Below are 56,177 nucleotides of genomic sequence, written 5' to 3'. Positions count from 1 at the left end.
CGGTCGAGTTTGTACTTGGCGCTTTTGCGCTTCGACATAAGTCGTGTCCTTCGATTTGCTATCGCCACCCCTTTGGTGGCGCTTCAACCCGGTATCGCACCGCAGGAGCAATTCTCTCCAGCGCGGCCACCGCTTCACCGGGATACGGGGCCAATTCGCGAAGCGCGGCAGATAGCGCTCCGCGGCGAGTTGTCAACACGATTTCGAAGGTTCAGCGCGTCCGAAAGGTCGAGGGTGAACTGCCTAGGCCATACTTGCTGCTGCTGTTGGGGGAACGATTGTTATTTGGAATAAATGCCTTGGGCCCCCTTTTCGGGGCACTGTTTGCCAGTTTGACAGCCTGCGCCCATTCGCTCCGCACAAGGCAGATGCTGCCATAACGCCGACGATCCAGACAGAGAACTTCGTCTTGACCACCCTTCATCAGCGAAATCTCTGCCGCAGGAGAAACATAAGTGCGTTTCCTTTCCAATCTGGCATCATCGGCAGAAACCGCAAACAATGGCAGCATGGTAGAAGCAAGTAGTAACGACATAAACCCTCCTCTTCCTGATTGAATTCATGCAATTTCATTATTTACCGTTGCTGAATGGAGCCAGGAGGGTCGACAACTTGAGCGGATGTCGCCAAAGGCTCGCGGCATGACTGAAAAGCCGCTTGCTCCGGATGACTGTGAATCCATGACCGACGTTCGTCTGGGTGTCGATACCACGGACCAGCAGATCATGGATCTGCTCGATCGGCGCTTTGGCTACATGCGTGCAGCCGCGCGGATCAAGCAGGAACGCGGTGCGGTCCGCGACGAGGATCGCAAGGCTGCGGTTATCGATGCGGTGCACCAGCGCGCCGTACGCGGCAATTTACCGGCCGACGAAATCGCAGCCCTTTGGGAAAGCCTGGTTGAAGCGTCGATTGCTTACGAACTGGTCGAGTGGGACCGGCTCCGCGAAGGGCTTATTGACCGCGGTTGAAGTCGATCCACTCCTGCGTAGTCAGGCAGACGCGCTTCTTCCGCCGGCTGCCCATGCCGTCGACCACGTATTTGCAGATTTTCTCGCTTTTCTCGGCCTTGGCATCGCTCGTCTGATCATTTTCCTTCGGTTCACCAGCGAGTGCTGCGGGTGCGAGGAAGAGAGCCGGTGCGGCAAGGGAGAGAGCCAGCAAACGCATAATAAGACCTTCAAATAGCGGGATAGTTGGGAGAATTTCAGAGCGCGTAACAATCCTGACACCGGATGTCGAGAGGGAACTAGTCAGTATCGCGGGGCTGGCGCTGAAGCGAAGATAAAACGCCGCGAAGCGTGCGGATCTCCAAATGGTTCCAGCCAGGCTTGGTCAAAACATTGCGTAGCGTCAGGCGGGTTGCTTCAGCCCGGTCAGGCGGGAAGAAATACCTATTCGGAACCAGCATGGCTTCGAGATGGGCAACCAATCCCTCCAGCTCCGCTTGCGGTGCTGGTGGCAGCATCTCCTCTTCCGTTGGCTGCACCAATGTGCCCGCCTGATCCTGTGTCTTCGACCATTCGTAAGCACACAGGATCACCGCCTGAGCCAGATTGAGCGAGCTGAATTCGGGATTGATCGGCACTGTCAGGATCGCGCGGGATAGCGCCACATCATCGATCTCCAGTCCGGACCGCTCAGCTCCGAACAGGATCGCGCTGCGCCCAGGGGTGGAGACGATCTCTGCTGCTGCTTGTTCTGGCGTCAACACCGGCTTTGTGACCCCGCGTTTGCGCACGGTGGTGGCGTAAATATGCGCGCAATCGGCGACCGCTTCCGCAGTCGTCTCAAACACTTGCGCTCGGTCGAGAACGATATCGGCACCGGAGGCTGACGGGCCTGCATCCGGATTGGGCCAGCCATCGCGGGGTTTGACCAACCGCAGTTCGGTCAGCCCGAAGTTGAGCATGGCGCGCGCAGTCTTGCCGATGTTCTCGCCCAGTTGCGGACGTACAAGAACCACGATCGGCTTGTGCGACAAATCCGTACCGGCGTCAGCCATCGGCCTTTTTGACCTCTGCTGCGTCATGAACGGTGCTGGCGAATTCCTCGAAATCCCGTGCTTCGCTGAAATCGCGATAAACGCTGGCAAAGCGGATGTAGGCGACGCTGTCGATCTGGCGCAGACCATCCATCACCAGCTCGCCAATCCGGGCTGAGGCAATCTCGGATTCACCGGTGGTTTCAAGCTGGCGCTGTATGCCGGAGACCAGTTGGTCGATCCGTTCCTGCGCAACATCTCGCTTGCGGCAGGCGAGCGAGACCGATTGTTCCAGCTTGCTGCGATCGAAGGCTTCACGCCGGTCACCGGATTTGACGATCGTGACTTCGCGCAGTTGCACACGCTCGAATGTCGTAAACCGCGCACCGCAGCTGGAGCACTGGCGCCGCCGCCGGATGGAGGCGTTATCCTCGGTCGGTCGCGAGTCCTTTACCTGACTGTCATCGTGCGCACAGAAGGGGCATCGCATCGTGCTGGATTACCTGCCGGGATAGACTGGGAATGCGGCGCACAGCTCGCTCACACGCTGACGGACGCTGTCCTCTACCTGCGCGTCCCCTTCCGGGCCGTTGCTGGAAAGGCCGTCGACCACCTCGGCGATCAGCTTGCCGATCGTGCGGAATTCAGCGGGGCCGAAGCCGCGCGTCGTGCCTGCCGGCGTGCCCAGGCGAATGCCGCTGGTCACGAACGGGCTGCGCGTGTCGAACGGGATGCCGTTCTTGTTGCAGGTCAGCCAGGCGCGATCGAGCCCCTTTTCCGCCGCCTTGCCGGTTACGTCTTTCGCCGTGAGATCGACCAGCATCGAGTGGTTGTCGGTCCCGCCCGAAACGATCCTGAGGCCGTTTTCCTCGAGGCTTGCCGCAAGCGCGCGGGCGTTCTCCACCACTGCGCTGGCGTAGTCCTTGAAATCCGGCCGCAGCGCTTCGCGGAACGCCACCGCCTTTGCCGCGACGATATGCATCAGCGGACCGCCCTGCATTCCGGGGAACACCGCCATGTTGATCGGCTTGGAAAGATCCTCGTCGTCCCACAGGATGACGCCGGAGCGCGGCCCGCGCAGGCTTTTGTGCGTAGTCGATGTCACGACGTGGGCATGCGGGAAGGGGGAAGGGTGCGCACCGCCCGCAACAAGCCCGGAAATGTGGCTCATATCGACCATCAGGATGGCGCCGACTTCATCCGCTACCTTGCGAAATGCGGCCCAGTCCCACACGCGCGAATAGGCGGTGCCGCCGGCGATGATCAGCTTGGGCTTGTGCTCTTTTGCGATCGCCATGACTTCGTCCATGTCGATGCGCTCGTCTTCCTTGCGCACGCCATAGGCGACCGGGTTGAACCACTTGCCGCTCATGTTGACCGGAGAACCATGGGTCAGGTGCCCACCCGAATTCAGGTCGAGCCCCATAAAGGTGTCGCCCGGTTGCAGCAGAGCGAGAAAGACCGCCTGGTTCATCTGCGAACCGGAGTTGGGCTGGACGTTAGCGAAGTTGCAGCCGAACAGCTGACACGCGCGGTCGATCGCCAGCGTTTCGACCACATCGGCATAGTCGCAACCACCGTAATAGCGCTTGCCCGGATAGCCTTCGGCATATTTGTTGGTGAACACGCTGCCCGCAGCTTCGAGCACGGCGGTGCTGGCAATGTTTTCCGAAGCGATCAGTTCGATCTTGTCCTGCTGCCGGGCGAGTTCATTGCGCACGGCCTGATGGATTTCGGGATCGGCAGTAGCCAGATCGTCATGCCAGAACCGTTCGCGATGGTTGGGCATCATAGCGGAATCATTTGCGGGTGCGGTGCTCATGGATCAGACCTTGGGGTTGGAAAGTTTGTCGACGCGGCGCTGGTGACGGCCAGTTCCGTCAGGAAGGGAATCGGCGAATTCGGTTTCGAGAAAAGCTGCGAGGCAGGCCTTGGCCATGTCGGCGCCGATCAAGCGGGCACCCATCGCGATGCAATTGGCATCATTGTGTTCACGGGCGAGGGATGCCGATAGCGGTTCCGAAACGAGCGCGCAGCGCACGGCCGGATTGCGGTTGACCGAAATGGATATGCCGATCCCGCTGCCGCACAGGGCCACGCCGCGTTCGGCGGTCCCGTCGGCTACGACCGAAGCCAGCCTGTAGCCGAAATCGGGGTAATCGACGCTTTCGGCGGTGTCCGGGCCGAGGTCCGCAACCTCGTGCCCCTGCTCGATCAACCAGTCGCGCAGTTCGGCCTTGAGGTCGATTGCAGCATGGTCGGAGGCTATGGCGATACGCATGGCGGACCCCATAGGCGAGCAGGACGATTCCCTCCACCCCACATTAGGGATTTTCGTCAGGCAGTTTCCTCCCAAAGCGCCTCGACCGCATGCATCAATTCAACGTACGTCGGGCTGTTGATGAAGGCTCGAGTAAAAACGCGCTTTACCGTGCCGTAATTTGTTCCTTACTGCCGCAGTTTTCTAACGATCGCCCGCCCCTGTTCACGCCGACCATCGCGCCAGCAGAACATCGCCTTGTGATATTGCCCTATCGCAAAGTCCGGACCAATCGTCAGGCACTCGTCATAGACGTCTTCGCCTTCAGCCCAACGACCGCTTCTGATCAGAGCATTTGCATGCCATGCCTTCACATAGAAAACGGTGAAAACGCCCGGCATGAACGAGGCCGCAATCTCGCAATGTTCTATCGCGTCTTCATAGCGGTTCAACATGCTACTCGCCATCGCAAGAATGTAATGCGCATAGCCATCGTTAGGGGCCTTTTCGATCGCCTGACGCGCACGGATCAGTCCTTCGTCGGGGAAGCCCGAGAGACAGTAGGCTTGGGCCACCTGTCCCAGGACCCTCGAAGAGCCGTGATCGAATTCAAGGGCACGATCGATGGCGCTACGGATTTCGTCGACAAGCTCCTCATTGTCCGGCACTTCGAACATGTAATGAACTGCCAGCGCACTGGCTAAAGTCGCGTGGCCGAGCCCGTATTCCGGCGCAATTTCAACTGCCTGCCGTGCCTCCAAAACGGATCGTTCGAGCGTTTCGCTGTCGATATGGCGAAACATCGCCTGGCTGCGCAAAACAGCCTCCCACGCGGTCAGGTTGCCGGGCTTGCGCAGCGCCTGTTCCATTTCAATCGTGGAGACTTTGGCATCCAGTGCTACCGCGACTTCCAGCGTGAGCTCTTCCTGCAAATCGGCCAGTTCCGAAAGCGACCGAGCAAAGCGACCCGACCAGACGACATGTCCGCTGGAAGCCTCGATCAATTGCGTCGTTACCTGAAAGGCGGTTCCCGCTCGCCGAACATTTCCCTCAAGCAAGTAGCGTACGTTCAGCTGTTGGCCGATCTTGGCGATGTCCGTCGCCGCAGCGTCTTTCAGATGCGCGGTCGCCATACTTGCCAGCACCTTGACGTTTGCGCCTTGTGCCAATGCTGCGACGATGTCCTCAACCATCCCGTCGGCAAATATCTCGTCATCTTCAATCCGTGATCGATTGCGAAACGGCAGAATTGCGAGGGAGGGGCGATCTTCGATGGCATGACTTTCCCTGACGATCGCATCGGGTTTCGTCCTGCGCGTCGTCAGAACGTCGGGGGTTACGCCGCTCCGCCTGGCCCCGACCATTGCCTTTACGTCTGCAACAAAGGCCCGCCACGCCGGATCACCGGTATCACCGCTCCAATCACAAAGCTCTGCGGATTGCGTGAGTTCGAACATGATCGGCCGCTCGCACGGCTCGATCATTGCCGGCACGAGAGTCTTGTTACGGTCGGCAATCGTCGCTTCAGTGCGGACCCAGCGCGACGCAACCGACCGCTTGGACCACAGAACCACTACGGCGCGCGCACTCCTCAGTGCTTGCTCGGTAACCTCGTCATAGGCATCGCCCGAACGCAAGGCCTGGTCCCACCAGACACTAAGCCCTTCGGTCTCCAGCGCTTCGGCAATCGGGCGCGCAACATCGATGTCCTTCCGATTGTAAGACAGAAAGACATCCGGGCCGCTCATGCAACTAGTAGAGCAGCAGATCGGCGGGCTGACAACGGATTAGCGGATCACTGATCCAGGAACGAGCGCATCTTGCGGCTGCGGCTCGGGTGCTTGAGCTTGCGTAGCGCCTTGGCTTCGATCTGGCGGATACGCTCGCGGGTGACCGAGAACTGCTGGCCGACTTCTTCCAGTGTGTGGTCGGTGTTCATGCCAATGCCGAAGCGCATGCGCAGTACGCGCTCTTCACGCGGCGTGAGTGACGCCAGCACGCGGGTGACGGTTTCCTTGAGGTTCGCCTGGATCGCAGCGTCGACCGGGATGATGGCGTTCTTGTCTTCGATAAAGTCGCCCAGATGGCTGTCTTCCTCGTCGCCGATCGGCGTTTCGAGGGAGATCGGCTCCTTGGCGATTTTCATCACCTTGCGAACCTTCTCCAGCGGCATGGACAGGCGTTCTGCCATTTCCTCCGGCGTCGGCTCGCGGCCCTGTTCGTGGAGGAACTGGCGGCTTGTGCGGACCAGCTTGTTGATCGTCTCGATCATGTGGACCGGGATGCGGATCGTGCGCGCCTGATCGGCGATCGAGCGGGTGATGGCCTGCCGGATCCACCACGTGGCATAAGTGCTGAATTTGTAACCGCGGCGGTATTCGAACTTGTCGACCGCCTTCATCAAGCCGATGTTGCCTTCCTGAATAAGGTCAAGGAACTGCAGCCCGCGGTTGGTGTATTTCTTGGCGATGGAAATCACCAGGCGCAGGTTCGCCTCGACCATTTCCTTCTTGGCGATGCGCGCCTCGCGTTCGCCCTTCTGCACCATGTTAACGATGCGGCGGAATTCAGGCAGCGACATGCCGGACTGGCTGGCAATGTCCGCGATTTCCGCGCGAATGCGCTCAATCGCATCCGCTTCGTTCTTGGCGAAGGCGGCCCACTTCTTGTCTTTCTTGGCGTTATCCTTGAGCCAGTTTTCATCCAGCTCGTTGCCGATGTAGACCTTCAGGAAATCGATCCGCTTGACCTTGTGCCGTTCGGCAAGGCGCAGCATCTGGCCGCCCAGTGCAGTCAGGCGGCGATTGAAAGCATAAAGGTTGTCGACCAGGAATTCGATCTTGGTCGCGTGGAACTGCATGCTTTCCACTTCAGTGGTCAGCTCTTCGCCAAGCTTCTCGTACTTGTTCTCTTTCGCCTTGGGGAACTCGTCCCCTGCGGCAAGAACATCGACCCGCTCGGCCTGCAGTTTCTCGAATTTCTTGAACAGCTTGGTGATCCGCTCGAACCGCTCGATCGCTTCGGGCTTCAGTGCGGCTTCCATCTGGGCGAGGGACATGGTGTTGTCCTCGTCCTCGTCATCATCGTCCTTCTTCGACGTACCCTCTTCGCCGTCCTCGTCTTCGGAATCATCGTCTTCGACATCATCATCGTCGTCGCGGATCGTCGGACCTGCGGTTTCCTCCGAGATCTCGCCGTCGTCATCTTCGTTTTCTTCCTCCATCTTGTCGACCGGAGGTTCTTTCGACAGCATGGCGTCAAGATCGAGGATCTCGCGCAGCTGCATTTCTTCGTTGTTGAGGGCTTCGGACCAGTGGATGATCGCGTGGAACGTGATCGGGCTCTGGCACAGGCCCATGATCATCATGTCGCGGCCGGCTTCGATCCGCTTGGCGATGGCGATTTCGCCTTCGCGGCTGAGCAGTTCCACGGCGCCCATTTCGCGCAGGTACATCCGCACAGGGTCATCGGTGCGTTCACCGGCGGCCAGTTTTCGGGTGGCGGTGACAGGTTTTTTCGCAGCGGCAGGATCCTTGCTGGCGCCCGGCGCGATTTCCTCGACCTCGTTGGCCTGCTCTTTTTCCGCTTCGGCTTCTTCATCGTTATCGACGATGTTGACGCCCATCTCGCTGATCGCAGACATGACGTCTTCGATCTGGTCAGTGCTCATCTGGTCCTGCGGCAAGGCCTCGTTGAGCTCATCAACCGTGATGTAGCCCTTCTTCTTTGCCTTGGTGATCAGTTTCTTGATCGACGCTTCGTTGAGATCGATCAGCGGAGCATCTTCCTGGTCCGCAGCTTTGGTTTTCGAGGCCATATGTGCCGTTCAATCCGTTTCTGTGCCGTCTTCGCCGTTTTCCGCGGTCTGACGATCTGAATCACTGTGGGCTGCCGCAGCCGCCCTTTCGCTCACCATTTGCCCGAGTCGCCGCTCGAAATCCAGCTTCCGCTTGAGCAATCGCTGTTGCTCGGCAAAAGCGCCTTCAGGGTCGGTCTCGAACCGCGCGGTCGCCGCCAGCAAGGCGGCTTCGAGCGCGGGCCTTTCGACCAGCAGGGACACGGCTTCGGCCAGATCGTCACAGGCAGCTTTCGGATCGATACCTTCACGAAGGAAGGAGAAACGGGTTTCATCCGGCGGCGCAACGAGGCCTTCTGGTAGGCATATGGGCAAATTGTCGGAAGGTTCAAGCGTTTCAGCCGATTCTATGAGGAAATCTATCGCCGGTGCGAGATTCCGGTCACTGGCAGCGTAGCGCGCCAGAACGTCAGCATGACGCATGATCTGGCCGGGATGGCGTGCCAAACCGGTGATCACGGCTGCAGACAGACCGACCTTGGCCGCCGGCCCGCTGGCATTGCGCAATCGGCGCTTTGAATCGGGCGAGAGCAGCGGGTTGACGGGTTTGCCGCTCTGCCACGGTCGTTTGCCTTGGCCACTGCGATGGGCTTGGCGCGGTGGAAAAGCGAAGTTGGAGAACCGTTCCAACAGTTCGCGTTTGTAGAGCGCCTTGATGTCAGGATGCGCGATGGCCTCGACATGATCCAGCAGCCTCGCCTTGAGACCGGCTTTCGATTCCGGGCTGTCGAGCGGCTGCGCATCGCGCTCGTGAAACCACAAGGTATCAAGCAGGCTCTGCGGGCTCTCCAGCAGCGCATCCATTGCCCCACGCCCTTTCTGATTGAGCAGATCGTCCGGGTCGAGCCCCGATGGCAAGCGGACAATGCGCAGGGTGTGCGATGGTCGGAGGAGCGGCAGAGCGCGGGTGGCCGCGCGCATGGCAGCACGTTGTCCTGCCGCATCGCCGTCGAAACACACGATCGGCGCCTCGACCATGCGCCACAGCAGCTCAATCTGGTTTTCCGTCAGCGCTGTCCCGAGCGGGGCGACAGCATCTTCGATCCCGGCAGCGGCAAGGGCGATCACGTCCATATAGCCTTCGACCACGATCATCCGCCCGCTCTGCCGCGATGCCGGTCCGGCGCGGTGCAGATTGTAAAGCGTGCGCCCCTTGTCGAACAACGGCGTGTCGGGCGAATTGAGGTATTTCGGCGCCTTGGTGTTCGCTTCCAGTATCCGCCCGCCGAATGCGATCACGCGGCCCCGGACATCGTGGATCGGCAACATCAGGCGGGAACGGAACCGGTCGTATGGTTCCTTGTCGTCGACCGCGATGCGCAGACCGCCTTCGATCAGCAACGGCTCTTCGAATTCAGGCAGCGCGGCCTTCATCGCCTGCCGCTCTGCCGGGGCGTAGCCGAAGCCAAACCGTTCTATGGTGTGCTGGTTGAAACCGCGTGACTTGAGATAGTCCCGCGCGCCCGCGCCGCTATTGGATTGCAGATTGCGCACGAACCAATCCTGCGCGCCCTGCATCACATCATGCAGTCCGGCACGCTGTTCGGCCCGCCGGGCTGCGCGCGGGTCGGGCGCGGGGACTTCCATTCCGGCTTCGGCCGCCAGTTCCTTGACCGCATCCATGAACTGGAGCCCGCGCTGGTCGATCATCCAGCGGATGACATCGCCATGGGCACCGCAGCCAAAGCAGTGATAGAACCCCTTCTGATCGCTGACCGTGAAGCTGGGCGACTTCTCGTCGTGGAACGGACAACAGGCTTTCCACTCGTGGCCCGCCTTCTGCAGCTTGGTCGTACGCATGATGACGCTCGAAAGCGTCACGCGCGAGCGAAGCTCGTCCAGCCATTGCGGGGTCAGGGCCATCGCATCTCAATGCGAGCGGATGGCCCCATATTCAAGAGCCGCGATCAGCGGGCTGTGGAGGGTGCCTTGCAGCCGGCTTCCGCACCGGCGGTCGCTGCGGGGAACGGACCCATGCCGGTTGCCTCGGTATAGTTTGCGACGATGGCGTAAACGTCCGACGGTCCGGCGGGCGGCAGGGTCGATTGCCAGAAGAAGGTGATCGGCTCGGCCTGCTCCCAGGTGTTGTCCTCTCCGGTGGCATTCACCGTCCATACCAGACTGCCATCGTGGCACGTGATCACCACGCGCGCCGCCTTGTCCAGCGCGGCTTCGACTTCCAGTTCCGAATAACCGGCAACGCCGTTGAAACCGAACGCGGGCTGGAGCATCTTGAACGCTTCGGCAATTTCGATGTCGGACGAATCATTGCCCCGGCCGGCACCGGTCGACGCATCGTTGTCTTCGCCCGGGTAGACCGTGTGGACATAGGTGTAGATCGTGCCCTTGGGCGCGGTCTTGGGATCGCATTTGTCCATCCCTTTGGGGCAGGCGACATAGGACGTGATGTCGGCAAAGTTGCCTTCAGCGGTCTTGAGACTGGATTTGACCTCCGGCCCCTGCGGACCGACGATCTTCGCCCCCAGCTCCAGCGATCCGAATTCCGCCGCATCGATCTTCAGCGCCAGCGCTTCCGCTTCGCCATCGGTGGTCGCGACTTCAAGCTCGGTATCGTCCGGCTCCGCAGTCCGATCGACATCTTCGGCGCAGGCACCAAGCGCGAGGCCCAGCGCCAATAGGGAGACGGGCAGGATCGAACGGATGGTATTCGAACGGGGGGTAGGGGTATTCATGCAAGGCTCTCCTTCACCAGCGCGCTGGCTTTGCTCATATCGAGTTCAGCGCCGTGGCGAGCCTTTAGTTCCCCCATCACGCGGCCCATATCCTTAACCGATGTGGCCCCCAATTCTTGCTTGATCGCTTCGATTGCCGCCTTCGTTTCCGGCTCACCCATCTGCTTGGGCAGGAATTCCTCGATGACCGACAGCTCGGCCTGCTCCTTGTCGGCCAGTTCCTGCCGGCCACCGTCAACATACATGGTTATCGATTCGCGCCGCTGCTTGCTCATTTTTTGCAAAACTTCGATCACCAGCGCGTCATCCTCGATCTGTTTGGAGGACGTGCGCAGTTCGATATCGCGGTCCTTTATCTTTGCGCCGATCAGGCGAAGCGCAGCAGTGCGGTCCTTGTCGCCGGCTTTCATGGCGGTGATGGTCGCGGTTTTGATGTCGTCGCGCAGCATGGGGAGACTTTCCTGTGGATGGTTTCGTATGCGGGCCGCTTAGCCCAAGTTTCCCGCCCGAGATAGGTTGACGGCAGGGCAGGGCAAGCCTAGCGGTCGGGACTTAGCGACATCGCCGGAAAACCCTGACTCGGAGCGCCCCTTATGGCTTCTGCCGCCTCTACCCCTGCGCAACCCAAAGACGCGACGGGAGTCCTCGTTCTGGCCGATGGTTCGGTAATCTGGGGCCGGGGGTTCGGCGCCGCTGGCAATGCAGTCGGCGAAGTGTGCTTCAACACGGCGATGACCGGCTATCAGGAAGTGATGACGGACCCGTCATACGCGGCGCAGATCGTCACATTCACCTTCCCGCATATCGGCAATGTCGGGACCAATCCGGAAGATCTCGAAAGCGCGGTCGCCGGACCGTTCGGGGGCGCCGTCGGCTGCATCGTGCGTGAGCCGATCACTCCGGCGAGCAATTTTCGCAGCACGCAGGAATTTTCCGACTGGATGGCGGCGCAGGGCAAGATCGGCCTGTCGGGCGTCGACACCCGCGCGCTGACCCGGCTGATCCGCAATGCTGGCGCGCCCAATGCGGTGATCGCGCATGATCCCGGCGGCAATTTCGACATTCCCGAACTGGCCAAGCGCGCGAAGGAATGGGCCGGGCTGGAGGGGATGGACCTCGCCCAGCATGTAACGCGGGAGAAACAGGAAGACTGGGGAGGCGGATTCTGGCGGCTGGGGCACGGTTATGGCCGCGCTGACTGGTCCGGTAAGCCGCATGTTGTTGCGATCGACTACGGGTCGAAAGACAACATCTTCCGCAATCTGGTCAAAGCGGGGGCCAAGGTCACGGTGGTCCCGGCAAAGACCAGCCTAGAGAATATCCTAGCGCTGGAACCGGCGGGCGTATTCCTGTCCAACGGCCCGGGCGATCCGGCGGCGACCGGCGAATATGCGGTGCCGGTGATCAAGGCGCTGCTCGAGCGCGACATGCCGATCTTCGGCATCTGCCTCGGCCACCAAATGCTCGCGCTGGCAGCGGGCGCGAAAACGGTAAAGATGCACCAGGGCCACCGCGGGGCGAACCACCCGGTCCAGCGCGTGGGTGATGGCTGGGGCGAGACTTCGGGCCTCGTCGAAATCACCAGCATGAACCACGGCTTCGCGGTCGATGGCGAGACGCTACCCGAAGGTGTCGAGCAGACTCACGTGAGCCTGTTCGACGGCAGCAATTGCGGCATCGCGATCAGCGGCAAGAAAGCGTTCGGCGTGCAGTACCACCCCGAGGCAAGCCCCGGCCCGCAGGACAGTTTCTACCTGTTCGAGAAGTTCGTGGGGATGTTGGGGTGATCCTCGGCAAGGATTTCAAGGTTTGGCGCCAAGGGCAACTGGATGGTCTATGCGGTGTATATTCTATTGTTCACTTTTTCCTACGGCGTACTGAACAAAGGTCTCGGAAGGAGGCGAACAAATTTTTTGCGCGCGCAGTATGCACCTTGGAAGCAATGCCCGCCTCCAAGGGACAAGGAATACACACGTTTTACCAAGAGCCCAGACTTGAGGCAGTTTTTGCCGATCTTGCAAGGCATCTCGGGACATCGGTTCAGGCTGTGAGGCTAAAGGATCTCCCTTCGCAATCCATTCATCAGACTTTGCTCGAACTCAACGACGATGAAGCCATCTTGTGCTTGCTTGCGTCACCAAAGCATTGGGTTTTGGCACATTCTCCAAGCAAACGGGGGTTTAGAATCGATGACTCAGCCGTCGGCAAGTGTCGAAAAGTAAACGACGACAAGATCAAAAGCCGAAGCTTTTACGCTGACAGAGGGCTCGTATTCCAAAATGCCCAAACGCACTGACATCTCCTACATCCTCGTCATTGGCGCTGGTCCGTTCATTATCGGTCAGGCCTGCCGGTTCGATTATTCCGGTACGCAGGCGATAAAGGCCATGCAGTGCTAACCGCCCATACCCCAAACCTATGGCATCGCGCCGGGCTTGCGCATCGCGCTACCCGTTCCCTCGAAATACAGAGGGAGTATTCACATGCGTATGGTATTTATTCTCGCCGCTGCCGGATCGTTGGCAGCCTGTGCATCGGCCAAGGAACAGGCGGTCGAGCAGTGTGCAGAGCAGTCCGCGATGCTGCCCGACATGGTCGACAAGGAAGCGTTCTGCACCTGCATCACCAACGAAATTCCGGACGATGCGAGCATCGAGGAAGCCGAACAGGTGCTGAGCGACAGCGCGTCGAAATGCACCAACGAGGCGATCCAGGGCGCTGTGTCCGAAATGACTGCGGAAACCGCCCCGGCGGAATAAGCGCACCCGCGCTTCACAAGACAACTCACAATCCGACAGGCTCCTTCCGCGCAAGCGGAGGGGGCCTTTTGTCGTTCCCGTTCCCACAATCGGTAGCTGCCTAAATGCCCAAACGCACTGACATCTCCTCCATCCTCGTCATTGGCGCAGGCCCCATCATTATCGGCCAGGCGTGCGAGTTCGATTATTCCGGCACGCAGGCGATCAAGGCGCTGAAAGAGGAGGGCTACCGCGTGGTCCTCGTCAACTCCAATCCGGCGACGATCATGACCGATCCCGAGTTCGCCGATGCGACCTATATCGAACCGATCACGCCCGAAATTGTCGCCAAGATCATCGCGAAGGAACGCCCCGACGCGGTCCTGCCGACGATGGGCGGCCAGACCGCGCTCAACTGCGCGCTGGCGCTGTTCAACGATGGCACGCTGGACAAATACGGCGTGCAGATGATCGGCGCCAATGCCGATGCGATCGACAAGGCGGAGAACCGCCAGCGGTTCCGCGACGCGATGGACAAGATCGGCCTCGAAAGCGCGCGCAGCGGCGTCGCCACCACGGTGGAAGAAGCGCACAAGGTGCTGGAACGGACCGGCCTGCCGTCGATCATCCGCCCCAGCTTCACCCTGGGCGGCACGGGCGGGGGCATCGCCTACAACAAGTCCGAGTTCGACAAGATCGTGCGCGACGGGCTCGACGCATCGCCCACCAATGAAGTGCTGATCGAGGAATCACTGCTCGGGTGGAAAGAATACGAGATGGAGGTGGTGCGCGACCGCAAGGACAATTGCATCATCATCTGTGCGATCGAGAACGTGGATCCGATGGGTGTGCACACCGGGGACAGCATCACTGTCGCCCCGGCGCTGACGCTGACCGACAAGGAATACCAGATCATGCGCACCGCCAGCATCGAAGTGCTGCGCGAAATTGGCGTGGAAACAGGCGGTTCGAACGTACAGTTTGCAGTCAATCCCGCCGATGGCCGCCTGATCGTGATCGAAATGAACCCGCGCGTCTCGCGCTCCTCTGCGCTAGCATCGAAGGCGACCGGCTTCCCCATCGCGCGCGTCGCGGCAAAGCTGGCGGTCGGTTACACTCTGGACGAGATCACCAACGAAATCACCGGCGCAACCCCGGCCAGTTTCGAGCCGACCATCGATTACGTCGTCACCAAAATCCCGCGTTTCGCGTTCGAGAAATTCAAGGGCACCAAGATCGAACTGGCCACCGCGATGAAATCGGTCGGCGAAGTCATGGCGATCGGGCGCAATTTTCAGGAATCGATGCAGAAGGCGCTGCGCGGGCTGGAAACGGATCTCGACGGATTCAACCGCGTGGTCGAGCTGGAAGGGGTCAATCGTGACGTCCTGACTGCAGCGCTGAGCAAACGCACGCCGGACCGCCTTCTCAACGTCGCGCAGGCGTTTCGCGAAGGCATGACGGTGGAGCAGATCAATGCGCTCACCGGCTATGATGCGTGGTTCCTGCGGCAAATCGAAGAGATTATCGCAGCAGAGCGGACGGTCAGCGAGAATGGCCTGCCCAACACGGCAGCCGAGATGCGCCAGCTGAAAGCAATGGGCTTTTCCGACAAACGTCTCGCCACGCTGGCTGTGCGTTCGGTCGGGGTTGCCGGGGGGATGGGCGAGACGCAGGCGCGCCGCTCCGGCCTGCTTCATGATGCCTTGCGCGCCATGGCCGGGGCGACATCGGAGGATGAAGTCCGCGCATTGCGGCACAAGCTCGGCGTCTACCCGGTGTTCAAGCGGATCGACAGCTGCGCCGCAGAATTCGAAGCAATCACGCCTTACATGTATTCGACCTACGAGGCCCCCAGCTTCGGTGAACCGGAATGCGAAGCCAATCCGTCCGATCGCCGCAAAGTCGTGATCCTGGGCGGCGGGCCGAACCGGATCGGGCAGGGGATCGAATTCGATTATTGCTGTGTCCACGCTTGTTTTGCGCTGGAAGAAGCCGGGTTCGAGACCATCATGGTCAACTGCAACCCCGAAACCGTATCGACCGACTACGACACATCGGACCGGCTCTATTTCGAGCCGCTCACGGCAGAAGATGTGCTGGAAATCCTCCGCGTGGAGCAGCAGAATGGCGAGCTGGTGGGCGTTATCGTCCAGTTCGGCGGACAGACCCCGCTGAAGCTGGCGCAAGCACTGGAGGATGCGGGTATTCCGATCCTCGGCACGTCGCCCGATGCGATCGATCTGGCCGAAGACCGCGAACGGTTCGCCAAGCTGGTCAACAAGCTGGACCTCAAGCAGCCGGAGAACGGCATCGCCTACAGCCGCGATGAAGCTGCGGCAGTGGCGCAGCGGATCGGCTATCCGGTGCTGCTGCGTCCCTCCTATGTGCTGGGCGGCAGAGCGATGGAAATCGTCGACAGTGAAGCGCAGCTTGATGACTACATCAAGACGGCGGTGAATGTTTCGGGCGAAAGCCCGGTTCTGGTCGACCGGTATTTGCGCGATGCAATCGAATGCGATGTCGACGTGGTGTGTGACGGGACCGAAGTCCGGATTGCCGGCGTGATGCAGCATATCGAGGAAGCCGGAGTCCATTCGGGCGACAGCGCCTGCACCATCCCGCCTTACTCGCTGCCGCAAGACATCGTCGACGAGATGGAACGCCAGGGCGAGGCATTGGCCCGTGCGCTCAATGTCGTGGGCCTGATGAATGTCCAATTCGCGGTGAAAGATGGCGAAGTGTATCTGATCGAGGTGAACCCGCGGGCGAGCCGCACGGTGCCGTTCGTCGCCAAGGCCATCGGACAGCCAATCGCCAAGATCGCGGCCCGCGTGATGGCCGGAGAAGCGCTGGCGGACTTCCCGCCGTTCAAGCGCGATCTCGACTATATGGCGGTGAAGGAAGCTGTCTTCCCGTGGAGCCGCTTCCCCGGCGCCGACCCGGTGCTGACACCGGAAATGCGCTCGACCGGAGAAGTGATGGGGATCGACCGGGATTTCCCTGCTGCGTTCATGAAATCGCAGCTGGGCGCAGGTGTCCGGCTGCCGCGCACCGGCACCGCATTTGTGTCCGTGAAGGAAAGCGACAAGGAACCGATTGTCGCTGCGGTGAGAACGCTGGTCGAAATGGGTTTCCGGATCATCGCAACCGGCGGCACTCAACGTTATCTTGCAGAGCAGGGCTTGCCGGTCGAGCGGGTCAATAAAGTGGCCGAAGGACAGCCGCACATCGTCGATCAGATGATCGACGGTGATGTCGACCTGGTGTTCAACACGACCGAAGGCTGGCAATCGCTGGTGGATTCCAAATCGATCCGTGCAACGGCGCTCGAAATGAAGATTCCGTACTACACAACGGCCGCTGCATCGAAGGCTGCGGCAGAGGCAATTCGGACGGTAGAGCCAAGCCAGCTTGAAGTGCGCGCTATGCAAGACTATTATAGCGACAACTGAATTAGCCTTTCCCCGACATTCGGACCCCTAGTTTGGTCGCCTCCTCGGAAGCGGCAGGGTCTCGAATTGTTACCGGGCGGGCCGTAATAGAAAGACGGACAGGGTTATGGAAAAGGTGCCGATGCTGGCTGAGGGCTATGAAAAGCTCACGGCGGATCTCAAGGCTTTGCGGGCGGAACGTCCCAAAATCGTTGATTCTATCGAAGAAGCGCGGGCGCATGGCGACCTGTCGGAGAACGCGGAGTACCACGCGGCGAAAGAACGCCAGGGTCAGGTTGAAGCGATGATCGGCGACATCGAAGACCGCGTCAGTCGCGCGCAGATTATCGATCCCGCGATGCTTACGGGCGACAGGGTCGTCTTCGGAGCGACGGTCACCTTGCTCGATGAAGACGACAAGCCGATCCAGTACCAGATCGTCGGGCAGACGGAAGCGGACGCCAAAAAGGGACGGATTTCGTATAATTCACCGATCGCCAAAGCGCTGATCGGCAAGAAGGTCGATGACGAAGTTGAAGTGACCGTTCCCTCTGGCGAAAAATTCTACCTGATCCAGAAGATCGAATTCATCTAAGCGATTTCGCCATCGCGTAATTGTGGATCGGTACGCCGTCCAACTCGAAATCACGCCGCTGGACCAAACGGTAGCCGGCACGCTCGAAGGTTGGGCGAGCCAGCTCGCTTGCCTCGGTATAGAGCTGCGCCAGGTCGTGCTGCCGTGCATAGTGCTCTGCCGTTTTGAGCAACAACGAAGCTAGCCCGCGCTTGGTATGATCCGGGTGGCAATACAGATGGTCGAGATGCCCGTCCGCTTGCAGCAGCGTGTAAGCCGCAGCATTGTCCGCCATATCCGCAGCAACGAAGATTTTGTCACCGGACGCGGCGCGCGCGCGAAAATTGTCGGCGCCGGGGTGACTCGCGGCCCACGCCGCCACTTGCTCAGGTAAATAGGCCTGCGGTCCGATCGTCTGGATCGCCGCTTTGATGATTGTGGCAAGCCGCTCGGCGTCGCTCTCGCGGTAAGGGCAGATGGAATATTCCATAGCCCCCAAGCTTGATCAGTTTTCCGGAGTCAACAATTCGTGCACCGGCACGATGACATATTTCATCTCGGCATCGTCGACTGTGCGTTGCGCGTTGCCGCGCCAGGCCTCAACAGCATCGTCATAAACGCTGAAGACGCCGACGACATGGATGCCCTCGGGGTCCTGGAACTTGAAGGATCGCGGGTCGGCGACACGACCGCCCATCACGAGGAACAGTTCCTGGTCGGGCTTGGCTTCATCTGACATGGGTTTGGCGCCTTGGTGCTCGGAGAAAAGGATGGGGCGCACATAGCGAAAACGGCGCAGCGGGCAAGCCCGTGCGCCGTTGACGTGGTCAATTCATGTACCGATCAGCGTCCGATCTTGGACCGTGCTCCGCGTAGGGACCGGCCTGCCTGCCGAGCAGCCTTTCGGCCGAGAACGCGAATGTTATCCGCGGTATCGCCTGCGACATGGGTGGCGTTCCTGCGAGCGCTGCGCGCGCTGTGTGCAACGTCCTCGCTGAAGTCTTCCAGTTTCTCGCCGCCGGCCTTGGCAGCCTGTCCCGCCGCATCGAACATTCCGCTGGCATACGCGAGGCCGAGTTCGGTCGCATAAGTGGCGAAAGCGCTCGCGCGTTCGCCAGCCAGGCGTCCGGCGCGCCGACCTGGCCTGGTCATCGCACCGATTGCCAGTCCCACGGCAGCAACACCCGCCACTGTTGCAATCGGATGCTCCTTTACGAAGTCCGTTGCCTTCTTGCTTGCGTCGCGGGCCATATCTTCGATCGAACGTTCCGCATTGCGGCGTTCGCCAGCTTCGATTTTCGCGCGCAGTTCGTCTCTCTTTGCTTCGTCAGTCACCGTCGGTCTCCTTATCTGTTCGCGGAATTGCTCTCGTCACGCGTCGGGCTCGTCCAATTCCGGATCGTAATCCTCTGTATCTTCGTATTCCCACTCGCCGCTTTGCTCATCATCAGCCGCCGGATCATCGTCCATATCGGGCAAGAGGCTAAGCAGCGGATTGCGGGCAAACCACAAAACAACCGCAGCAATCAGCGCAGCCAGCACACCGCGATTATCATCGGCCTTCTCGACCGCCTCTTCGTAAAGGTCCGTAGCGCCTTCGCTCATCCGTGTGGCAAAACGCGATGCGAGGCCTGCTGCGTTCATATCCATGCGGAGATGACTGACATCTGCCTTGACCAGTTCGAGCGCGGCATCGCGCAAAGCTCGGTCCTGCACCAATTGCCGGTCGAGTGCCTTGCTCACGCGTCATCGCCTTCAAAGGCCTTGCCGATGCGGCCAATTCTGGACCGCGCCATAAGGCCGAGTATGACGACCAGCGCCAAGACCACGCCCACCACGATCAGCGTGGCAAAAAGCGGACCAACCACCGGAATGAGGGTCAGAATCGCACCGACTGTCAAACCGATCAACGCCATATGCAGGAAGAACACAGCAAGCAGACCGTATCCCAGACCTGCCTTGCCATGCTGCGCTACGAACCGAGCGCGGGTCTTCTGATAGGCAAGCTCTGCCTCGGCATAGGTCTTGCCATCCTCGTACAGCGCTTCGAGATCTTCGGCCAGCGAACGCGGTTCTGGAATCGCTTCCTCACCGGTCAACCCGCTACCCCGTTCATCCGCATCATCGCGGCTGGCTGCTTCATCCCCCTCAAGCATATCCCGCGAACCGCGACCAATCAGTCGCGGCTGCCGCGGAACATGCGAGCGAGCATGAATCCGGCGACGGCGGCAATGCCTACTGCAAGGCCGGGGCTCTTGCGGACCATTTCGCGTGCGTCTTCGCCGATTTCGTCGACGCTCTTGTTGTCGAGCTTGGCAGCGTTTTCCTGCAAGCTGCGCGAAGCCTGGCGGGCGTAGTCGCCGTATTTCGCGCCAAAGCGCTCATCGATACTGGCAGCGTTTTCCGCGACAACTTTGCCAAGTGAAGCCAATGCATCGCTGGCCTTCGCCTTGCCTTCAACAGCAAGTTCGCCAGCCTTCGTTTTGGCATCAGCCGTCCAATCTTCCGACTTTCCTTTTGCCTGATCGCGATAAGCCACCGCGCGGCCCGCTGCTTCGTCTTTAAGCGCAGCAGCGCCGGCTTTCGCTTCTTCCAGTGCAGCGTTGAAGCGGGTCTTCGCTTCAGCTGTGCCGTTCGTGGCAGTTGCGCTGGCCTTGGTGCTCTTCGCGGCCGGCTTCTTGGCGGGTTTTTTCTTTGTCGTGCTTACGTCGTCCATGGCGTTATCCTTTTCCTCCGAATTTCGACGGGCTGGAAGGCATGAAAACCTATTCCGTTCCGTTTATTGTGCAACGCAACTTGCGCGGGTTTGTTCCGACGCATAAAGCGCGCGCTATGTCCGATATGGGACTGTATTACTACATTACAACACTCTGACCGACCGGAGCAAGCCATGACGCAGATCATCGACATTCACGGACGCGAAATTCTCGATAGCCGGGGCAATCCGACGGTCGAGGTCGATGTCTTACTGGATGATGGCAGTTTTGGCCGCGCCGCCGTTCCGTCAGGCGCTTCGACCGGCGCTCACGAAGCGGTCGAGCTGCGCGATGGCGACAAGAGCCGATACCTCGGCAAAGGCGTGACCAAAGCGGTCGACGCAGTCAATGGCGAGATTGCCGACTTGCTGCTTGGCCTCGATGCAGAAGACCAGCGCGATGTCGACCTGGCGATGATTGCGCTGGACGGGACAGATAACAAGGCCCGCCTCGGCGCTAATGCCATTCTCGGCACCAGCATGGCGGTGGCAAAGGCCGCCGCCAATGCCCGCGGTCTGCCGCTGTACTCCTATATTGGCGGTGTTTCAGCGCATGTCCTGCCAGTCCCGATGATGAACATCATCAACGGCGGCGAACATGCCGACAATCCGATCGATATCCAGGAATTCATGATCATGCCGATCGGCGCGGACAGCCTGACCGAGGCGGTGCGCTGGGGCGCCGAAGTGTTCCACACTCTGAAGAAAGGTCTGTCGGACAAAGGCCTGGCGACCGCTGTTGGCGACGAGGGCGGTTTTGCACCGAATCTCGCCAGCACGCGCGATGCGCTCGACTTCATCATGTCATCGATCGAGCAGGCAGGCTTCAAGCCGGGCGAGGAAATCGCTCTGGCGCTCGACTGCGCGTCGACGGAATTCTTCGCCGATGGCCGGTACGATATGGCGGGCGAGGGTACTTCACTCAGCCCGACCGAAATGGCCGAATACCTCGCGAAACTATGCGACGATTATCCGATCCGCTCGATCGAAGACGGGATGGGTGAAGACGATTTCGAAGGCTGGAAAGCGTTGACCGACATGGTTGGCCACAAGGTCCAGCTTGTCGGCGATGACCTGTTCGTGACCAATCCCGTGCGCCTTTCGATGGGTATCGAAAAGGGGCTGGCCAATTCGCTGTTGGTCAAGGTCAATCAGATCGGCACGCTGACCGAAACCCTTCAGGCCGTCGATATTGCTCACCGCGCGGGTTACACATCGGTCATGTCGCATCGTTCGGGTGAGACCGAAGACGCAACGATCGCCGATCTCGCTGTCGCGACCAATTGTGGGCAGATCAAGACCGGCTCGCTTGCCCGGTCCGACCGGCTTGCAAAATACAACCAGTTGATCCGGATCGAGGAAGAACTGGGCGATGGCGCGCATTATGCCGGGGCCTCCTGCTTCGGCTAAATCGCCGCAAGGAGCCATTGCCAGCCCCCGATCTGCCAACTAGCCTCGACCGAGACAATCGGGAGAGAAGGCCGTGGGTGAATTTCCGACGCACCCTGACGGGATAAAGCCGAACTGGTTGAGCGAGACGCTGGGCCTTCGCGTGAAGTCCGTCGAGTGGGAACCAATCGGAACGGGTCAGGTCGGCGACAGCGCAAGGCTTCACATCACCTATCATGGGGCCGAAGGGCCCGCCACGCTGGCTGGAAAATTCCCGGCAGCCGACGAGACAAGCCGCAGCACTGCGGCCATGTTCGGTCTCTACAAGAAGGAGGTCGAGTTCTACCGGCAGGCCGCGACGCACCTTTCCATCCGGGTGCCGGAGGTGCTCCGGGCGGAGATGAATGAGGACGGCAGCGATTTTCTACTGCTGTTTGAAGACCTCGGCCCTGCGCAGGGCGGCAATCAGATTGCCGGCTGCACGTTGAAGCAAGCGGAAGCAGCAATCCGCCAAGCCGCCGCGCTTCACGCGCCGAGCTGGAATAATGCCAGCCTGCTCGAAGCCGATTGGATCCAGCCCCCTCCCGACCTCGGCGAGAAGGTTGGCGCAATGTATCCCCAAGCCCAAGCCATCTGGCGCGAACGATATGCCGGCACGCTGGAGCCGGAATTCATGGCGCTGTGCGAAGAACTGGCCAAGCTGAGAGGACAATACTTCCGCCGCGATGAGGCACCGCAGTGCATGGTCCATGGTGACTTTCGGCTCGACAACATGCTGTTCGATATCAAGGCTGGCACAGAGCCAATTGCCGTGCTGGATTGGCAGACCGTTACAATCGGCAAAGCAATGACCGATATCGGCTATTTTCTCGGATGCGGTATCGGTCAAATTCTTCGGCAACAGCATGAGGGTGAATTGCTCGCGCTCTATCGCTCTGAAATGGCCGCTCGGGAAATAGAACTGACCCATGATGATATCTGGGACGATTACCGCCTGGGTGCGCTGCACGGGCTTTCAACCGCCGTGTTCAGCGCAGCCTTTGTCGAACGGACCGAACGGGGGGATGCGAACTTCCTCTCGATGGCGCGCGGGGCCTGCAGCCTTGCACTTGAGCATGGCAGCCTCAACGCATTGAAGGAGAGAGCATGATGGCGATTAGCAGGGGTGACGATTATCCGCTCCACCAGACACCGGAGCCGGTTGCCTTCGCGGGTACGGATAGAAATTTCTACGATCGCTATTTCTTCAACGGCTACGGCCCTGACGGAGAGGATTTTTTCGCTGTCGCATTCGGTGTCTATCCGCACCTCGATGTTGCGGATGCCCATTTCTGCGTAGTCCGCGACGGGACCCAGCATTGCGTTCACGCCAGTCGAAAACTCGGCATGGAGAGGATGGACCTTTCTTGCGGTCCGATACGCATCGAAGTGGTCGAAGCGCTGCACAAGCTGCGTGTCGTGGTCGAAGGCGAGGGGCTTGCGGCAGACCTGACCTTCACCGGACGGGCGTTCCCGATCGAGGAGCCGCGTTTCACGTGGCGTCTCGGTCCGCGCACGGTGATGGACTACACCCGCATGACCCAGAACGGGCATTACCAGGGCTGGATCGAGATCGACGGGCAGCGCCGGGATGTCGTTGCGGGGACTTCGGGAACGCGCGATCGTAGCTGGGGTGTCCGCCCGGTCGGAGCAGCCGATCCGCAATTATCAGGTGGCTCGGCCGTGCCGCAATTCTTTTGGCAATGGACCCCGGTAAATTTGCCTGATCGCAGCCTGTTCTTCCACCTCAACGCTCATGCTGATGGCACTGCCTGGAACACACGCGCTGTGATTGCACCTGATGGAAACGGTCCGGAAGCCTTCACTGATGTGCACGATGCAGCCATGGTTGCGCCGCTGGAGGCTGGCACGCGTTGGCCGGGCGGCGGGGCAGTTCTGACTATCGGCGACGAGCAATTCGCATTCGAGCCGATCGGGCGCTTCCAGATGCGCGGGCTTGGCTACACTTCACCCAGATGGAACCATGGACTCGACCACGGCACGCTCGAAGTGGAGCGCGAGGACATCGAACTGAATTCGGTCGACCCGCTGAGGCCTGATAACCTCCATGTGCAGATGGTCTGCCGCGTCACCGGACCGGATGGTCAACAAGGGATCGGCGTGTTCGAGCAACTCGCCATCGGCGAGTACACACCGCTCAACCTTTCAGGTCTGAGCGATCCCGCACCCTAGCCGGAATAACGCGACTGCAAATCGAGCAGGGCGACCGCAGCCTGAGCCGCTTCACCGCCCTTGTTCTTCTGTTTGGGGTCAGCACGAACGATTGCCTGCTCCTCATTCTCGACCGTCAGGATACCGTTCCCGATCGCAATACCATCCATCGTCAGCGCCAGGATACCGCGCGCGCTCTCACCGGCCACGATCTCGAAATGGTAGGTCTCGCCGCGAATCACGACTCCTATCGCAACGAACCCGTCGAATCTGCCGCTCTCCACAACCGTGGCAATCGCACCGGGTATCTCCAGCGCACCCGGCACAGTGAGAACCTCGACCTCGTGCCCCGCAGCTTCAAGCGCGCTGCGCGCTCCGGCGATCAGCATATCGTTGAGGTGGTCGTAGAACCGGGCTTCGACAATCAGAAAACGCGCCATCAATCACTCCGCAAATCAATTGCGGCGCGGTTAGCGGGTATTGCAGGAATGGGGAAGGGTGGTGGACGCACTTGGGCTCGAACCAAGGACCCGCTGATTAAGAGTCAGCTGCTCTACCAACTGAGCTATGCGTCCGCACTGGAAAACAGCGCACCCGAATCGCGAGGCGTTCGGAAGGCGCTGCATATAGCGACCCTTCTCGTCATGAGAAGGGTCTATTTGCCCGTTACGACCGTCAGGGCATTTCGCGCCTTCAGATATTTTCGCACAGCATCTCGGCAGGGCCGCCGGAGCGGTAGTATGTCGACCCGTAGGAGCCGCCGCCCTGATGCTTCTGTTCAAACCGGGCCTGAGCCGAATAGCAAGTTCCGTCGGACCCTTTCAGACCGAGTGAGGCATATTGATACCGCAGGAGGATGATCCCCGTAATCTCATTGCGTTCGACCGACCAACCGCTCGAAATCAAATTAACTTTCAGCACCTTGGCCTTCTCTGTATTCAAGAAGCTGTTTTCAAAGGCCCGGGCGAATTGTTGCCCCAGCGCTGCGTCGGATCGTATCGCCGGTTCCAACCGGTTCCGCGCTATTCGGGCTTGTGTCACATCGGCAGCTTGGCTCTCGACCGCCGCGAAATCGCCAAGCTTGGCAAAAGCGCTGTCCGAAGCAGCGGTCGCGGCTGCGATTTCCGGTGTGTCTCCGTAGACTTTCCGCAGAAGAGCCAGCTTCTCCCGGGCTGCAACAAATGACATGTACCGCATAAAGATCGGGCCGGAGCGGCCATATTCCTTTGCCCGGTCCAGATCAGCGGCGGCTAGATCTCTCTGATAGCCTTCCGCAAAACGGTTCGCGCTTGCTTTCAGGCTAACCAGTCTGCGCTCCGAGGGGTCGTTCGCCTTTGCTATCAAGTCTTGCGTAATCTCCGCCTGCATTTCGGAGCGGAATGCCTCAAGGTCTGCCCGGGCCTGATCCATGTTCGGGGTGCCGGAACTCAGCAGTCGCCCGTAATTCGGGCTGTATTTCACGACCCGGTCAATCGCTGCGATGATTTCGTTAATTTCCTCCCTCGGAACCTCCGCACGTGCCGTGCCGGCCAATGTGTCCGGAGCAACAACAGGGGAAATCCATATGATACAGGCGACAACGAGACCCGTTGATCCGATTAGATAGCGCACTTGCTTCTCCCTAGCCCCCATTGCCCGGACAATGGGGCCGAGCGCAGTTCGGGACAGCATTCAGGGAAAGCTCATCAGCCTACAATGCCACGTTTCTGGCGGTTCCAGCGGTTCACCATCATCAACGTGCCGATACAGATCATGTTGGTCATCATCGACGATCCGCCATGGCTCATGAACGGCAGCGGGATGCCGACAACCGGCGCGAGCCCCATCACCATCATCAGATTGATGGCGACATAGAAGAAGATTGTCGCGACCATGCCGGCCGCCAGCAGCCGCGAGAAGCGGTCATTGGAGGCAGATGCCACTCGTAGCCCCCAGCCAAGGATCATGCCGAAAACAACCAGCACGAAGAGCCCGCCCAACAGGCCCCATTCCTCCGCCATGGTGGCGAAGACAAAATCGGTATGCGGTTCTGGCAGGTAATTGAGATGGCTTTGCGACCCTTCGTTGAAGCCCTTGCCATTGATCCCGCCAGAACCGATCGCGATCTTCGATTGGGTTATATGATAGCCGGAACCGAGCGGATCGCTTTCCGGATCAAGAAAGGTCGTAACCCGGCGTTGCTGGTATTCCTTCAGGCCAAAAAAGAACGCCAGCGGGACGGCAACTGCCGCAGCCGCACCGCCCGCGACGAACCAGCGCATCGGCAAGCCGGCCAGAAACATGACCACGACCCCGCCGAAGGCAATCGCAAGCGAAGTACCCAAATCCGGCTGGAGCAGGACCAAACCCATGGGAAGCAGCAACAAGCCGCCCGCAGGCACGATTGCTCGCCACGAGTTGATCATGCCCGCCGGAAGCGACTGGTAGAAATGCGCCAACGCCAGCACGATGGCCGGCTTCATCAATTCCGAAGGCTGGATCCGAATGAAGCCAAGCTCGAGCCAGCGCTGGCTGCCGCCGCCCATAGCGCCAATCGCTTCGACGGCGATCAGCAAGATGAGTACAAGCCCGTAAACCGGATAGGCCATGAACTGTACGACGGGCCGCCCGAACGGGACCATCGCGAATGCCATTAACAGAAACACGCCGAAGCGCATCAGGTGCGAGGCCGCGAATGGCTGCATATTGCCGCCCGCTGCGGAGAAGAGCACTGCGGCGCCGAACCCGACGAGCAGAAACAGCGGGATCAACATCTGCCACGGCTGCCGTGCGATGGGAGCTGGGACGAGCGAGTTCACGGCTGTTGATCAACCGGAGAGGAATCAACGTTTTGCGACCGGTTTTCTGCGGCATCGCTCGCTTCGGTTGCGGGCGCTTCGGCTTCCGCGCGGGCTTCCGCATCGACCCGGTCGAATATCTCGGACTCGCGTTTCGGCACAGGCGGCACTTCTTCTCCTGCGGCCGCCGCATAGGCAAGATACTTTCGGTCGAGACGTTCCCGCGCGTTTCCGCCCCATTGCTCTTCCAACGCTTTGAGTGCGTCGAGACCTTTCTGCGCATCGAACAAAAATGTCGTGACGTCGCGCGCGACGGGGTACGCTGCGCCGGAGCCACCGCCATGCTCGATAACCACTGCGCCAGCGTATTTCGGCTTGTCGAACGGGGCGAAGAAGATGAACAAACCGTGGTCGCGATACTTCCACGGACCGGTGCGTCCGTCCGATTTGGACAGCGAGACAACCTGCGCGGTTCCGGTCTTGCCGGCGATCTTAATATCATCGAACGGCAATCGCCCGCGTCCGGCGGTTCCCGGCCCGTTGACCACATCGCTCATGGCCTGGCGAATGTATGCCTTCTGCTCGGTGGGAAAATCAAACTTCCGGAAATCGGGCTTCTGGGGTCTGGCAAGCAACCGCGGCATGACTTGCTGACCGGTCGCGATTCGGGCTGACATCACCGCAAGCTGCAACGGGTTGGCCAGCATATATCCTTGGCCGATGGTTGCGTTGACAGTATCGAAGGCGGCCCAGTCACGACCGTATTTCTGCAGCTTCCATGCCGGATCCGGGACCGTGCCATAGAATTGGCTGATCACGGGAAGCGGGAATTCCTGTCCCATACCGCAGCGCCGGGCCATGGCTGCAATCGGGTCCATGCCAACGCGCTGTGCCATCGAATAGAAATAGACATCGCAGCTCTGGTAAATGCCCTTGGCCATATTCACCGCGCCATGACCGCGGCGATTCCAGCACCCGAAGACCCGATTGCCGACGCGCAAGCCGCCACCGCAAAAAACGGTTTCTTCCGGATCGATCCCCTGTTCGAGGAAAGCCATCGAAACCATCGGTTTCACAGTAGAGCCCGGTGGGTAGAGACCTTTCAGAACCTTGTTGCGCAGCGGCACGCGCTCGTCATCGCGCAGCATCGCGTATTCCACGCGGCCAATCCCGTCTGAGAAGCTGTTAGGATCGAAACTCGGCATCGAGGCCATGCACAGCACATCACCGGTCTCGCAATCCATCACGACAACCGAACCGGATTCGAGCCCGATACGGCGGGCGGCATAATCCTGGAGCGGGCCATCGATGGTCAATTTGACCGCTTCGCCCTGAATATCCTCGCGCGTATCCAGATCGCGGACAATCCGTCCAGACGCGGTTACCTCGACCCGGCGGGCACCCGGTACACCGCGCAGACGCTGCTCGAACTGCTTCTCCAGCCCGTCTTTGCCGATCTTGTAACCGGGTGTGACGAGAAGCGGATTGCGGTCGAGTTCGTATTCTTCGGCCGAGGCAGGACCGACATAGCCAATCAAGTGCCCGACAGTCGGGCCCGTCGGGTAAAACCGCGAAAATCCCCGCTGCGGAATGACGCCGGGCATTTCCGGCACCCGCAAGCTGATCGCCGCAAATTCCTCGAAATCGAGACCGGTCGCCACTTCCAGTGGCTGGAACCCGCGCGTCGATGCAACCTTGTCTTTGAGGTCCTGCACTTTCGCCGCGTCGAGCGTCAGAATGCTCCCCAGCTGATCAATCGTCCTGTCCGGATTGGCCATCCGCTCGGGAATGATGTCGACCCGGAAATCGGCCCGATTCGAAGCGAGCGGAGCGCCATTGCGGTCGAGAATCCAACCGCGACGAGGCGGGATCAGCGAAAGATTGACTCGATTGCTCTCGGATTCAGTCTCGTACTTCTCGTTCTCCGCGATCGCGATATAAGCCATGCGCGCCGCCAGAAGAGTGCCGACGCCGGCCCCGACGGCGCCGACGACAAAGCTGCGGCGCGCAAAACGGTTCTGCAAGATCGAAAGATTGACCGGAGGCGCGGGCTTCTTGCGGCGGGCCATCAGCGCACCGTTCTGAAGCGAGTAAGGCGCAGCCTGTCCAGGCGGGCGACCATACGCGCGAGCACAGGTAACAGGATGATTGAAATCAGGATTTGCGGCAAAAGAGCCAGAAGCACCGGCCAATCCAGATCAGTTCCTGAAAGGATTGCCGTCGCAAATATGTAGACCGCTAGAAACCCGGTCAAAGTCAGCCAATCCTGCAGGAAATTGCGCCATGGAAAGCGCGCTTCTATGATCTCGATCGCTATCATCGCCACGGACCATAGCAAAATAGCGGACCCGAATGGCTGACCGCTGAACAGGTCATCGAACAAGCCGAGCGGGAAGCCGATCCAGACCGGAAATATGCCTGGTCGCACGAAACACCACGACATCAGGACCATGAAGCCAAGCGGAGGGATGTATGGCAACGCACCGCTAATGAAGAAGACCGGGACCAACGATGCGAGCATGGTCGAAATGATCGGTACCAGAAACACCAGAGTCGTCGACGGAGTCCGATTGATCCGGCTTCCGTAAGCATCTCGGCGTGAGTTCCGGTCGACCCGTTCCATTAGTTGGAAATGCTTTGTTCGACCGGTTGCGCGGCGCTGTCGACCGCTTCGGGCTGCCAAATTGGCTCGACCGATACGTAACCCGTGGCGGCAGGATCGCTAATCGGGCGCGCAAGGGCGCCATCACTGGTAACCTTACTGACAATGGCGACGGCAATTCCAGGATGGTAATAGCCCCCGGCACCGCTTGTCACGAGGACATCCCCCTCTCGCAGCGGATTGATGCCAAGGTTGATCAGCCGGATCTGGATTCGTCCGTCTCCGCGGCCTTCGGCGAAAGCCGTTGCCTCCCGGTCGGCGCTCGCCAGACGAACAGGCAGCACACTCTGACTGTCGGTCAACAGCAGGATCCTTGAGGTGGACGAGCCGACTTCCAGTACCCTGCCGACGACACCGCGCGGGCTGCGAACCGGCATGCCGACCGTGATCCCTTTCGATCGGCCAGCGCCGATATAACCGAACCTGCGTGTGCTGGAAGCCGTTGAACCGATGAGGCGCGTAACGGCCACCGGCTCGACTTCGCTGTCTGACAGACAGAGCAATGCCTTGAGCCGCGCATTCTCGGCCTTCACGTCCTCAGCTTCTGCGAGGCGGATGCGCGCAAGTTCCACTTCTCTCTTGAGATCTGCGTTCTGTTGTCCGGCCCGAAAATATCCGCCGATACTCTCGAAAAAACCCTGACCAGCAATCCGCCCTTCGGCCGATGCTTCACCGACAGGCCCGACAACATCGCTCGCGACCGTGCGTGTCCCGCTCATCGTGTCAGGATTGTACAGCGAAAGGCCAAGCAAAACGGCACCGGTAACGGCGCCAATCGTGGCCAGCACGTAACCTGTGAAAACGGAATACTGGACCCGGCGAGAATTGCTCGAGCGCCGGGATGATGTCGGCGCCATGTTCAGCCTCCCTCCCGGATCAAGCGGTCATCAAGACGCCGCGATAGATCGGGTCTTCCATCGCCCGACCAGTCCCCACGGCAACACAAGTCAGCGGATCTTCTGCGATCGTAACGGGCAGGCCGGTCTCGTCGCGCAAATGAACATCAAGGCCGCGAATGAGCGCGCCGCCACCGGTCAGGACAATGCCTTGATCGACGATATCAGCGGCCAGTTCCGGTGCAGTATTCTCCAGAGCGATGCGGACACCTTCGACGATGGCGCCAATCGGTTCTGCCAGGGCTTCTGCAATATGTGCCTGATTTATCGTAATTTCTTTTGGCACACCATTCACCAGATCACGCCCTTTGAGCGTGATGGTTTCACCGACACCGTCTTCGGGTATCGTGGCAATGCCAAAATCCTTCTTGATCCGCTCAGCAGTCGACTCGCCGATCAGCAGGTTGTGGTGTCGTCGGACGTAGGAGACGATCGCTTCGTCCATCTTGTCACCGCCTGTCCGTACCGATGTCGTGTAAGCCAGGCCGCGCAGCGACAAGACGGCGACTTCGGTCGTGCCGCCGCCGATGTCGACGACCATGCTGCCGACCGGTTCGGTTACCGGCATATCCGCACCGATAGCAGCCGCCATCGGCTCGAGGATCAGATAAACCGCCTTGGCTCCGGCATTGCTGGCTGCGTCGCGGATCGCGCGGCGTTCGACCGAGGTTGAGCCAGAAGGAACGCAAATGGTGATTTCCGGAAAGCTGAACAGCGTGTTGCGGCCGTTCACCTTGCGGATGAAATACTCGATCATCTTTTCCGCGATTTCGATATCGGCGATAACGCCGTCGCGCAGCGGCCGGATGGCTTCGATGTTGTCGGGCGTCTTTCCCATCATCATCTTGGCTTCGTCGCCGACCGCCTTGACCCGCTTGAAACCATCGATGGTTTCCATCGCGACGACCGACGGTTCGTTGAGGACAATTCCTTCGCCGGGAACATAGACCAGCGTGTTCGCGGTCCCGAGGTCAATTGCGAGATTCTTTGAGCCAAATTTGAACAGGTTCGAGAAGAAGGACATCCGTCAGCGATTCCGTATGTTTTGCGAGCCTTACCGCACGAATCTGCGATAGATACGACCCAGTTTTGTCAGAGGTGTCGCTCCCTTACTCAAAGGCGCGGAAAAACGCCAAAAATTTATCACCGGATTTGCGGAAAATTTGCACGACCGGCCTCGAATCCATTGCGCTTCGTCGCTAGTCTGTTTTTTCCATGCCGATCATCCGCCGCCTTCCTGAAAATCTTGTCAACCGGATTGCTGCCGGTGAAGTGGTCGAACGTCCTGCGGCCGCGTTGAAGGAATTGATTGAGAATGCAATCGATGCAGGCGCCAAACGGATCTCGGTATCGCTGGTCGATGGTGGGCTGACCCGGCTTGAAGTGACCGACGACGGATGCGGCATGTCTTCAGGGGAGATGGCGCTTGCGCTCGAACGGCACGCGACCTCCAAATTGCCCGACGATGCGATCGAGCAGGTTTCGACGCTGGGATTTCGCGGGGAGGCACTTCCGTCGATTGCCAGCGTTTCCCGCTTTACAGTGGAAAGCCGGGTGCGCGGCGAGGAGCAGGGTTGGCGCAAGGTGGTCGACCATGGATCGCTTGAAATCGATGAGCCGGCTGCATTGCCGCCGGGCACCAGAGTGCGTGTCGAAGAGGTGTTTGCCAAGATACCTGCCCGGCGCAAATTCCTGCGCACACCGCGCAGCGAATATGGTGCATCGCTGGATGTGGTTCGCCGTCTGGCCATGGCGCGCCCCGATATTGCATTCACGCTGGAACACGCTGGCCGACGGGCGCTGAATGTTCAGCCGGATCAATCAGTCGAGACCAGGGTCGCAGCAATCGTCGCGCGCGAACTGGCGGATAACGCAGTATCGATCGACTTCGAGCGCGGCGCCATGCACCTGACTGGCGTCGCCGGCTTGCCGACCTACAACCGCGGGGTCGCCGATCACCAGTATCTGTTCGTCAATGGACGGCCGGTAAAAGACCGCCTGCTGACCGGCGCGGTGCGCGGCGCCTATGCCGATATGCTCGCGCGGGACCGGCACGCCGTGCTGGCGCTGTTTCTCGAATTGCCCGCTGAAGATGTCGACGTGAATGTGCACCCGGCGAAGACCGAAGTCCGTTTTCGCGAAGCGGCGGCGGTGCGCGGATTTATTGTCTCGGGCTTGCGCCAAGCGCTGTCGACCGGCGACCGGCGCAGTGTACAGGGCCCGGATGCCGGGGCAATGGGACGCTGGCAAACAGAACCAATGCGCGAAGAGCCAGCTCCAGCGCTGCGCTCGATCTTTGACGGGGGAGACTGGTCAGCCACGCAGCAGCGCGTGTCGGACACCGCCACCGCCTATCGCTCCGATACCGGGGAAGTGTTGGCCGAGCCACAGGGCAGGGCGGAAATCGCGGAAGAACCGGTCGCCAGATATCCGCTTGGTGTGGCGCGTGGACAGATCGCCAGGACCTATGTTGTTGCTGAAGCCGAGGACGGACTCGTCATCGTCGACCAACATGCCGCGCATGAACGACTTGTGCTCGAACGACTGCGCGCAGCAGGGGCGGAAGACGCGATCAAACGGAGCCAGGCGCTGCTAATGCCCGAGGTTGTGGAGATGGACGAGGGCGATTGCGACCGGCTTGAAGACGCGATACCCAAGCTGGCCGAGCTGGGCCTGGTGATCGAGCGGTTTGGGGCAGACGCGATGCTCGTCCGCGCCGTCCCGCATTCGCTGGGCAAGTCCAACGCTCACGCTCTGCTGCGAGATTTGGCCGATGATATCGCCAAGCATGGTGAGACAATCCTCCTCGGAGAGAAGCTCGACCTTGTTCTCGCCACCATGGCCTGCCACGGATCGGTCCGGGCAGGGCGCACGCTAAACGTCGCAGAAATGAACGCGCTACTGCGCGAGATGGAAAGAACCCCGCGTTCCGGTCAATGCAATCACGGACGCCCGACCTGGGTGAAGCTGTCGATGGACGACGTCGAAAAGCTGTTCGGGAGGCACTGATGCGGGCATTGATTCCGATCCCTTTGGTCTTTGGCGTGATCGCCTGTTCTGCCGAGAACGAACGGGACGTGCCTGTCGATGTGGACCGGATGAACGAGCTTGCTCTGGGTCCAGCAGTCGCCATTGAATTGCAGGAAATCTCGCGCGCGGATGTCGAAGCCGCGGGGATGCTTGGCGCAGGCTGCAGCTTCATGCGCGATGAAGGCGGCCCGATGCTGCTGATCGGCAATCGGAACGAGGCAATCTTCAAGCAGGGCGACAAGTTCGTGCGCGCCGCGTCCGATGTGGGCTCGGAAGATCTGCAGTTCGGTGCCCATGCCCACTACGATGGATTGGAGAACGCAGTGCGAATTTCCATCGACCGCGAGAGCGAAAAAGTCATCGCACCGGAATTGGTTCATTACGACGGCGCGATCAGCATCAGCGACGAGCGCGACCGAACAATCTACACTGCGACCGGCGTGCTGGAGTGCGGCGCTTGACCGCTACAAGACGGGCTGCACCAGCATCCACGCCGCCATCCCGATCATCGCAAGGTTTTCACTCAACGATACAAAGCCGAGCGGAACGCTTGCACTGCCGCCAACGCAGGCACATTTGATCTCGCGCTTCTGAACATAGACTGCGTAGAATACGGAAACTGCGCCGATCGTGCCGATCGTCAAAGCAACCGGGATCGAAATCCAGGGCAAGACGCGTCCCGCCATCAGGACCGCAGCCAGCGCTTCGAGAAATGGGTAGGCATAGGCGTAGGGAACGAACCGCTTCCCGAGCAGATCATATCCGACGAACATCGAAGAGAACTTCTCGACATCCTGCAGCTTGAGCATGGCGAGCATCGCCATGGAAAACGCGATGAACCATTCAATCGTGCGGATAGTGAAGGGCGTTTCGTAAGTAAACTGGCTGAGCGAAAGCGCAATCGCCAGACCCACCGCAAACACGGCAAGCACCGGCTTGTAACTGGTCGCGTCGGGATCGCGCACCGGGTTGCCGAAATGCGCGCGCAGATCGGTGTAACCGCCAATACGCTCGCCCTCTATGAACGTTTGCGGCGTAGTCGAAACCCCGTGTTCAGCCTTGAACGCATCAGTCTCTTCGCGCGTAGTCAGAGGGTGATCATCGACAGAGTAGCCCTGTCGTTCCAGCAGCCACTTGGACTTGATGCCGTACGGACAGACATGCTTGTCCATCTTCATTCGATAGAGTTTCGCGCTTTTTGCCATGGATGCAATTTATACCCCTGGGGGGTATATGCAAGAGCTCATGCGCGGAACGAGGGGATCCGCCCATCGTCACCAAGATCGGGAATGATCCGATAACGCGCAAGGACGAAGCTGAAGAGCCCGAAAATCAGCAAGCCGAGCGCGGTCAGTGTGAAGATAATCCCTTCACCGGCCAGCGAAGCGACTGCATCACCCAGGGTCTTGATTTGCTCCGAACCACCCGAGAGGAATCCCGCGCTGAACACTGACCACCCGATGACCAGAAAGACGACTGCACGCGCAGCGTAACCGATCCGGCCTGCAAGCTTCGTCTGGCTCGGCGCATCGCCCGCGATGCGGTTCATGAAGCTGGCGGTGTAGGCTTTCTTGCCCTGATTTGCAGCCGCAAGGAAGAAGGCAATCCCGAGGATGCCGAGCACGATACCACCCAGTTCGAACGACAGGACACCTGCCGCTGCTTCCTGCGCGCCTCCGCCGGAACCGGATGATTTGTCGGTGGCGAATTTATATGCCGAGTAGGCGAGGGCAAGGTGGCCGACCGCGCTACCGGCATGGCCCAGCCTTTTGCCCCAGCCAAGCGCGTCGCTGCCCTCGTTTTCAATATCAAACAGCGGCGAGCAAAAGCGGAATAGCGCGTAGCCGAGCATCCCGAGGACCATCAGCCAGAGAATGGCCGTGCCCGCCGGAAAACCTTCGATCGCGCGAAAAATGCCGTCAGTTCCCTTGCTGATCTCGCCCGCGCTGGTCAGCGCGATAAGACCGAGCACCGTGTAGAGAAGCGCCCTGCTGAAATAGCCGAGGCGAACCAGCCAGTTGAATTTTTCCGACTTGTCGACCATGACCAAACCCCGTTTGAAACTTCCTTCGGGGCTGCAACGAGCGGGGCGCGAAATCGGTCCCTAAACGTTGAATTTGAACAGCAACACGTCGCCATCCTGCACAATATATTCTTTGCCTTCCTGACGCAGCTTGCCGGCATCGCGCGCGCCGGCTTCACCCTTTAGCGCAATGTAATCGTCGAACGCGATGGTTTCGGCACGGATGAAGCCCCGCTCGAAATCGGTATGGATTTCACCCGCTGCTTGCGGTGCCTTTGCGCCATCGGGATAGGTCCATGCGCGCGTTTCTTTCGGCCCGGCGGTGAAGAATGTCTTGAGCCCGAGCAAAGCGTATCCTGCCTTGATCACCCGAGCCAGCCCGCTTTCTTCAAGCCCGAGATCTGCGAGAAATTCGGCCCGGTCTTCCTGCGGAATTCCCACGAGGTCGGCTTCAATTGCCGCTGACACCACGACGGCTTGCGCACCCTCGCGTTCGGCTTTGGCAAACACCTCTGCTGACAGGCTATTGCCGGCAGCAGCGTCTTCTTCCGATACATTGCACACATAGAGCACCGGCTTGGCTGTGAGCAATTGCGCCTGCTCGAACAGTGCGGCTTCAACATCGTCCTTCGGTTCTGTCAGCCGGGCAGGCTTTCCGTCCTTGAGCAGTTCAAGCGCTTGCCCGAGCACGCTGGCGAGTGCCTTGGCCTCTTTGTCGCCCGCCGTGGCGCGCCGCTTCGCATTCTCGACACGCTTTTCCAGGCTCTCGATATCCGACAGCATCAACTCGGTCTCGACTACATCGGCATCGGCCAGGGGATCGACCCGATTGGAAACGTGCTGAATATCGTCATCTTCGAAACAGCGAAGCACATGGACGATGGCATCGACTTCACGGATATTGCCGAGGAACTGATTACCTAACCCTTCGCCTTGGCTCGCGCCCTTCACGAGTCCGGCAATATCGACGAATGCGAGCTGGGTCGGCACGACCTTCGCGGACCCGGCGATCGCGGCAATCTGGTCGAGCCTTTCATCCGGCACAGACACCTGGCCGACATTCGGCTCGATCGTGCAAAACGGATAATTGGCCGCTTCGGCTTTTTGCGTTTCAGTCAACGCGTTGAACAGGGTGGACTTGCCGACATTGGGCAGCCCGACGATTCCGCAACGGAAACCCATCGAAAACTCCGGATATTGGGACTGGCGGCGGCCTTTAGCGCCGGACACAGATAAAGGCCAGCTTCACCGTTTTTTTATCGCTTCGCTTTAATTGTCTCCGCATGAAAAAGTTCAAACATTTCGCACTCGTCGCTTTGGCCGGCACTGCATTGGCATCTTGCGGGCTTGAACCGGCGGAGAAGTTCGCCCGCGCGCAGGAAAACTATGCGGCCCACGCTTATTCCGATGCCAGGCTGGATCTGGAATCCGCACTGCAGGATCTACCGGGTGATGCGGCGATGCTGGAGCTGCTTGCGCGAACGCAAATTGCTTTGGGCGACGGGGAAGGCGCAATGCAAGCGCTGGAGAAACTGCAATCGCAGTGGGCGGTCCGTCCGGAGTTGGTCATACTGGCAGCCGAAGCGGATATTCTGCGCGGCCGCTTCGATCCCGCGCTGACCAAGCTGGAAGGCATTGAAACTGCCAACGCATACCGGGTCAAAGCCCTCGCCATGATGGGCAAGGATCAGCCGGACCTGGCGCTTGAAGCGCTCCAGAAAGGCGAAAACGCAACAGGCGAAAAGGCCGACCTGCAAGCGACATTCGCGCGGTTCGAACTGGCGCAGGGCAATCTTTCGGCGGCACGCGAACGCGCTCAATCGGCTTTGAAAAGTAATCCTACGCTGCTCGATGCGCTGCTTGTGTCGGGCGAAGTGAACATCGCCCGCAACCGTCTTCCGCAGGCGCTGGAGCATTACGAGAAAGCCAATGAAACCTATCCGGAGAACCTCGCCGCGATGATCGGGCGCGCAGCTGTCCTGGGCGATCTCGGGCGGCTCGATGAGGCCGGTGAGTTGCTCGATCGCGCTGCCAGCGCCGCTCCCGATAATATTCGCGTAGTGCATTTGAAGGCACGCCTGGCGGTGGAGCAAGGAAAGTGGGAGGCAGCACGATCATTGTTGCAAAGTCAGGAAGCAGCGGTTCGCGCGAGCCCTGCCATGCAATTGACTTATGCCACGGCGCTGTTGCGTCTCGGCCAGGTGGAGCAGGCGCGCATGTTGCTTAGCCCGTTGGTAGATCGAAATCCGGGCATGCGTTCATCCCGTTCGTTGCTGGCAGAAGCGCAATTGGCGAGCGGCGACAGTGCCAACGCACTCAAGACCATCCGTCCGATTGCCGAGCGGCCCGACGCGAGCCCGCAGGAACTCGATGTGGCAACGAAGGCTGCGCGAAACGCCGGCGATCCCTCTGCCAGCAGATATGCTGCGCGCGCGCGCATGCCGGCCCCGGAGTGGCTTGGCGGCGAGTTAGCAAAGGCGGACAGCGCATTGCGCAATCAACAGTGGAAGAAAGCGGTTGAAAGCTATGAAGCTATCAACCAGCGCAGCCGCAAGCCAAATCCAATGGTCCTGAACAATCTTGCCTATGCAAAAAGCCAGCTGGGCGAGAAAGATGCCGCGCTGGATTTCGCTCTTGAAGCTCTCAAACTTGCAGCGGACAATCCGTCGGTGATGGACACCGCAGGGTGGTTGTTGGTGGAAACCGGCAGGGACAAGGGGCGGGGAACCGCTCTCTTGCGCAAGGCCAGCCAGCTTGAACCGGACAACACTGGCATTGCTCGCCGCTTGACGGCTGCTGAGCGCAGCTAGGTCAGTTTAGACCTTTCAGGCAAAACAAAACCCCCGCCGGATGGGCGGGGGTTTATTTGCTCAGATGCTGCCGCGCGGATCAGGCGGTCGCTGGTGCCAGCGCTGGCTCGAACCGACGACGGCGGCGCATGAAGCCGAGCCCGACCAGTGCGAGAGCAAAGATGCCGAGGATACCCGGAGCTGGAACTGGCGTGCCGCCGCTCGAACTGCTCGTCGAGGTGCTAGTCTGCTTGCCGCTGGCTGACGTGATGCCATTGACGCCGGTGATCGACTGATAGCGGACGAAGAAGTCGTCCAGTGTAATCGACGTCGGTGACGAGGCGAACTGGAGGCTAAGTGAACCGGTGCCGGTTTCGCCAGCCATCAGGCCGCCGCGGTTGCCGGCGCAGGAATTGGTGCGAGCCGCCTTAAAGCACACATCGACCGAACCAATGCCATTCGGATAGTTCGAGTCGCTGAGCACGAAATTGAACGTTCCCGTGGAACTGGCGCTGGAGATGTCCGGATCGGTGTTGAAGGCAAAGCTAGAGATACGCGAATCGATCCCCGAACCGCTGGTTGTGTTGGTGACAGCGTAATCGAACTCGTATGTGTCGCCGTTGATGCCGGTCAGTGTGTAGACAGTTGTTGCCGAAAGACCGTCTATCGTCTGACCGTCAGCGAAGCCGTCATAGTCGATGGTGAAGCTGTCGCCGATATTGCCCGCGTCGAGCATGATCGGTTCAGCCGCCGCCGGTGAAGCGAACACTGCGGCCATCGCAGCGAGAGTGGTCAATGCGGCACGTTTAAGCATGGTCTTTTGCCCCTAAATGGCATTTCAGCATGGTTTAGACCATAGTACGCAAGCAACGTGCCAGTTGAGGAATTCCGCCGGATACGAAGGTTAACGCTCCGCGCCCGAGGCGCAGCTTGTCAATTTATCCGACAGCGCTTTGCTTCAACTGTGTACGGCCTTAATCAACGGGCCATACCCGGTCTCACCCAGCCAATCGACCTGCACGCGCGCTGTTGCTTCATTGATCGGGATCTGCGGCTTGTTGCCAGGATGGACCGGCACGCGCAGTGGGCGGGTGCCGGGCGGCATGGAAAGAAGACGGGCAATGGCACGCGGAATATCCATCGGGTCTGCAGACCGTCCCGAACCATCTTCTGCGCCCATCCGCGCGACTGCCTCGGGATAACCCGCAAGGTGGATCGCGCTCGCACGTTTCCTGAGCTCTTCGGTATACCGGTTGCGATTGACCCACACCTTGGTGGGATAGCCGCCCGGCTCGATAATCGTCACGTCGATACCATGCGGCACAAGTTCGTATGCCAGCTGCTCCCCCATTGCTTCCAGCGCGAATTTGGTTGCGGAATAATGCCCTGAGTAGGGGACGATGACGCGGCCAAGCTGGCTCGAAATCTGAAAAATCATGCCGGACTTTTGTGCGCGCATACCCGGCAAGACCGCGCGCGCCATGCGGTGGCAACCAAAGACATTCGTCTCGAAAATGAGGCGCGTGGCTTCCATGTCCTGCACTTCGACAGGAGAGGTGATGCCGATCCCGGCGTTGTTGATCAGCACATCGATCGGGCCGCCGTTGATCTGCTCCGCCCGCGCGACCCCTTCCGCAACCGACGCATCGTCGGTCACGTCGATCTCGAGCACGATGATATCGTGGCCATGCTCGCTCGCATGTTGCTCCAGCTCGGCGGCTTCTGCGCGAGGCAGGTTCCGCATGGTGGCAAACACGCGTGCGCCCAGGGCGGCGAGATGAATGGCACTCAGTCGGCCGAAGCCGGAGGAGCATCCGGTGATCAGGATCGACTTCCCAGTCAGATCGATCTCCTGCGCCAAAATATCGGACTGAGCCAAGCCTGCGGTGGCAGCCAGCGCCCCTGTGGCGGATGCGCCGGCGAGCAGGGTACGGCGAGTGACGCGGGTCATCTATTGTCCTCCAGTTTTTCTAGCCAGCCGTCCAGCTCTGCGGGCGCGCGGAAACGTATGATGTCGCAAGCTGCGCCTTCCAGCAAGCGTCCGGTTCGCAAACGAGGACCGGCATTGCAGCGCGCGATGCAATAAAAGAACGCCGGGTCAAAGCGCTCCGGGCATCCTGATGTCATGTCGGGTCGCGATTGGCCGTGGTAATGCCATACGCGGTTAAGCGCACGCCAAAGGCAAGGGTGATCGGATAGTCGAGATAGATAACCGTGTCGGCGCGGGCGAGACGGGGCTCCATCGGGCTTCAGTCCTGCATTCGCAAGGATACATCGCTCATGAAGCGGGCATCATCACTTTTCGCGAGCCAATCGCACTCTGAACCAATCGCGCCGAGCATCTGGATAAGATCATCCTGTTCGGCTTTGGCGTAATTGCCCAGCACATAACCGTGGACACGCTCTTTGTGGCCCGGATGGCCTATTCCGATCCGCACCCGGCGATAGTCCGGGCCAAGGTGCTGCGTTATCGAACGCAGGCCATTGTGCCCAGCATGCCCGCCGCCTTGCTTCACCTTCACCTTGAACGGCGCAAGATCCAGTTCGTCATGGAACACTGTCAGCGCTTCCGGCCCAAGTTTGTAGAACCGCAGCGCTTCCCCGACCGAACGACCACTTTCATTCATAAAGGTGGCCGGCTTGAGCAGGATGATCTTCTCGCTGCCTATCCGGCCTTCCTGAATCCATCCCTGGAATTTTCTCTGCACGGGGCCGAATCCGTGGATGTCGGCAATGACATCGACCACCATGAAGCCAACATTGTGCCGGTGCATCGCATATTGCGGACCCGGATTTCCTAGACCTGCCCAGATTTGCATAGTGCGTGCCCTCTAGCGAGAGCCTCCGAAAATGCAAAACGCCGAGCTCCGTGAAGAGCCCGGCGTCTTGGTGATTGCGAAAGGACTGTCGAGCTTATTCGCTCTTGTCTTCCTGTTCCTGTGCAGCGTCGGCGTCCGGACCCTGTTCGGTCGCAGCGGTTTCGCCGGCTTCCATGCCTTCGCCAGTCTGACCGTCTCCGCCTTCGTCTTCCGACTTCTTGAGCGCGGACGGGGCAACGAGCGTGGCAATGGTGAAGTCGCGATCGGTGATTGCGCTTGCACTGCCAGCGGGAAGGGTAAGCTCGCTGATGTGGATCGAGTCGCCGACTTCCTTGCCGGTGACATCGATTTCGATCTCACTCGGGATCTTGTCGTTATCACACACAAGCTGGAGCTCGTGACGGACCACGTTGAGAACGCCGCCCTTCTTGAGGCCAGGCGATGCTTCTTCATTGATGAAGACCACGGGTACGTCGACTTCGATCTTGGCGCCTTTGACCATGCGCAGGAAATCTGCGTGGATCGGGCGGTCGCTAACCGGGTGAAGCGAAACGTCCTTGGGCAGGCAACGGAATGAATCGCCACCGAGTGTGATCTCGACGATCGAGTTCATGAAGTGACCGGTCATCAGCTGACGGACCAGTTCCTTTTCCTCGATGTGGATCGGTGTGGGTTCTTCCTTGCCGCCATAAATCACAGCGGGAACGCGGCCTTCGCGACGCAGTGCACGGGAGGCTCCCTTGCCCGCCCGTTCGCGCGTCTCGGCCGGCAGGGTCAGAGCATCGCTCATAATCGCTTACCTTTCAAAATGCTTTGGTTCGTACATTTTTCCTGCCACGCCTCCAGGGATGACCACGGCCAGGAAAGGCGCGCCTATAGACGGGCAGGGCGAAAAAGCAAGCGTTCAGCTTCGCTTGCGGACTACTGGATACGGCGTGTTCTGTAGCCCTGCGCGGCAAGCAGTGCGGGCAGGCCATGCTCGCCAGCCAGATGGGCCGTTCCGACTGCGATAAAGGGCTGCGGCTGGTCAGCCAGCATGGCCGTGATCTGCGGCACCCACGCGGTATTCCGGTCTATGAGCAGCGCCTTGAGCAGTTCCTCGTCACTCAGCAGCGCCTCGCGCGTTCTCGTGTCGATCTGTTCGACGTCACCGCGATACCACAAGCCGCCGAGCTGGAATGGGCGGGTTTCGAGTTTGTCCGCCTGATGGAGAATGCTGGCCAGCAAATCGTCCTGGTCTTCCTGAGACAGACTGTCGAAGATCGATAGCTGGCTTTCGATTGTCTCGAGTTCGCGGATCGGGCCGTGATCGAACGATCTCAGTAAGGCGCGGTCCACGCCATTTTCGGTTTCACCGGTGTCGGTCAGCTGCGCAACCGTCAACGCAACCGCCCAGGTTTCCAGCTCTGTGAAATCGTCTTCCGAATAGCCTGCTTCACCAAGCAGCTCGGATAGCGCCGCGCGGTCCGAGCGCCGTACGCGCTGGAACAGCGGCTTCAGATCAGACGAACGGGAGAGACGGTTATAGACCGAAGAAATTGCGCCAGGTTCATCGATGTCCTTCACCTCGACCACCAAAATATCGGCGTCGTCCAAGGCCGCATCCAGAACAGTTGTCCGCCAAGCGACACCGTCGGGCAGGGCATGGATGGTCCCGAACAGCCAGCCTTCTACCTGACCATTGGCCGAGGTGATTTCCCAGATTGCCGGTGATGCATCGCCCGAAAATTCTTCAGGCGCCGGAGGTTCTCCGCATGACGCGAGCGCCGCCGCCACTATTCCCAGCACAAATGCGTAAAAGCGTTTCACTGGACCCGGGTAGCCACGATGCCTCGCCGGTCCAGCAAATCCTGCACGCTTTTCTCGCCGGCAAGATGGCCTGCTCCGACGGCTATGAAGATCGAACCCGGCTGGTCGAGGCGCTGGTCGATCCATTCCGCCCAATTTGCGTTGCGCGAATAGAGCAAGGCATCTGCCAGCCCGGGATCGGACTCCAGCCCCTCGTTCATCACATCGGCCAAACCGTCCGGATCGCCCTCGATCCACTCGGCAACCATCGCGTCGACCACGGACTTGGTGTCATCGACCTGCTCCGCGCTCGTAATGAGAAATTCGATCTGGTCTTCCTGCGGCATGCTGTCGAAGATGCCGATCTGGAATTCGATCGTTTCCAGTGCACCAAACTGCATGTCCGGCCCGGCGAGCGCGATAAGCTGCTTCTCGACCCCTTGATCGGGTGAGTAACCCTGCTGCATCAGCGGCAAGAGCGTCAGGGTAAGCCCGGCCATCCATGGCTCGAACCGGTCGAAGCCGGTCACCGGCATGCCGACACGGGTCATCGCTGCGTCAAAGGTCTCGCGCTGATCCTGATCAAGGAGCGAACGCAGCGCCGTCCCTTCCGGCAACATGCCAGCGGTCAGCGCCACAATCTGCATTTTGGCCTCGTCCTGCGGCTGCATCGGAATTTCCGTCACCAGCATTTCGGAAGCTTCGAACGCTTCGCGAACCGGTCCGGTGTACCATTCGAGACCCGAAGGGAGCGCATGGACGGTCCCGAACAGGAAGATGGTGGTGTCCTCGTCCGCGACCTTCCACAGGGCAGGGCCGGCCATCTCCACATCTGCGGCCGAAACCTGTTCTGTCAGGACCGGGGTAGGTTTTTGCTGTTGTGCAGCAGCTGATCCGGCGAGCACGAGCGAGGCCGAGCAGGCGGCAGCGAAAGTCTTGATGAAGGTTTGCATAAGCAGTCTCGCTACCCGGTATTCCCTTGTCGGATCGTGAACGCGCAAAAATACATCTGTGCAAGAGGCTAGTTGATCCGCTCGGCTGCCAGTCCGCGCTCTTCGAGCATCAGCAGCACAGAATCCGGCCCTTCAAAATGACCTGCGCCGACAGCAAGCAGTATCTTGCCGGGTTTCTCGAGCCGATTGTCCAGCCACTGCGCCCATGCCCGGTTCCGGTCTTCCAGCAAAACCTTGTTCATCGCGAGACCGAGCGGGCTGTCATCGAACATTGCCTCCAGCACGACTTCTCCCTTTGCCCACGAGTGTTCCATTTCGAAGGCAGCGTAACCGGCAGGCTCTGCAAGCTCAGCGGCACCGTCAGAGGATTCGAACGAGAGTGTCTCCAAAGCTTTGCCGTCCCACGCATCGAGATCCTTCTCCAGAGCGGTAATCATGATGTCTTCGTCGATATCCATCAAAGCGAACATGACCTCGGCCGCGTTTTCGATCGAGCCGACGGGTTTGCCAAGCTCTTCGAACTGTGCGGAAAGAACGGTCTCGACCCCAAATTCATCCATCGAGCCCTCCATGAGGCTCATGCTCATGCCGACGCCCAGCATCGACATGATCAGCGGCATATTGTCGAACACTTCAGGCTCGTTGCCGGTCATGATCCCGAGCTTGAGCCACTTCTTCCCGTTTTGCGGAGACATTTTCTTCGAAGTCGGCACCCGGTCAACCATGGCATCGACCACTTTCGACATGGATTCGACCATTTGTGTTTGCGCATCCTTGTCGGATGTTTCCAGCACAAGCTCATCCACTTGCTCGACTATGGCTTCCAGTTGCGGCGTGCGCCACTCCAGCCCCGGAGGAAGGATGTGGACGGTTCCGAACAGGTAAATGGTCGTGTCCTCGTCAGACAGGCGCCAGATTGCCGGGTTGGGCTGATAATCCTGCTTCGCACCGGCCGGAATTGCTGCTTCGGCAAGCGCTGCCTCGACCTCGGCTATGGTTGCAATTGCCACTTCTTCGGCAGCTTCGGCTTCTGCCGCATACTGGTCGTCGACCGGCTGGGCATAGGCTGAGCCGGCAAAGACGAGGCCGATCGACGCAGTCAAAAGCGCAAGGTTCATGCTGAGGTGTTTCATTCTGCTATCTCTAAATCAGAATGCGGCGCCGTTGGTAGAGTGAAACGATTAACGCACACCAATTCTGCGTGTCAGGTAGGCTAGCCCAGATGCCGCGATGGTGCTGATCAGAATGGGCAGATGTTGAGGCGGCGGCGCGATGCCAGCTTGATCCAGAGCCATCCACACGAAGGTAATTATGACATAAACATAGATACCAACAGTGTTTGCCCACAAATTGTCCATCAGATCGAGCTCGTCAATCCGGTGATAATAGCGGTAACCGAACCAGATGAACCCGGCGGCAGTAGCTGCCAGCACTGTATAGACCGCCCATTCAGGGATCAGCCCCTGTTCCACCTTGGCGGTGACTAAGCCGCTAGCGAAACCCGCGCCGGCCGCGACGACCAGGCCGAATATGACAAAGAGGAAAAATGCCCGCCTGCGGCGTACCAGCTTCTGCTCGCCGCTTTCTGCTTTCTTCGATGGTTTACTGTTCGTCATCGAAAATCTCCTCGATCGGCAAGTTGAATAGACGTGAAATACGGAAAGCGAGCGGGAGCGACGGATCGTGTTTGCCGGTCTCGATAGCGTTCACAGCTTGGCGCGAAACGTCGAGGTTGCCGGCTAATTCCGCCTGGCTCCAATCACGTTCCGCCCGCAGCACCTTGAGACGGTTCTTCATCCGGCAGCGATCGTTTTGACGATATCGATCACCTTCAATATCTCGAGGACGAAACTGGCTACACCAAATCCAGCGAATAGAAATGTTGCATTGGCAAGGATCGCAGGAGCTTTGTCACGGAGCGAAACATCTGCGGGAATCGGGATCGAAAACATGTTTGAATTCCTGTAATAAGAACCCGACATTATGTCAGGTTGTCCTGACTAAATGTAGCATTGTCCTGATCATGTCAACACTACCTTACATTTTATCGGGAAAACCTGTCATCATGTCCCTTATGACATCATATCCCACCGCGCCATGCTGCGCTGCGGCATTGACGCGTTTGGGGGCTTGCGCCAAAGCCCCGCGCATGGCGAATATTGCTCCTACCATTCCGGCCCGAGAACCGGCGAGATCATTCCAGGACATGATCCTCGCCCTCCACGATTTCTGGAGCGCGAACGGGTGTCTCATCCTCCAGCCATACGACATGCGTATGGGCGCGGGCACATTTCACACCGCAACCACCTTGCGGGCGCTTGGTCCGGAGCCTTGGAACGCCGCCTTCGTGCAGCCGTGCCGCCGCCCTACCGACGGGCGCTATGGCGAAAACCCGAACCGGCTGCAGCACTATTACCAGTATCAGGTGATCCTGAAGCCGAGCCCGGCGAACATCCAGGACCTCTATCTGGAAAGCCTGCGGGTGATCGGAATCGACCCGCTGAAACACGATATCCGCTTTGTCGAGGATGACTGGGAGAGCCCGACGCTGGGCGCCTGGGGCCTGGGGTGGGAGGTCTGGTGCGACGGGATGGAAGTCACTCAGTTCACCTATTTTCAGCAAATGGGCGGGTTCGACTGCAAGCCGGTGGCGGGTGAGCTGACCTACGGGCTGGAGCGCCTTGCGATGTACATCCAGGGGGTCGACAGCGTGTATGACCTCCAGTTCAACTCCGCCGGAGTTTCCTATGGCGACGTGTTTCTCGAAAACGAGAAACAGATGTCGAAATGGAACTTCGAGGTTGCAGACACCGACGCGCTGTTCGACCTGTTCAACAAGGCCGAGGCCGAGTGCAAGAATGCACTTGAAAATCAGGTTCCTATCGCCGCTTACGAACAAGCGGTCGAGGCCAGCCACATCTTCAATCTGCTGCAGGCGCGCGGCGTGATCAGCGTGCAGGAACGCGCCAGCTACATGGGCCGCGTTCGTGATCTCGCTCGCGGTTCATGCGAAGCGCATATGGCGAAGGAAGCGCCCGGCTGGGCGGAAAAATATCCGGAGTGGTCGGCATGAGCGATTTCCTCCTCGAACTCCGCTCCGAAGAAATTCCCGCCCGCATGCAGGTCGGAGCGCGGGCTGAACTCGAAAAGCTGTTTCGCCGCGAGATGGATGCCGCCGGCGTCGAAACCGGAGACGTCACCGTCTGGTCGACGCCGCGCCGCCTGGCGCTGATCGCACGCGATCTGCCTGACGCCACGAAAGCCGTCAGTGAAGAGGCGAAAGGACCGCCCGAGGGCGCGCCGGATCAGGCCATCGACGGGTTCTGCCGCAAAAATGGCGTCACGCGCGATCAGCTCGAAGTCCGCGACGTCAAAGGCCGCGCGACCTATTTCGCGGTCATCGAGAAGCCTGGGCGGGCAGTCCGCGAACTGCTGGCTGACGCCATTCCGGCAATCATTCGCGATTTCAGCTGGCCCAAGTCGATGCGCTGGGGCGAAGCGTCGCTGTCGACCGAAAGTCTGCGCTGGGTGCGCCCGCTGTCGGGGATCGTCGCGCTGCTCGGCAATGATGTGGTCGAATGCGAAGTGCACGGAGTAACCTCCGGCGCGGTTACGCTGGGCCACCGGTTCCACCATTCCGGCGACATCACCATCGGCAATGCCGAGGATTACGCGATGAAGCTGCGCGCTGGCCATGTCGTCGTCGATCACGAGGAACGGCAGGACACGATCCGCCAGCTCGCGAGCGAAGCCGCGCGAACCGCCGGACTGACGCTGGTCGAAGATGAAGGCCTGGTGGTCGAGAACGCGGGGCTGACCGAATGGCCGGTGCCGCTGCTCGGCCGGTTCGAGCGCGACTATCTCGATGTGCCGCCCGAAGTGATCCAGCTCACCGCACGGGTGAACCAGAAATATTTCGTGTGCGAAGACAGTGACGGCAAACTGGCGAACGCCTTCGTCTGCACCGCCAATATCGAGAGCACGGACTGCGGCAGCGCGATCGTCGATGGCAACCGCAAGGTTCTCGCGGCGCGGCTTTCCGATGCGCGCTTCTTCTGGGACGTTGACCGCAAGCATACGCTGGCCGATCATGCCAAGGGCCTGGAGCGGATTACCTTCCACGAGAAGCTGGGCACGGTGGCCGACAAGGTCGAGCGCGTGGCGAAGCTGGCCCGCTGGCTGGTCGAGGAAGGTATCGTCAAGGACGCCGACCCGGATATGGCCGAACAGGCCGCGCAGCTGTGCAAGGCCGATCTCGTCACCGAAATGGTCGGCGAGTTTCCCGAATTGCAGGGCCTGATGGGCGGCTACTACGCCCGCGCCGAGGGCCTGCCCGTCGAAGTCGCCGACGCCATACGCGATCACTACAAGCCGGCCGGGCAGGGCGACGAGGTGCCGACCGCGCCGGTAACGGTGGCGGTGAGTTTGGCGGATAAACTGGATACTCTTATCTCCTTTTTCGCCATTGATGCGAAGCCCACTGGCTCAAAGGATCCTTTCGCTTTGAGGCGAGCGGTCCTCGGAGCGATTTCACTCATCCAGGAGAACGGACTGCGGTTGCGATTGCGTGACGCAATAACCAACAGCCACCCCGACGAATTCCTGGGCGGGACTCCCATCGCAATATCGGAAGATGACGGGGCGTTCAGGCCGCTGAGCGACAGCGAAAAGTTGGACATACGCCGCAATCGTCGGGAAGAGACGTCTGATAGTCTACTCGAGTTCTTCGCCGACCGCCTCAAGGTCCAGCAGCGCGAGGCGGGCGTTCGCCACGACCTGATCGACGCTGTCTTCGGCCTCGGCGGGGAGGACGATCTCGTCCGCCTGCTTTCACGCGTGAAGGCCCTCCAGTCCTTCATGGGCACCGAAGACGGCGCCAACCTGCTCGCCGGTTACAAGCGCGCGGCCAATATCCTCAAGAAGGAGGATTGGGGCAGCGAGCCAGCCCACACCGGCGACGAGGACCCGATGGAAAACGTCGACGATCCCGATATGCGCGCGGTCTATGCCGCTGCCACCGAGGATCGCACGCAGAAAACGCTGTCCTACACGCCCGAAGCTGCGGAAAAGGCGCTGATCGACGCGCTCGATGCGGCGGAACCGAAAGCGGCCAATGCCATCGAAGCAGAAGATTTCGCCGCTGCCATGTCCGCACTCGCCTCGCTCCGCGCGCCGATCGATGCCTTTTTCGAGGAAGTGACGGTAAACGCCGATGAAGAAAACAAACGCCACGCCCGGCTCGATCTGCTTGCACGCTTTCGTGCTGCAGTGCACAATGTCGCCGATTTCTCCCGCATTGAGGGGTAAGGTGACAGTTGCCTAGCGCAGAGTGTCGCAATCGTCGAAAATCGCGGGGACTGTGTCAACAGTGTCAACACCCGACAGAAAACCAGGGATTCCAATGAACAAGACGGTCTACAATTTCGGCGGTTCCCCGGCTCTTGGGCAGGACCATTCGGACCCGCGCCAGAAAGACAAGACCGTCACCGGCGGCAAGGGCGCCAACCTTGCGGAAATGGCGCAAATCGGCTTGCCGGTACCGCCCGGCTTCACCATCGCCACTGAAGAATGCCTGTCTTATCTGGCAGGTGGCTCCGACTTTTCAGACGGTTTGCGCAGCGCGGTGGCCGAGTCCGTCGAGCATATCGAGCGCACCGTGGGCAAGAAGCTTGGCGATCCCGATGATCCGCTGCTGGTATCGGTCCGCTCCGGCGCGGCGGTTTCAATGCCTGGCATGATGGACACGGTCCTCAATCTCGGCCTCAATGACCAGACGGTGCAGGGCCTTGCTGCAACATCGGGTGATGCGCGCTTTGCCTGGGACAGCTATCGCCGTTTCATCCAGATGTATTCCGACGTTGTCCTCGGCCTCGATCACGGATTGTTCGAGGAAGCACTGGAAATAGCCAAGGAAGACAAGGGCTTCTACAACGATACCGAGATGGAGTCCGAAGACTGGCAGGCGCTGGTTGCCGAATTCAAGTCCATCGTCGAGCAGGAACAGGGCGCACCTTTCCCGCAGGATGTGCAAGCGCAGCTGTGGGGCGCCATCGCCGCCGTGTTCGACAGTTGGGACAGCGACCGGGCCAAGGTCTACCGCCGCCTGAACGATATCGCCCACGACATGGGAACGGCGGTCAACGTCCAGGCGATGGTGTTCGGCAATATGGGCGAGACCAGCGCGACCGGTGTCGCCTTTACCCGCGACCCGGCGACCGGCGAGAAAGCCTATTACGGCGAATATCTGATCAATGCGCAGGGTGAGGACGTGGTAGCGGGCATCCGCACGCCGCAATATCTGACCAAGGCAGCGCGCGAAGCGGCGGGAGCAAAACCGCTCAGCATGGAAGAGGCCATGCCCGAAGCCTATGCCGAGTTGGCCAGCGTGTTCGACCTGCTGGAGAAGCACTACAGGGACATGCAGGACATCGAGTTCACGGTGCAGGACGGTGTGCTGTGGATGCTCCAGACCCGGTCCGGCAAGCGCACGGCCAAGGCGGCGCTCAAGATGGCCGTGGACATGGCGGATGAAGGCCTGATTGACGAGAAGACCGCGATCCTCCGGGTCGATCCAATGGCGCTCGACCAATTGCTCCATCCGACGCTCGATCCCGAAGCGCCGCGCGATGTGCTCACCACCGGGCTGCCCGCATCTCCGGGCGCGGCAAGCGGCAAGATCGCGCTCGATTCCGAGACCGCCGAACAATGGTCAGGACGGGGAGACAAGGTGATCCTTGTCCGGGTGGAAACCTCGCCCGAGGACATTCACGGCATGCACGCGGCCACCGGTATCCTGACGGCCAGAGGCGGCATGACGTCACACGCGGCCGTGGTTGCGCGCGGGATGGGCCGCCCCTGCGTTTCAGGCGCATCGCAGGTGTCGATCGACCTCGCCTCGCGCTCTTTGCGGATCGGCAATCGCGAATTCAACGAGGGGGACACGCTCACCCTCGACGGGGCCAACGGGCAGGTCATGGCGGGCGAAGTGCGTACTATAGAGCCGGAGCTGGCCGGTGACTTCGGCGTATTGATGGAATGGGCAGACCGGTACCGCCGGATGGGCGTCCGCACCAACGCGGAAACTCCGGCTGATTGCAGGATGGCGCGTCAATTCGGGGCAGAGGGCATTGGCCTTTGCCGCACCGAGCATATGTTTTTCGACGCAAGCCGCATCAGCGCGGTGCGCGAGATGATCCTGGCCGAGGACGAGAAGGGCCGCCGCACGGCGTTGGACAAATTGCTCCCTGAGCAGCGCGCCGACTTCAAAGCGATTTTCGAAGTCATGGCAGGGTTGCCATGTACCATCCGTCTGCTTGATCCACCGCTGCATGAATTCCTGCCGCATTCCGAAGCCGAGTTCGCCGATCTCGCTCAGGCAACCGGATACGGGGTCGATCACCTCAAGCGGCGGGCAAGCGAGCTTCACGAATTCAACCCGATGCTCGGTCATCGCGGGTGCCGTCTCGGAATCACCTATCCCGAAATCTATGAAATGCAGGCGCGCGCGATCTTCGAAGCGGCCTGTGCCGTCGCACAGGATGGAGCGGAAACGCCGGTTCCCGAGATCATGATTCCGCTGGTCGCGACGAGGCGCGAGCTGGAGCTGCTCAAGGCCCTGATTGATCGTGTTGCACAGCAGGTTTTCGAAGAAAGTGGCTGTCCGGTCGAGTATCTGGTCGGCACGATGATCGAACTTCCCCGTGCTGCGCTGATGGCAGGAGAAATCGCGCAAGAGGGCGCGTTCTTCTCGTTCGGGACCAATGATCTGACGCAGACCACTCTGGGTGTTAGCCGGGATGACAGCGCCCGCTTCCTGGCGCCCTATGTCGACAAGGGAATTTTCGCGCGCGATCCGTTTGTCAGCCTCGATATCGAAGGCGTCGGCCAGCTGGTCCAGATGGCGGCGGAGCGGGGCAGGGCAACCCGGCCCGACATCAAGCTCGGGATTTGTGGCGAGCATGGTGGAGACCCCGCCAGTATTGCCTTTTGTGAGCAGACCGGACTCGATTACGTGAGCGCTTCGCCCTATCGCGTGCCGATTGCACGCTTGGCTGCCGCGCAGGCTGCGCTCAGCTGATCGGCCGTTTGCGCCACCCGGAAAGAGTCAGTATTTCAAAGGTTTCAACGACGCGGCCATCCTCGCCAGCTCGGTGCAGGAATGCCGCCCGCGCCTGGTCCAGCCCATGCCGGGTGAGCGGCGGAGCAATCGATGCTAGCCGCGATGTCATTCCGTTCAAGCGGAGATCGCTGACGAGCCGGTCGAGAGAGGTGTAGGACACGCGTAGCGTATGGCTGTCGACCACAGGGCTGTGCCAACCGGCCCGCTGGATCAGCTCCGCAGCGGCTCGTACATCGACGGATGGATGCATCCGCGCCGCAGGCCGGTCGCCATCGGCGGCTAGCATCGCTTGCCTGAGTTCGGGCAGGCTAGGCGCTCCGACAAAAGTCGCGACCGCGAAACCTCTAGGCGCAAGTGCGCTGTGCATATGGATTAGCGCGCCGGGCAAGTCGTTCAACGTATCGAGCGAGTTGAGGCTGCAAATGAGATCGAAGCCAGCATCGACCAGCGAAGCGTGATAGGGCTTCTCTTCATCGATCCCGGGATCGGGAATCGCTTCGCATCCCGAATGCTGCAGATGATCGGCCAGCGTGGGTGAAGCGTTACCCAACAGCAGAGCACGACTGGGCCTGTGCCGCACGAATTTCAGTCGGTCGATGATTTCTGCCGCCATATGATCGATCAGGAATGCTTCGTACGAAAGCTTTGCAGCCCTCGCAGCAACAGATCCTCGGCGGGCAGGAGAGAAGATGGTGGGGATGGTGCGCTCAGCCATGTGGCGCAAGTGGCGGGCTTGCCGCACGGATGCAAGCCGTGCAGGAGCTTCTCATGGCCGCGGTCGCTTTCCTGTCCGACGTATTTCGTCCTGTCGTGGACCTGATCTATCCGCCGCGCTGTCCGCTGTGCGGCAGCTCCATCGCGGACCAGACCGGACTGTGCATGACGTGCTGGAGCGAGCTCGTCATCCCTGGCGAGCCATCCTGCGCATCCTGCAGCCGCCCCCTGCCAGCGGAGCTCACCAGCGAGACCGCAGAGTGTGCCGAGTGCCTCAGATCTCCGCCGGAGCATGACGGAATATCGGCAGGTACCCTCTACAACGACGCATCACGCCAGCTGATCCTGCGGTTCAAGCACGGCCGCAAGATCGCCATGTCGTCAATGCTCGCCCGATTGATCCTCGCGCGCTTGCCTCAGACCGACGAGACCAAATTATTCGTGCCGGTCCCGCTTCATTGGTCTCGCCTGTGGCAACGCGGCTTCAACCAGTCAGCACTGCTGGCTCGCGAACTGGCGGATTTGAACGGCGGTGAGTTGCTGGTCGATGGTTTGCTTCGGAAGAAGCGGACTCCAGCTCTTGGCGGTCTTGGCAAGACAGCCAGAGCCCGCGTGCTTTCCGGCGCCATCGTATTGAATCCGAGGCGCAGAGATGAATTGCGGGGTCGACACGTGATACTGGTCGATGACGTGCTGACAAGCGGATCGACCAGCGCCGCCTGTGTCAAAGTGTTGAAGCGTGCCGGAGCTGACCGAGTGACAATTGCTTGCGTCGCGCGCGTGCTCAACGAAGCTGTCTCTTGAACTGGTGATGGTGAAACGCCCGGGATCTTGCGATCCCGGGCGCCACGTGACGAATGTATTCGGACCACCTTGCGGCTCGGCAGCCACCCCCTTTTTGGCTACCGCAGTCCTATCCCTCAACGTCTTCGGCGCGCTGCTGTTGCCAGCCGCTGCTGCCTTAACCCCCTGAACTTGGCGCTGCTTGCACCTTGCTTAGGTTCTTGGCCCTCGCGAGCCACAGGTGCGTTTTTCCACCAACGACACGAAACTCATAGCGGGAATGGGCAAGGTGGTAGTTTTTGGGACATCATTGTGGTTATCGTGCAACAAACCAAACTTCATGCAATCGCAATTCCACAAAAGGCCTCCAGTAAATGTCGCAAGGAATAATCTCTCCAACCGAACGAGAAGAGGGGACAACCTTCGCCCCCAAGTTTGATTCCAGCGGTCTGCTCTGCGCGGTAGTGATCGACCACGCATCGAAGGATGTGCTGATGGTGGCATATATGAATCGAGATGCGCTCGAACTGACGCTTTCGACCGGTTTCGCGCACTTCTATTCCAGATCACGCCATAGTTTGTGGAAGAAGGGCGAGACATCGGGAAACACACTTTCAGTACAGGACATCGCCGTCGATTGCGATCAGGACACACTGATTTTACGAGTTATTCCAGCGGGACCTAGCTGCCATACCGGGGCCCAGAGCTGTTTCTACCGCGTCCTCGAGAACGGAACCTTGCGCCGCGTCAATAATTGACGCTTACGTAAAGGGGAGCTATCGTTGAGGCTATGGCGACAATTACGGAAAAAGATTCGCAATCCCATGGCGGTGCGCACCTCGAACGACCTGACAAACTCGCACGCGAACAATTTACCATCTCGGATCTCACCGAGGAGTTCGACTGCACGGCTCGCGCTTTGCGTTTCTACGAAGACGAAGGCCTGATCGCTCCTGCGCGTATCGGCCTGACGCGGGTCTATTCAAAACGTGATCGTGCCCGTCTGGCGTGGATCATGCGGGCGAAGAACGTTGGCTTCAGCCTGACGGAAATTCGCGAGATGATCGACCTCTACGATCTTGGCGATGGCCGGGTCGAACAACGGCGCGTCACAGTCGAGAAATGCAGAACACATATCGCCAAACTCAAACGGCAACGGGCCGACATCGATTCTTCGATCAAGGATCTCACCGAGTTCGTTAAACAGGTCGAGCAGATCGATCTGAGCAACTGAACAAACAAACGCCCAACTCAAGGACGCACCATGCCCATCTACACAGCCCCCACGCGTGACACCCGCTTCGTAGTAAACGAACTGCTCGACCTTCCGAGCTACGGAAATCTCCCGGGCTTCGAACATGCCACGCCCGACATGATCGACACTGTGATCAATGAAGCGGGCAAATTCTGCTCCGAGGTTCTTGCACCGCTCAACAAGTCGGGTGACGAGGAAGGCTGCACGCGCCACGAAGATGGCAGCGTCACCACGCCGAAGGGCTTCAAGGAAGCCTTCGGGCAGTATCGCGAGAGCGGGTGGGGCACGATCTCTTCGCCGGAGGAGTTCGGCGGACAAGGCATGCCGCATGTCCTTGGCTTTGTGATCGAGGAATTCATGGCAACCTCCAATCAGGCTTTCGCGATGTACCCCGGTCTTACGACCGGCGCGATTTCCGCGCTGATCGCCAAGGGCTCGCAGGAGCAGAAGGAAAAGTACCTGCCGAACATGATTGCCGGTGAATGGCTCGGCACGATGAATCTGACCGAGCCGCATTGCGGCACCGATCTGGGCATGATCCGCACCAAGGCAGAGCCGAACGGCGACGGCAGCTATTCCATCACCGGCACCAAGATTTTCATCTCGGCGGGCGAGCATGACCTGACCGACAACATCATTCATCTGGTGCTGGCAAAGACGCCGGGCGCGCCTGACAGCACCAAGGGCATTTCGCTGTTCGTTGTGCCGAAGGTCCTGGTCAATGATGACGGATCATTGGGTGACCGGAACCCGGTTACGTGCGGCTCGATCGAACACAAGATGGGCATCCATGCAAATTCGACCTGCGTGCTCAACTATGACGGCGCAAAAGGCTGGATGGTCGGCGAGGAAAACAAGGGTCTTGCCGCTATGTTCATCATGATGAACGCCGCGCGCCTCGGCGTCGGCATCCAGGGCTATGCCCAGGCCGAAGTCGCCTACCAGAACGCGGTCGCCTATGCGCTCGACCGCCGTCAGGGCAGGGCGCTCACCGGTCCGGCAGAGCCAGAGGCCAAGGCCGACCCGATCTTCGTCCACCCCGACGTTCGCCGGATGCTGATGGACGGGAAAGCCTTCAGCGAAGGCATGCGTGCCTTGTGCCTGTGGGGCGCTCTGCAGGTTGACCTGACCCACAAGGCCGAAACCGAAGAGGAACGCGCCGCTGCGGATCAGATGATCGGATTGCTGACCCCGGTCATCAAGGGTTACGGCACCGACAAGGGCTATGACGTCGCAACCAACATGCAGCAGGTCTTCGGCGGCCATGGCTATGTCGAGGAATGGGGCATGAGCCAATTCGTGCGCGATGCCCGCATCGCGATGATCTACGAAGGCACCAACGGCGTGCAGGCGATGGACCTGTGCGGCCGCAAGCTGGCCAGCAAGGGTGGCGCAGCGATCCAGGCTTTCTTCAAGATGGTCGGTGACGAGATTGCCGCCGCCAAGAGCGACGAGACGCTGGCTCCCATGGCCGAACAACTAGAGAAGGCACTTGCGCAGCATCAGGCCGCAACCATGTGGTTCATGAACAACGCAATGCAGAACCCCAACCATCTTGGGGCGGGCGCGCATCATTATATGCACATCATGGGTATTGTGACGCTTGGCTTCTTCTGGCTGAAGATGGCCAAAGTCGCCAAGGATGCGCTGGCCGGCTCGCCGGAGGATCCGGCGT

Annotated in this window: 57 protein-coding genes, 1 tRNA gene and 1 pseudogene (2 of these 59 running past the window's edge); 19 read left to right on the top strand and 40 right to left on the bottom strand. The window is 59.9% G+C overall.

Annotation, left to right across the window (positions count from 1 at the left end; translation table 11 throughout):
* A protein-coding gene (gene rpsD, locus E0502_RS13520) for a 30S ribosomal protein S4 (protein WP_137678513.1) crosses the window boundary here: on the bottom strand, positions 1 to 38 show its start. The gene continues 577 nt to the left of window position 1, outside the view; 38 of the gene's 615 nt are visible here — the first part of the coding sequence; its start codon is at positions 36 to 38; its stop codon lies beyond the left edge, outside the window.
* Between the two features lie 173 nt (positions 39 to 211).
* Positions 212 to 535, bottom strand: coding sequence for a hypothetical protein (locus E0502_RS13515; RefSeq protein ID WP_137678512.1), 324 nt, complete (start codon positions 533 to 535; stop codon positions 212 to 214).
* Between the two features lie 106 nt (positions 536 to 641).
* Here E0502_RS13515 and E0502_RS13510 point away from each other — a divergent pair, with 106 nt between their 5' ends.
* Entirely contained in the window at positions 642 to 971 is a 330-nt protein-coding gene (locus E0502_RS13510) for a chorismate mutase (protein ID WP_137678511.1), read from the top strand.
* On the opposite strand, the gene E0502_RS13505 is transcribed toward E0502_RS13510, so the two are convergent.
* The 10 genes from E0502_RS13505 to E0502_RS13460 form a co-directional block, all read right to left on the bottom strand.
* Positions 955 to 1,170: a hypothetical protein gene (locus E0502_RS13505; protein WP_137678510.1), complete on the bottom strand. Its 216-nt coding sequence runs from the start codon at positions 1,168 to 1,170 to the stop codon at positions 955 to 957. The two genes, E0502_RS13510 and E0502_RS13505, sit on opposite strands and share 17 nt — an antisense overlap.
* 79 nt (positions 1,171 to 1,249) lie before the next feature.
* The gene (locus tag E0502_RS13500; RefSeq protein WP_137678509.1) at positions 1,250 to 2,005 is read right to left on the bottom strand and encodes an RNA methyltransferase; all 756 of its coding nucleotides are present in this window, start codon (positions 2,003 to 2,005) and stop codon (positions 1,250 to 1,252) included.
* A complete protein-coding gene (gene nrdR, locus E0502_RS13495) occupies positions 1,998 to 2,474 on the bottom strand; it encodes a transcriptional regulator NrdR (protein WP_137678508.1) in 477 nt (158 codons plus the stop codon). Before nrdR ends, E0502_RS13500 begins: the two co-directional genes overlap by 8 nt.
* 9 nt (positions 2,475 to 2,483) lie before the next feature.
* Entirely contained in the window at positions 2,484 to 3,776 is a 1,293-nt protein-coding gene (gene glyA / locus E0502_RS13490; protein WP_420813525.1) for a serine hydroxymethyltransferase, read from the bottom strand.
* 33 nt (positions 3,777 to 3,809) lie between these two features.
* Positions 3,810 to 4,265: an RpiB/LacA/LacB family sugar-phosphate isomerase gene (locus E0502_RS13485; RefSeq protein ID WP_137678506.1), complete on the bottom strand. Its 456-nt coding sequence runs from the start codon at positions 4,263 to 4,265 to the stop codon at positions 3,810 to 3,812.
* A 167-nt stretch (positions 4,266 to 4,432) separates the two neighbouring features.
* The gene (locus E0502_RS13480) at positions 4,433 to 5,992 is read right to left on the bottom strand and encodes a TIR domain-containing protein (protein WP_137678505.1); all 1,560 of its coding nucleotides are present in this window, start codon (positions 5,990 to 5,992) and stop codon (positions 4,433 to 4,435) included.
* A gap of 47 nt (positions 5,993 to 6,039) precedes the next feature.
* Positions 6,040 to 8,061, bottom strand: a complete 2,022-nt coding sequence (gene rpoD / locus E0502_RS13475) for an RNA polymerase sigma factor RpoD (RefSeq protein WP_137678504.1) — start codon at positions 8,059 to 8,061, stop codon at positions 6,040 to 6,042.
* 9 nt (positions 8,062 to 8,070) lie between these two features.
* A complete protein-coding gene (gene dnaG / locus E0502_RS13470) occupies positions 8,071 to 9,963 on the bottom strand; it encodes a DNA primase (protein WP_137678503.1) in 1,893 nt (630 codons plus the stop codon).
* A gap of 44 nt (positions 9,964 to 10,007) precedes the next feature.
* Positions 10,008 to 10,793 carry a hypothetical protein gene (locus tag E0502_RS13465; RefSeq protein WP_137678502.1) on the bottom strand — a complete coding sequence of 262 codons (786 nt, stop codon included), beginning with the start codon at positions 10,791 to 10,793 and terminating at the stop codon, positions 10,008 to 10,010.
* Positions 10,790 to 11,242, bottom strand: coding sequence for a GatB/YqeY domain-containing protein (locus E0502_RS13460; RefSeq protein ID WP_137678501.1), 453 nt, complete (start codon positions 11,240 to 11,242; stop codon positions 10,790 to 10,792). Before E0502_RS13460 ends, E0502_RS13465 begins: the two co-directional genes overlap by 4 nt.
* Before the next feature lie 144 nt (positions 11,243 to 11,386).
* Here E0502_RS13460 and carA point away from each other — a divergent pair, with 144 nt between their 5' ends.
* The 5 genes and pseudogenes from carA (at position 11,387) to greA (ending at position 17,560) form a co-directional block, all read left to right on the top strand.
* Positions 11,387 to 12,580, top strand: a complete 1,194-nt coding sequence (gene carA, locus E0502_RS13455; RefSeq protein WP_137678500.1) for a glutamine-hydrolyzing carbamoyl-phosphate synthase small subunit — start codon at positions 11,387 to 11,389, stop codon at positions 12,578 to 12,580.
* 492 nt (positions 12,581 to 13,072) lie between these two features.
* Positions 13,073 to 13,186: pseudogene (locus E0502_RS15485) on the top strand (carbamoyl phosphate synthase preATP-grasp domain-containing protein); the annotation flags it as partial.
* A 90-nt stretch (positions 13,187 to 13,276) separates the two neighbouring features.
* Positions 13,277 to 13,552, top strand: a complete 276-nt coding sequence (locus E0502_RS13450) for a hypothetical protein (protein WP_137678499.1) — start codon at positions 13,277 to 13,279, stop codon at positions 13,550 to 13,552.
* Between the two features lie 104 nt (positions 13,553 to 13,656).
* Positions 13,657 to 16,986, top strand: a complete 3,330-nt coding sequence (gene carB / locus E0502_RS13445; protein ID WP_137678498.1) for a carbamoyl-phosphate synthase large subunit — start codon at positions 13,657 to 13,659, stop codon at positions 16,984 to 16,986.
* A gap of 106 nt (positions 16,987 to 17,092) precedes the next feature.
* A complete protein-coding gene (greA, locus tag E0502_RS13440; protein WP_137678497.1) occupies positions 17,093 to 17,560 on the top strand; it encodes a transcription elongation factor GreA in 468 nt (155 codons plus the stop codon).
* Here greA and E0502_RS13435 read toward each other — a convergent pair.
* The 6 genes from E0502_RS13435 to E0502_RS13410 form a co-directional block, all read right to left on the bottom strand.
* Complete coding sequence (locus tag E0502_RS13435; RefSeq protein WP_137678496.1) at positions 17,553 to 18,029, bottom strand: GNAT family N-acetyltransferase; 477 nt, start codon at positions 18,027 to 18,029, stop codon at positions 17,553 to 17,555. The two genes, greA and E0502_RS13435, sit on opposite strands and share 8 nt — an antisense overlap.
* 15 nt (positions 18,030 to 18,044) lie before the next feature.
* Positions 18,045 to 18,278 (bottom strand): DUF4170 domain-containing protein, encoded by a 234-nt coding sequence (locus E0502_RS13430; RefSeq protein WP_137678495.1) that lies wholly within the window; start codon positions 18,276 to 18,278, stop codon positions 18,045 to 18,047.
* A gap of 104 nt (positions 18,279 to 18,382) precedes the next feature.
* Positions 18,383 to 18,874, bottom strand: a complete 492-nt coding sequence (locus tag E0502_RS13425; protein ID WP_137678494.1) for a DUF883 domain-containing protein — start codon at positions 18,872 to 18,874, stop codon at positions 18,383 to 18,385.
* Between the two features lie 36 nt (positions 18,875 to 18,910).
* The gene (locus E0502_RS13420) at positions 18,911 to 19,282 is read right to left on the bottom strand and encodes a hypothetical protein (RefSeq protein WP_137678493.1); all 372 of its coding nucleotides are present in this window, start codon (positions 19,280 to 19,282) and stop codon (positions 18,911 to 18,913) included.
* Positions 19,279 to 19,695, bottom strand: coding sequence for a phage holin family protein (locus E0502_RS13415; protein WP_137678492.1), 417 nt, complete (start codon positions 19,693 to 19,695; stop codon positions 19,279 to 19,281). The genes E0502_RS13420 and E0502_RS13415 overlap by 4 nt, the downstream gene beginning before the upstream one ends.
* Before the next feature lie 20 nt (positions 19,696 to 19,715).
* Complete coding sequence (locus E0502_RS13410; RefSeq protein WP_137678491.1) at positions 19,716 to 20,255, bottom strand: hypothetical protein; 540 nt, start codon at positions 20,253 to 20,255, stop codon at positions 19,716 to 19,718.
* Positions 20,256 to 20,429: 174 nt separating this feature from the next.
* Here E0502_RS13410 and eno point away from each other — a divergent pair, with 174 nt between their 5' ends.
* The 3 genes from eno (at position 20,430) to E0502_RS13395 (ending at position 23,915) form a co-directional block, all read left to right on the top strand.
* Complete coding sequence (gene eno / locus E0502_RS13405; RefSeq protein ID WP_137678490.1) at positions 20,430 to 21,704, top strand: phosphopyruvate hydratase; 1,275 nt, start codon at positions 20,430 to 20,432, stop codon at positions 21,702 to 21,704.
* Between the two features lie 73 nt (positions 21,705 to 21,777).
* Positions 21,778 to 22,833: a phosphotransferase family protein gene (locus E0502_RS13400; protein WP_137678489.1), complete on the top strand. Its 1,056-nt coding sequence runs from the start codon at positions 21,778 to 21,780 to the stop codon at positions 22,831 to 22,833.
* Positions 22,833 to 23,915 carry an Rv3169 family protein gene (locus E0502_RS13395; protein WP_137678488.1) on the top strand — a complete coding sequence of 361 codons (1,083 nt, stop codon included), beginning with the start codon at positions 22,833 to 22,835 and terminating at the stop codon, positions 23,913 to 23,915. Before E0502_RS13400 ends, E0502_RS13395 begins: the two co-directional genes overlap by 1 nt.
* On the opposite strand, the gene ribH is transcribed toward E0502_RS13395, so the two are convergent.
* From ribH to E0502_RS13355, 8 genes are all read right to left on the bottom strand, one after another.
* Positions 23,912 to 24,334: a 6,7-dimethyl-8-ribityllumazine synthase gene (gene ribH / locus E0502_RS13390; RefSeq protein WP_137678487.1), complete on the bottom strand. Its 423-nt coding sequence runs from the start codon at positions 24,332 to 24,334 to the stop codon at positions 23,912 to 23,914. The genes E0502_RS13395 and ribH overlap by 4 nt on opposite strands.
* A gap of 59 nt (positions 24,335 to 24,393) precedes the next feature.
* Positions 24,394 to 24,469, bottom strand: a tRNA-Lys gene (locus tag E0502_RS13385).
* A gap of 118 nt (positions 24,470 to 24,587) precedes the next feature.
* Complete coding sequence (locus E0502_RS13380; protein WP_137678486.1) at positions 24,588 to 25,505, bottom strand: hypothetical protein; 918 nt, start codon at positions 25,503 to 25,505, stop codon at positions 24,588 to 24,590.
* 74 nt (positions 25,506 to 25,579) lie between these two features.
* A complete protein-coding gene (gene rodA / locus E0502_RS13375) occupies positions 25,580 to 26,647 on the bottom strand; it encodes a rod shape-determining protein RodA (protein WP_137678818.1) in 1,068 nt (355 codons plus the stop codon).
* A 41-nt stretch (positions 26,648 to 26,688) separates the two neighbouring features.
* A complete protein-coding gene (gene mrdA, locus E0502_RS13370) occupies positions 26,689 to 28,740 on the bottom strand; it encodes a penicillin-binding protein 2 (RefSeq protein WP_137678485.1) in 2,052 nt (683 codons plus the stop codon).
* Positions 28,740 to 29,294: a rod shape-determining protein MreD gene (locus E0502_RS13365; protein ID WP_137678484.1), complete on the bottom strand. Its 555-nt coding sequence runs from the start codon at positions 29,292 to 29,294 to the stop codon at positions 28,740 to 28,742. Before E0502_RS13365 ends, mrdA begins: the two co-directional genes overlap by 1 nt.
* Positions 29,294 to 30,190, bottom strand: coding sequence for a rod shape-determining protein MreC (mreC, locus tag E0502_RS13360; RefSeq protein WP_137678483.1), 897 nt, complete (start codon positions 30,188 to 30,190; stop codon positions 29,294 to 29,296). The genes E0502_RS13365 and mreC overlap by 1 nt, the downstream gene beginning before the upstream one ends.
* 19 nt (positions 30,191 to 30,209) lie before the next feature.
* Positions 30,210 to 31,253, bottom strand: coding sequence for a rod shape-determining protein (locus tag E0502_RS13355; RefSeq protein ID WP_137678482.1), 1,044 nt, complete (start codon positions 31,251 to 31,253; stop codon positions 30,210 to 30,212).
* 191 nt (positions 31,254 to 31,444) lie between these two features.
* Here E0502_RS13355 and mutL point away from each other — a divergent pair, with 191 nt between their 5' ends.
* Together mutL and E0502_RS13345 are read left to right on the top strand one after the other, a co-directional pair.
* Positions 31,445 to 33,238 (top strand): DNA mismatch repair endonuclease MutL, encoded by a 1,794-nt coding sequence (gene mutL, locus E0502_RS13350; protein ID WP_137678481.1) that lies wholly within the window; start codon positions 31,445 to 31,447, stop codon positions 33,236 to 33,238.
* Positions 33,238 to 33,720, top strand: a complete 483-nt coding sequence (locus E0502_RS13345; RefSeq protein WP_137678480.1) for a hypothetical protein — start codon at positions 33,238 to 33,240, stop codon at positions 33,718 to 33,720. The genes mutL and E0502_RS13345 overlap by 1 nt, the downstream gene beginning before the upstream one ends.
* A gap of 3 nt (positions 33,721 to 33,723) precedes the next feature.
* Here the strand turns inward: E0502_RS13345 and E0502_RS13340 are convergent, their stop codons facing one another.
* The 3 genes from E0502_RS13340 to ychF are packed head-to-tail and all read right to left on the bottom strand — an operon-like array spanning position 33,724 to position 36,464.
* Positions 33,724 to 34,464 (bottom strand): MauE/DoxX family redox-associated membrane protein, encoded by a 741-nt coding sequence (locus tag E0502_RS13340; protein ID WP_137678479.1) that lies wholly within the window; start codon positions 34,462 to 34,464, stop codon positions 33,724 to 33,726.
* A gap of 38 nt (positions 34,465 to 34,502) precedes the next feature.
* A complete protein-coding gene (locus E0502_RS13335; protein ID WP_137678478.1) occupies positions 34,503 to 35,303 on the bottom strand; it encodes a DUF1206 domain-containing protein in 801 nt (266 codons plus the stop codon).
* Positions 35,304 to 35,363: 60 nt separating this feature from the next.
* Positions 35,364 to 36,464, bottom strand: coding sequence for a redox-regulated ATPase YchF (gene ychF / locus E0502_RS13330; RefSeq protein ID WP_137678477.1), 1,101 nt, complete (start codon positions 36,462 to 36,464; stop codon positions 35,364 to 35,366).
* Between the two features lie 101 nt (positions 36,465 to 36,565).
* Here ychF and E0502_RS13325 point away from each other — a divergent pair, with 101 nt between their 5' ends.
* Positions 36,566 to 38,092, top strand: coding sequence for a tetratricopeptide repeat protein (locus tag E0502_RS13325; RefSeq protein ID WP_137678476.1), 1,527 nt, complete (start codon positions 36,566 to 36,568; stop codon positions 38,090 to 38,092).
* 79 nt (positions 38,093 to 38,171) lie between these two features.
* On the opposite strand, the gene E0502_RS13320 is transcribed toward E0502_RS13325, so the two are convergent.
* The 10 genes from E0502_RS13320 to E0502_RS15140 form a co-directional block, all read right to left on the bottom strand.
* A complete protein-coding gene (locus E0502_RS13320) occupies positions 38,172 to 38,885 on the bottom strand; it encodes a cistern family PEP-CTERM protein (protein ID WP_137678475.1) in 714 nt (237 codons plus the stop codon).
* Between the two features lie 144 nt (positions 38,886 to 39,029).
* Entirely contained in the window at positions 39,030 to 40,022 is a 993-nt protein-coding gene (locus E0502_RS13315) for an SDR family oxidoreductase (RefSeq protein ID WP_137678474.1), read from the bottom strand.
* A 298-nt stretch (positions 40,023 to 40,320) separates the two neighbouring features.
* The gene (pth, locus tag E0502_RS13310) at positions 40,321 to 40,890 is read right to left on the bottom strand and encodes an aminoacyl-tRNA hydrolase (RefSeq protein WP_137678473.1); all 570 of its coding nucleotides are present in this window, start codon (positions 40,888 to 40,890) and stop codon (positions 40,321 to 40,323) included.
* Positions 40,891 to 40,984: 94 nt separating this feature from the next.
* Positions 40,985 to 41,680, bottom strand: coding sequence for a 50S ribosomal protein L25/general stress protein Ctc (locus tag E0502_RS13305; protein WP_137678472.1), 696 nt, complete (start codon positions 41,678 to 41,680; stop codon positions 40,985 to 40,987).
* A gap of 131 nt (positions 41,681 to 41,811) precedes the next feature.
* Positions 41,812 to 42,699 (bottom strand): TraB/GumN family protein, encoded by an 888-nt coding sequence (locus tag E0502_RS13300; protein ID WP_137678471.1) that lies wholly within the window; start codon positions 42,697 to 42,699, stop codon positions 41,812 to 41,814.
* The gene (locus E0502_RS13295) at positions 42,696 to 43,631 is read right to left on the bottom strand and encodes a TraB/GumN family protein (protein ID WP_137678470.1); all 936 of its coding nucleotides are present in this window, start codon (positions 43,629 to 43,631) and stop codon (positions 42,696 to 42,698) included. The genes E0502_RS13300 and E0502_RS13295 overlap by 4 nt, the downstream gene beginning before the upstream one ends.
* A 68-nt stretch (positions 43,632 to 43,699) precedes the next feature.
* Complete coding sequence (locus tag E0502_RS13290) at positions 43,700 to 44,764, bottom strand: TraB/GumN family protein (RefSeq protein ID WP_137678469.1); 1,065 nt, start codon at positions 44,762 to 44,764, stop codon at positions 43,700 to 43,702.
* A gap of 48 nt (positions 44,765 to 44,812) precedes the next feature.
* Complete coding sequence (locus E0502_RS13285; RefSeq protein ID WP_137678468.1) at positions 44,813 to 45,247, bottom strand: hypothetical protein; 435 nt, start codon at positions 45,245 to 45,247, stop codon at positions 44,813 to 44,815.
* Positions 45,234 to 45,428 (bottom strand): helix-turn-helix transcriptional regulator, encoded by a 195-nt coding sequence (locus E0502_RS13280; protein WP_137678467.1) that lies wholly within the window; start codon positions 45,426 to 45,428, stop codon positions 45,234 to 45,236. The genes E0502_RS13285 and E0502_RS13280 overlap by 14 nt, the downstream gene beginning before the upstream one ends.
* The gene (locus E0502_RS15140; RefSeq protein ID WP_161593783.1) at positions 45,425 to 45,583 is read right to left on the bottom strand and encodes a hypothetical protein; all 159 of its coding nucleotides are present in this window, start codon (positions 45,581 to 45,583) and stop codon (positions 45,425 to 45,427) included. The genes E0502_RS13280 and E0502_RS15140 overlap by 4 nt, the downstream gene beginning before the upstream one ends.
* Positions 45,584 to 45,780: 197 nt before the next feature.
* Here E0502_RS15140 and E0502_RS13275 point away from each other — a divergent pair, with 197 nt between their 5' ends.
* From E0502_RS13275 to ppdK, 3 genes are all read left to right on the top strand, one after another.
* Positions 45,781 to 46,704, top strand: a complete 924-nt coding sequence (locus tag E0502_RS13275; protein ID WP_137678466.1) for a glycine--tRNA ligase subunit alpha — start codon at positions 45,781 to 45,783, stop codon at positions 46,702 to 46,704.
* The gene (gene glyS, locus E0502_RS13270) at positions 46,701 to 48,938 is read left to right on the top strand and encodes a glycine--tRNA ligase subunit beta (protein WP_137678465.1); all 2,238 of its coding nucleotides are present in this window, start codon (positions 46,701 to 46,703) and stop codon (positions 48,936 to 48,938) included. The genes E0502_RS13275 and glyS overlap by 4 nt, the downstream gene beginning before the upstream one ends.
* A 94-nt stretch (positions 48,939 to 49,032) precedes the next feature.
* Entirely contained in the window at positions 49,033 to 51,708 is a 2,676-nt protein-coding gene (gene ppdK / locus E0502_RS13265) for a pyruvate, phosphate dikinase (RefSeq protein ID WP_137678464.1), read from the top strand.
* Here the strand turns inward: ppdK and E0502_RS13260 are convergent.
* A complete protein-coding gene (locus tag E0502_RS13260) occupies positions 51,701 to 52,465 on the bottom strand; it encodes a methyltransferase domain-containing protein (RefSeq protein ID WP_137678463.1) in 765 nt (254 codons plus the stop codon). The genes ppdK and E0502_RS13260 overlap by 8 nt on opposite strands.
* A 53-nt stretch (positions 52,466 to 52,518) precedes the next feature.
* Here E0502_RS13260 and E0502_RS13255 point away from each other — a divergent pair, with 53 nt between their 5' ends.
* From E0502_RS13255 to E0502_RS13240, 4 genes are all read left to right on the top strand, one after another.
* Complete coding sequence (locus tag E0502_RS13255; RefSeq protein ID WP_240049093.1) at positions 52,519 to 53,268, top strand: ComF family protein; 750 nt, start codon at positions 52,519 to 52,521, stop codon at positions 53,266 to 53,268.
* 353 nt (positions 53,269 to 53,621) lie between these two features.
* The gene (gene hisI / locus E0502_RS13250; protein WP_137678461.1) at positions 53,622 to 54,005 is read left to right on the top strand and encodes a phosphoribosyl-AMP cyclohydrolase; all 384 of its coding nucleotides are present in this window, start codon (positions 53,622 to 53,624) and stop codon (positions 54,003 to 54,005) included.
* A gap of 32 nt (positions 54,006 to 54,037) precedes the next feature.
* Entirely contained in the window at positions 54,038 to 54,481 is a 444-nt protein-coding gene (locus E0502_RS13245) for a MerR family transcriptional regulator (RefSeq protein ID WP_137678460.1), read from the top strand.
* Between the two features lie 30 nt (positions 54,482 to 54,511).
* Positions 54,512 to 56,177, top strand: partial view of an acyl-CoA dehydrogenase C-terminal domain-containing protein gene (locus E0502_RS13240; protein WP_137678459.1) — the 5' portion only. It continues 140 nt past the right edge of the window; only the first 1,666 of its 1,806 coding nucleotides appear in the window; the start codon lies at positions 54,512 to 54,514; its stop codon lies off the right edge, out of view.

Origin of the sequence: Parerythrobacter lutipelagi (assembly GCF_005434975.1) — a bacterium.
GTDB lineage: Bacteria > Pseudomonadota > Alphaproteobacteria > Sphingomonadales > Sphingomonadaceae > Parerythrobacter_A > Parerythrobacter_A lutipelagi.
The sequence above is the reverse complement of the archived record's forward strand: the minus strand, read 5'-3'. Positions and strand labels throughout refer to the sequence as shown.

Bases quoted from the DNA above. Each gene is read 5' to 3' on its own strand.
- E0502_RS13280 (WP_137678467.1), bottom strand. From the start codon at position 45,428: ATGAAGAACCGTCTCAAGGTGCTGCGGGCGGAACGTGATTGGAGCCAG.
- ribH (WP_137678487.1), bottom strand. From the start codon at position 24,334: ATGGCGCGTTTTCTGATTGTCGAAGCCCGGTTCTACGACCACCTCAAC.
- nrdR (WP_137678508.1), bottom strand. From the start codon at position 2,474: ATGCGATGCCCCTTCTGTGCGCACGATGACAGTCAGGTAAAGGACTCG.
- E0502_RS13410 (WP_137678491.1), bottom strand. From the start codon at position 20,255: ATGGACGACGTAAGCACGACAAAGAAAAAACCCGCCAAGAAGCCGGCC.
- E0502_RS13395 (WP_137678488.1), top strand. From the start codon at position 22,833: ATGGCGATTAGCAGGGGTGACGATTATCCGCTCCACCAGACACCGGAG.
- greA (WP_137678497.1), top strand. From the start codon at position 17,093: ATGGAAAAGGTGCCGATGCTGGCTGAGGGCTATGAAAAGCTCACGGCG.
- E0502_RS13335 (WP_137678478.1), bottom strand. From the start codon at position 35,303: ATGGTCGACAAGTCGGAAAAATTCAACTGGCTGGTTCGCCTCGGCTAT.
- glyA (WP_420813525.1), bottom strand. From the start codon at position 3,776: ATGATGCCCAACCATCGCGAACGGTTCTGGCATGACGATCTGGCTACT.
- mutL (WP_137678481.1), top strand. From the start codon at position 31,445: ATGCCGATCATCCGCCGCCTTCCTGAAAATCTTGTCAACCGGATTGCT.
- carA (WP_137678500.1), top strand. From the start codon at position 11,387: ATGGCTTCTGCCGCCTCTACCCCTGCGCAACCCAAAGACGCGACGGGA.
- E0502_RS15140 (WP_161593783.1), bottom strand. From the start codon at position 45,583: ATGTTTTCGATCCCGATTCCCGCAGATGTTTCGCTCCGTGACAAAGCT.
- E0502_RS13415 (WP_137678492.1), bottom strand. From the start codon at position 19,695: ATGCTTGAGGGGGATGAAGCAGCCAGCCGCGATGATGCGGATGAACGG.
- E0502_RS13290 (WP_137678469.1), bottom strand. From the start codon at position 44,764: ATGAAACACCTCAGCATGAACCTTGCGCTTTTGACTGCGTCGATCGGC.
- E0502_RS13465 (WP_137678502.1), bottom strand. From the start codon at position 10,793: ATGAATACCCCTACCCCCCGTTCGAATACCATCCGTTCGATCCTGCCC.
- E0502_RS13305 (WP_137678472.1), bottom strand. From the start codon at position 41,680: ATGAGCGATGCTCTGACCCTGCCGGCCGAGACGCGCGAACGGGCGGGC.
- E0502_RS13345 (WP_137678480.1), top strand. From the start codon at position 33,238: ATGCGGGCATTGATTCCGATCCCTTTGGTCTTTGGCGTGATCGCCTGT.
- glyS (WP_137678465.1), top strand. From the start codon at position 46,701: ATGAGCGATTTCCTCCTCGAACTCCGCTCCGAAGAAATTCCCGCCCGC.
- mrdA (WP_137678485.1), bottom strand. From the start codon at position 28,740: ATGGCCCGCCGCAAGAAGCCCGCGCCTCCGGTCAATCTTTCGATCTTG.
- E0502_RS13285 (WP_137678468.1), bottom strand. From the start codon at position 45,247: ATGACGAACAGTAAACCATCGAAGAAAGCAGAAAGCGGCGAGCAGAAG.
- pth (WP_137678473.1), bottom strand. From the start codon at position 40,890: ATGCAAATCTGGGCAGGTCTAGGAAATCCGGGTCCGCAATATGCGATG.
- E0502_RS13325 (WP_137678476.1), top strand. From the start codon at position 36,566: ATGAAAAAGTTCAAACATTTCGCACTCGTCGCTTTGGCCGGCACTGCA.
- E0502_RS13355 (WP_137678482.1), bottom strand. From the start codon at position 31,253: ATGTCCTTCTTCTCGAACCTGTTCAAATTTGGCTCAAAGAATCTCGCA.
- eno (WP_137678490.1), top strand. From the start codon at position 20,430: ATGACGCAGATCATCGACATTCACGGACGCGAAATTCTCGATAGCCGG.
- E0502_RS13320 (WP_137678475.1), bottom strand. From the start codon at position 38,885: ATGCTTAAACGTGCCGCATTGACCACTCTCGCTGCGATGGCCGCAGTG.
- E0502_RS13315 (WP_137678474.1), bottom strand. From the start codon at position 40,022: ATGACCCGCGTCACTCGCCGTACCCTGCTCGCCGGCGCATCCGCCACA.
- E0502_RS13295 (WP_137678470.1), bottom strand. From the start codon at position 43,631: ATGCAAACCTTCATCAAGACTTTCGCTGCCGCCTGCTCGGCCTCGCTC.
- E0502_RS13505 (WP_137678510.1), bottom strand. From the start codon at position 1,170: ATGCGTTTGCTGGCTCTCTCCCTTGCCGCACCGGCTCTCTTCCTCGCA.
- rodA (WP_137678818.1), bottom strand. From the start codon at position 26,647: ATGTTGATCCCGCTGTTTCTGCTCGTCGGGTTCGGCGCCGCAGTGCTC.
- E0502_RS13340 (WP_137678479.1), bottom strand. From the start codon at position 34,464: ATGGCAAAAAGCGCGAAACTCTATCGAATGAAGATGGACAAGCATGTC.
- carB (WP_137678498.1), top strand. From the start codon at position 13,657: ATGCCCAAACGCACTGACATCTCCTCCATCCTCGTCATTGGCGCAGGC.
- E0502_RS13450 (WP_137678499.1), top strand. From the start codon at position 13,277: ATGCGTATGGTATTTATTCTCGCCGCTGCCGGATCGTTGGCAGCCTGT.
- E0502_RS13480 (WP_137678505.1), bottom strand. From the start codon at position 5,992: ATGAGCGGCCCGGATGTCTTTCTGTCTTACAATCGGAAGGACATCGAT.
- hisI (WP_137678461.1), top strand. From the start codon at position 53,622: ATGTCGCAAGGAATAATCTCTCCAACCGAACGAGAAGAGGGGACAACC.
- E0502_RS13500 (WP_137678509.1), bottom strand. From the start codon at position 2,005: ATGGCTGACGCCGGTACGGATTTGTCGCACAAGCCGATCGTGGTTCTT.
- E0502_RS13510 (WP_137678511.1), top strand. From the start codon at position 642: ATGACTGAAAAGCCGCTTGCTCCGGATGACTGTGAATCCATGACCGAC.
- E0502_RS13435 (WP_137678496.1), bottom strand. From the start codon at position 18,029: ATGGAATATTCCATCTGCCCTTACCGCGAGAGCGACGCCGAGCGGCTT.
- ychF (WP_137678477.1), bottom strand. From the start codon at position 36,464: ATGGGTTTCCGTTGCGGAATCGTCGGGCTGCCCAATGTCGGCAAGTCC.
- E0502_RS13255 (WP_240049093.1), top strand. From the start codon at position 52,519: ATGGCCGCGGTCGCTTTCCTGTCCGACGTATTTCGTCCTGTCGTGGAC.
- E0502_RS13365 (WP_137678484.1), bottom strand. From the start codon at position 29,294: ATGGAACGGGTCGACCGGAACTCACGCCGAGATGCTTACGGAAGCCGG.
- rpoD (WP_137678504.1), bottom strand. From the start codon at position 8,061: ATGGCCTCGAAAACCAAAGCTGCGGACCAGGAAGATGCTCCGCTGATC.
- E0502_RS13430 (WP_137678495.1), bottom strand. From the start codon at position 18,278: ATGTCAGATGAAGCCAAGCCCGACCAGGAACTGTTCCTCGTGATGGGC.
- E0502_RS13485 (WP_137678506.1), bottom strand. From the start codon at position 4,265: ATGCGTATCGCCATAGCCTCCGACCATGCTGCAATCGACCTCAAGGCC.
- E0502_RS13275 (WP_137678466.1), top strand. From the start codon at position 45,781: ATGGCGAATATTGCTCCTACCATTCCGGCCCGAGAACCGGCGAGATCA.
- ppdK (WP_137678464.1), top strand. From the start codon at position 49,033: ATGAACAAGACGGTCTACAATTTCGGCGGTTCCCCGGCTCTTGGGCAG.
- E0502_RS13260 (WP_137678463.1), bottom strand. From the start codon at position 52,465: ATGGCTGAGCGCACCATCCCCACCATCTTCTCTCCTGCCCGCCGAGGA.
- E0502_RS13245 (WP_137678460.1), top strand. From the start codon at position 54,038: ATGGCGACAATTACGGAAAAAGATTCGCAATCCCATGGCGGTGCGCAC.
- mreC (WP_137678483.1), bottom strand. From the start codon at position 30,190: ATGGCGCCGACATCATCCCGGCGCTCGAGCAATTCTCGCCGGGTCCAG.
- dnaG (WP_137678503.1), bottom strand. From the start codon at position 9,963: ATGGCCCTGACCCCGCAATGGCTGGACGAGCTTCGCTCGCGCGTGACG.
- E0502_RS13460 (WP_137678501.1), bottom strand. From the start codon at position 11,242: ATGCTGCGCGACGACATCAAAACCGCGACCATCACCGCCATGAAAGCC.
- E0502_RS13515 (WP_137678512.1), bottom strand. From the start codon at position 535: ATGTCGTTACTACTTGCTTCTACCATGCTGCCATTGTTTGCGGTTTCT.